Below are 56730 nucleotides of genomic sequence, written 5' to 3' on the forward strand. Positions count from 1 at the left end.
TTCCAACCTCGCGCTAACTCTTGCACTGCCATAGTTTGTATGCTCTTATCCTCACCAGACTGAGCAAGGGATTTGAGCATTGGCAAAGTATCTGGATCATCTTTCCAACCTCGCGCTAACTCTTGCACTGCCATAGTTTGTATGCTCGTATCCTCACTAAATTGAGTAAGGGATTTGAGCATTGGCAAAGTATCTGGGTCATCTTTCCAACCTCGCGCTAATTCTTGTATTGCTGCATAGGCAGATGTGTTCTCTCTATATGTGTTCTCTCCATAATGAATAGCTTGAGCAAGAGATTTGAGTATTGGTAAAGTATCTGGGTCATCTTTCCAACCTCGTACTAACTCCCGCACTGCCATAGCTGCCATATATCCATAACCATACATAGCTAAATTTTTTAGCCAAGGTAATGTCTCTACGTGGTTACTCCATGTAGTTGTAATGATTGAAATCACCTTAGTACTAATTATATCGATTAAGTTAGCTGCTTCTTCTGGGAAGGTATAACCCATATCTTCTCCGCTATACGGAGCATAAACCTCAACTAATTTTTTTAGACGTTCAACTAATTTATTATCAGTTGATGTAATCGCCAAGCGGTTTCTTACATCTGACATACACTCAGATGCGAGAATAAGTATGTCAATAACTTCTACTTCACACCATTCATTTATTTGTTCATCATATACTTCAATTAAATCATCAATAATATCACCTGCAAACTTTGGCTCAAGCATTCCTGTTATCAAGCGTAGAACTTCACGCCAACTTTCATCTCGCCAGTGTTTGCCAAAAACTTCATTCTTAAGTTCCTCAATAGTCAGCGTTTGCGTTTCTTTAAACTGCCAGACAAACTCGCAAGCACAAAAATATTCTAAAAATGTCCGATGTACAAAAGCATAATAATCCGCACCCAGGAAACATAACATAAAGTTGCGAGTCCGCAGTTGATTAATCATCACCCGCGCAGCTTCTCTGGGTTTATCAACTTCTATGGTTTTGAGATAGTCAGTCAAAACTTTGACTAAATCATTTTCATTAATCAAATTACCTGCTAAACCCTTCTCACCAGTTTGCATAAGATAAGCAACCTGACGCAGCATCGCTTGCTTATCTTTATAATCAATCGTCTTGGGATCTAACCTTTTATCTTCTATCAAAGCGCGTTCTACATCCCATTGATGCAGCAGTACCCGCGATGCTTGATTATAAAGCTCGGCTCTATCTCTTGGTAGCTCTTGATTCCGATTAAGAATTGCCATCATCGTCAACAGCAGAGGATTTCCCGCCAATTCTGCAATAGATTTGGAAGCTGCAATTCCTCTTTGTAGCCGTTCCCGTTTTCTCACCTTATCTACTGCATCGGTAAAAGTTAACTCATGCCAACGGTAGATAAAATCCTGAATTTGTTCCGAGTCTAAATCTTCCAATTTGAAGTGGTGAAACCCAGCATCGTGCAATTTTTGGCGTTTATAGCCAATAATCCGAGAAGTGACAATTACCTGCACATCAGGATAGTCATTAGTAAAGCGATGAATATCAGTAATTACATCCTCTCGCTTACCAGGGTCAAATACCTCATCCAAACCATCAAACATCACTAAAGCATTACCAGCTTTTAATTGTTTATCTAGTTCAAGCTGATTGAGATGATGAATTGCACCACTACCTTGATGAAAAAATTCTAGAAAATTATTGCACTCTTTATCTTCCCGTCGCCGCATATAAGTGCGTAATTCAATTAGCAACGGAATTGGTAATGAGATAACATTATCCAGTGGAGACTCTGCCCAATTCAAAGCAAGAAATTGCAACAATGTAGACTTACCTGAACCAGGATCGCCCAAAATCACAAGATATTTATAATCTTGCTTTTTATTGACGACATCTAAGACTGAACGGATCGGCTGTTCAAAATAAACCCGTTTGTGGCGTTCTAAATCTTCTAATTCCACTTCCGCTTCTACTTGGTCACTTTCTCGCAGCCGTCTAAGATGTTCTTTAGGCAGTTCGTGAACTTGTGCTAAAACTTGATGAGTTTCTCGGACGTTTTGAGCAGTAAAAATCCGCCATAATTTCAGTTCGTTATAAGCATAGCCACTAGTATCTAAGCTATCTAACTTGAGATTGCCATAGCGTTCGCGGATTCCTTCTTGATAGCGTTTCAAATCAAAGGTGGGAATAAGCTCACCAGACCCTCTTGTGTTCTTTTCGATTTGTTCCAGATTTTGGGAATCTAGAATAGCTCTGAGTTCAGGAATTCCTCGAATAATCTCTTTAACTTTTTGCAGATATTTCTTAGCAACCCGTTTCCAGTTAAAATCATCTGGTAATGGATTTGAGACATTAATTTTATCCCAATTTTCTTGTAATCTATTAGTGTCTATAGCTGGATTGTCATCTTTAAAGGCATTTCCCAAAATTTGTTTAACTTCTTGATTTTTGACAAATTGCTTTATCGGCTGCGTATACTTTTTGATTTCATCTTCAGAAAGTTCCCCACCTTTTAAATCTTCCTGCACCAGTTGTAAAAATTCTTTTAACGCTTTACCAGCAGCAATTTCTATATCTTCCTTCTTAAGTTTCTCTAAAATATTCTTCGGGATGCCTTTTAATAAATCTTTAGCCCAATCTTTAGCAGCATCCTTGGCTAAGTCTTCCAGAATGGGTTTAAAAATCAACCCGGCGGCCTGAGTTACACCCCACATAGCTAACCAGTCCAGCATAATACTCGCTTCTGTTGAGATTTTGATTACGAGTATATCCACTAGCTTGAGTAATGTTTCACAATTTCAGGGTTATTGCAAAAATATTCACAGGAATCTGAAGAACCTCTCTCTAAATCTCTCTCCTAAAAGGAGAGAGACTTTGAATTTTCCCCCTTCCCGCGTCGGGAAGGAGGTTAGGGGGTTAGGTTTGGCGTTAGTTTTTTAAATCGATTGCTAAGTGCGATGTCTACGACGGGCTGCGCCTACGCATAAAGCTATTCTCTGGTGACACCGGAATAGAGTATTGGTATAAGTTACGTTAGGTTATAATTAGCAGTCAAACTTTTAAAACCAATGAACTGGAAACTTGACGAAGCACAACAAAAATTGCCAGAGGTAATTGATGCTATTGCATCAAAACCTCAATTAATCTTCAAGCAGGACAAATTAGTTGCTGCGATCGTAGAACCTAAACTTTTCCAAGATTTCCTTGCTTGGCATCAACAACAAAAAGTCTCTTCCCTCGCAGATGCTTTTGTCGAACTTCGTCAACTCTGTGCTGAAGAAAATTACATTTTAGAAACTCCTCCACGATGTGGCGATCGCCATATCCCATTTGCTGAGGAGCGGTATTGCCATACTTAATCCATTTACTTAAGTTTTGAGATGCGATCGCAATTTCCTCCACAGCACGCTCACTCTCGCTACAACCATGAGCCGCCGCTAGTTCTACCAAGGGATATGTGCAATCAATCACCACAGAAATTTTACCAACTTCAATCAATTATTTAAGAAAAACCAAGTCTTCAGCGTTGGGTTTTTCAAACACAAACTTGGCTTTTTGACTGGGAAGGAACGCTGTTAAGACGTTCTGCATAATGGTTTCGACGCTAGGTAGCTTGAGGACTCTTTTAGTTGGAAAGAGCGATCGCTTTGTCTTTCTTGGTAACTCTCGGTTCACCCATTTTTTGATGAGTTAGAAAAAATAGCAGTAGATAAAGATATTTTAAGTGTTGAAAAAAAATAATATCCTTGAGTTAGTTTTGTTCTGACTCTCGGTCAAATCGGCTAGCCGAGAATTATGTGTAACATAGATCACTACCAAGCTAGAGGGAAGTTCAAAATGGTTGCATTTACTCTAAAACCAACACAGATACTTGGACGCATACTATCCGCATCGCTAATTAGTTTGATGTCCTTAGAGGTTCTTACCACCGCAGCGATCAGCCAACCGCCCCCTGCGTCTGTTGAAACCAAGCTGAAAGTGCCTAGTACAATGACCTCTTGGCCCTTTAATACTAACCGTTACTTGAAAGTGCCGCCCAATTTCTCCGTCTCTGTTTATGCTCGCATTAACAAAGCTCGCTTTATGGCAGTTGCTCCCAATGGGGATCTTCTAGTATCACAGCCCAGTTCCGGTAAAGTGTTACTTGTCCGGCCAAATGGCAGCAAAGACCCAATTATTTCTGACTTCGTGACGGGTCTACGCAAACCACATGACATTGTGTTTCATAAGATTGACAACACCACATACATTTATATCTCTGAAACTCATCAAATTAACCGCTTCATCTACAACACTGGAGACTTAATCGCGAAAAATCGTCAAATCGTTGTAACTGGCTTACCAGACAAAAGCACACAAGAACTCAAAGGCGCTTATGGTCACGAACTGAAAAATATCGCACTTGATGCCAACCACAAACTGTACGTGTCGATCGCCTCTACATGCAATGCCTGTAAGGAGGATACTGTCAGTACTCCAAAACGTGGTGCAATTTACCAATACAACGCTAATGGAACCAATCAGCGACTTTTTGCCCAAGGTTTACGTAATGCTGAAGGGTTAGCATTCTTACCTGGCACAAATGACCTTTGGGTAGTCGTTAATAATCGAGATAACATCGCCTATCCCTTCAAAGATAGCAGTAACAATTACGGTAAGGTTATCCCCTCCTACGTAGACAACCATCCACCAGAAGAGTTCACGAAAGTCCGAGATGGCGGTAACTACGGTTGGCCATTCTGCAATCCCAATCCTGACACGTCAAACGGCCTCAACAATATGCCATTTAACTGGGACTATCAGTTCAATGGTGATGGAAAGGTTAATTGTAATGCAATGGACAGGATTAGCAAAGGTATCCAAGCCCATTCGGCTCCCTTGGGACTAACATTCTTACAAAATACCAACTTTCCTAGCCTATACTCAAATGGGGTAGTGACAGGGCTGCATGGTTCATGGAATCGGCAGAAGAAAACGGGCTACAAAATAGCTTACTTTCCCTGGAACAGTACAACAAAGACCCCAGAGCAGGAGATAGATTTAGTCACCGGTTGGGTAGTTTCAGCAACGCAAGAAACCTGGGGGCGACCTGTGGATATGGTAGTAGACCGACAAGGTAATTTGTTAATTTCGGATGACTACAGCGGCACTATCTATAAGCTTTCCTACACGCCGTCATAACTGGTTAAGGTCTACAAAGACCCTAACTTTGGCGGAATTTCCCAGTCTTTTCTTACGACTCCAGGAGTATACAAAGCCAACCGAGGTGACTTAAATATTGTTGGTAATGACAACTTAACGTGAAACCCTCTTGGTGAGAACGTTTTGCCCTCACCCCCAGCCCCTCTCCCATCCGTGAGAGGGGAGCTAGAGATTCAATTCCTCTTCTCCCAAGGGAGAAGGGGTTAGGGGATGAGGGCGTGAGGTTGATGTGTAAAACACCTACCCAATATAGCTTTCAGCTGAAGTTGACACGTATGAGCATTGCTGTGCCCCTATCGCGTCGTCTATTTATCTGAAAATAGCTGTAAAAGTGTTCTATTGAACGCTTACGCCGAAGTCCAAAATTTAAAAAGGTCTGATATCAAGTCCGGTTAATCACTTATGATTAGCGCATCTGTGCAAAAGTCGGAAATGCCTCTTTCCCCCTGACCCCTGCGGTCTAAATGATAAGTCTTTAGCCGGACATGATATGAGAGGTTGTTTGGAAAGTCAACTAGAAACTGCGATGTCTACGACGGGCTGCGCCTACGCAATTTTTCCCACTGCACGCTCAGTTTCGCTATAACCATGAGCCGCCGCTAGTTCTTGTAAGGGATATGTGCATCTTGCAGTACCTAACAGTGTTTTTGATGATTTATTTGAAGAACCCATCGGCAAACTGTTACTGAGAAATCATCGTTTAAAGCTGATTACCTTTGATCCAAAACAGGAGGTCATTAAACAATGGATTATACCAAGTTAGACGACTATCGCCAGGTAATTGAAACTATCCTCAGTGAATATGCATCGCTACCCTATTCCTATGCCAAGATTCAATCAGAAGTGGTGTTTGATCGAACCCGCGTTGGCGCAGCCTCTCTGAAAGAGACTCGCTATTTGTGGATGGATCTAGGTTGGGATAGCGATCGCCGCATTCATGGCTGTCTGGTTCATATTGACCTAATTGATGGCAAAATCTGGATTCAACGGGATGGCACGGAAGAATGCATTGCCGTCGATTTAGAACGGGCTGGAATTCCTAAAGAACACATTGTTCTGGGGTTTCGTCCACCGGAGTTAAGACCATACACTGGCTATGCAGTTGCTTAAGGTGCGTAGGCGCAGCCCGTCGTAGACATCGCTCTTTAAAAGTTAACACGCAACATTCTCTTTATTCTTCAGTGGTAAATACAACACCTTCATACAGCAATTCAATCGAACACTCAAATTCAATGCTCGATAGAGTGACGATATCTCCAGGGGTGTAGGGATAGTAAAGCCACATCCTACCCTCACCCCGACAGTAACGCTCGACGGAGATTTTTTCCGAGTCAATCAAGATATATTCTTGCAAACTGGGGATTGTCAGATAATAAGTGAATTTTTCACCCCGATCTTTAGCGCTTGTACCTGGCGAAAAAACTTCGACAATCAGCTTGGGATGTTGAATAAATTTGCGGGCATTCAGGTCTTCAGGGTTGCAACTGACAATAACATCAGGATAATAGTAGCGGCTCTGGGCAGTGAGTTGCATTTTCACGTCTGACACATTCACTCGACAACCTCTAGAACGCAAATGAGGGTACAAAGCTCTGTAGAGATTTAGTGCAATGTCGTTATGGGGAATTGTACCGCTTGTCAAGGCAAATACCTCGCCATTGGCATATTCGTAGCGAACGTCTTGCTGAAGTTCCCATTCGAAATATTCCTCAACGGTCATGTTTAGCGGCTGTTGGGGGATGGCGATCATAACTAAGATTTCTTCACGCTTGGTTTGATTGTAGCTAAATAGTATCAGTAACAAAGAGCAATATCTGAAAAATCTCTCCTAAAAGAAGAAAGATTTTAAACTTTCCCCTTTCCTAGCACAGGAAGGTGGTTGAGGTTTTTGCTAAGGTTTGTAATGAGCAATTCAGAAAATTCATTGCGATCGCTCAATCATGTTAGATTATAGTTTGTTGTTTCTCTTAAACACAAAATCTGAGAGTTTCCTACCCATCTCCTCATTGTGGGACTGAAAAAAAAAGGAGTTAAAAGTTAAGTTTTTTGAAAATGATATGCAGCAACACACCTGTTTTCATTACCTCATATCGCTTATCAGACAAGACTTACAACCACAATTGAATATGATTGTCAAAGCAAAAATTAAAAAAATATGAATTGCATTTTTACCCTCAAAAAAATGATATGTTAGATACAGAATTGAATTTCGCACGTTTCTGGAGTAGAACGATATAGACTACTCCAGTTTTTCACCCTCAAACCCTTGGCATTGATTGCTTCTGACGGAACTTGAGGGCAATCTGAGTACACATTTAAATAACTCAAACCCAGTTGAAAGTTAGTTTAATTCCTTGCTGGGATTGGGTTTTAGCTGAGTACAAAGAAATCCTGAACCCCCATCTATAAATACTAGAACCCCAACCAAAAAAGACTAGAACCCCTACCTGAAAAAAACTTTTTTAATTCTTGTAATGCTTGAAGAATTAGGGTTTTTAGTATTTGAGTACAAATGTAATAAATCCAATAAATTCTATCCTAGACAGACGCAACATCTGGCTGGAAGATGGCTGCTATAAATCTTATATCGCCAATCACCTAACGCTCTGAAACAAAACAAAGCGAAAAGTGAGTGGAGGGATGACATAGCACCATGCCTGAAGTGAATAGAAGTCGCGGCTGTAAGCACAAATTCTACCCAAGAACCGAACGTTGACACACACCAGCCGAACATCAGATATCTATCGCCTGCTTTACTTGAAAACAAGTTGCCCCAACCCAAGGGTTTGCAGGCAGTGTGAAAGACGCGACTTCAATTCTGGGCATGAAAAAGTAGCAACAGCATCTCCCACAGTGGCAGCCAAGTCCACCGACCTTTTGCAAAACTCAATGACATCATCGTCTAAACGACTCCTCAACTCTACCGCCACGGAATCGCCAACCCAAGCAAAATCAGGTGGTTGCGGCTGCGACAGCCCCAGCAGCGCCACCGTGGAAAGGGATGAAATGCTCCAAGAACGCATTGCTAAACATCCCTGCTACAGCGAAGACGCTCATCACCACTACGCGCGGATGCACGTTGCAGTTGCTCCAGCCTGCAACATTCAATGCAACTATTGCAATCGGAAATATGATTGTGCTAACGAAAGCCGTCCTGGAGTAGTTAGCGAATTGCTAACACCAGAACAAGCAGCACACAAAGCTTTGGTCATTGGCGGCAAGATACCCCAAATGACAGTTGTGGGAATTGCTGGCCCTGGCGACCCATTGGCGAACCCAGATAAGACTTTCCGCACATTTGAGTTGATTGCAGAGCAAGCACCAGATATCAAGCTGTGCTTATCAACCAATGGTTTAATGCTGCCTGACTACGTTGATCGTATTAAACAATTAAATATAGATCACGTTACGATCACCATTAACATGGTAGATCCAGAGATTGGTGCTAAGATTTATCCTTGGGTTCACTATAACCGCAAGCGTTATAAAGGCATTGAAGGCGCAAGAATTCTCCACGAAAGACAGATGGAAGGATTGCAAGCCTTAAAAGATGCTGACATCTTGTGCAAAGTTAACTCTGTAATGATTCCCGGAATTAATGACCAGCACTTAGTTGAAGTGAATCGAGTCATTCGTGAGAAAGGTGCATTCTTGCACAACATCATGCCATTGATTTCTGCACCAGAACATGGCACACACTTCGGTTTAATCGGTCAACGCGGCCCCACACCCAAAGAACTCAAAGAAGTTCAAGACAACTGCTCTGGTAACATGAAAATGATGCGTCACTGTCGCCAGTGCCGTGCCGATGCAGTCGGATTATTGGGAGAAGACCGCAGCCAAGAATTTTCCAAAGAGAAATTCTTGGAAATGACTCCAGAATACGACATGGACAAACGCCAAGAAGTTCACGACGGTATTGAGAAGTTTAAAGAAGAACTGAAAGTAGCCAAAGATAAGGCATTAGCTGGCAAGAAATTTGCCAACAGTCCGAAAGTCCTCGTTGCAGTAGCAACCAAAGGCGGCGGATTGGTTAACCAGCACTTCGGTCATGCCAAAGAATTCCAAATTTACGAAGTGGGTGGGGACGAAGTTCGCTTTGTGAGTCATCGCAAAATTGACCAATACTGCCAAAGTGGATACGGCGAGGAAGCTTCTTTTGAGCATATTATGAAAGCGATCGCAGATTGCAAAGCAGTTTTAGTCTCCAAGATTGGTAACAGTCCTCAAGAAAAATTGCAAGAAGCTGGAATACAGAGTGTTGAAGCTTACGACGTGATTGAGAAGGTTGCTTTGGAGTTTTACGAGCAATACGTTAAGGAATTAGGGAATTAGGGAATAGGGCATGGGGCATGGGGAATAAGAAGAATTATCCCCAATGCCGCCAGTCGCCTCCCAGCTACGGCACTGTCACCGCGATGCTCAATGCTCAATGCCCAATGCCCAATGCCCAATGCCCCTTACCTAAAAAGGAGAATAAATCATGGCTTACAAAATTCTTACTAGCCAGTGTATTTCCTGCAATCTCTGTCTATCTGTATGTCCCACAAATGCAGTTAAAGTGGTTGACGGACAGCACTGGATTGACCCTGAACTTTGTACAAATTGTATTGGTAGCATTCATACCATGCCTCAGTGTAAAGCTGGTTGTCCCACCTGCGACGGTTGCGTTAAGCAGCCTAGCGATTATTGGGAAGGCTGGTTTACCAATTACAATCGCGTAGTTGCTAAATTAACAAATAAACAAGATTACTGGGAGCGTTGGTTTAACAGCTATTCCCAGACTTACTCCAAACAGTTGCAAAAGCGTCAATCCCAATCAGTGGGATCTGAAGCTGAAATAATTCGTAATGACGCTCCTACGTCGCTAACGCTACGCTAACGTAATTGAAGACAACAATGCAAAATAACTGCATCTATCTCGATAATAATGCCACCACTAAGGTAGACTCAGAAGTTATAGAGGTAATGCTACCTTACCTGACAGATTATTACGGCAATCCCTCCAGTATGCATACCTTTGGTGGGCAAGTCGGTAAAGCAGTGAGAACAGCAAGAGAACAACTTGCAGCCATCCTGGGAGCCGATGAGTCAGAAATTGTCTACACAAGTTGTGGAACTGAGGGAGATAACGCGGCGATTCGAGCCGCACTGTTAACGCAACCAGAAAAGCGGCACATCATCACCACCCAAGTTGAACATCCAGCAGTACTCAATGTCTGCAAACAATTAGAAACCCAAGGTTACAGTGTTACCTATCTATCAGTAAACAAACAAGGGCAGCTGGATCTAGATGAACTAGAAGCTTCCTTGACAGGTAACACCGCCTTGGTGACAATTATGTATGCTAATAATGAAACCGGCACGGTTTTCCCGATTGAGCAAATTGGGTTGCGCGTAAAAGAATATGGCGCTATCTTCCATGTAGATGCGGTGCAAGCAGTGGGAAAAATCCCCTTAAATATGAAAACTAGCACCGTAGATATGTTAACCCTGTCTGGTCACAAGTTGCACGGCCCTAAAGGAATTGGTGCTTTATATATCCGGCGCGGAGTTCGGTTCCGTCCCTTCATTCTTGGGGGACACCAAGAACGCGGACGGAGAGCGGGAACAGAGAATGTTCCAGCAATTATCGCCTTGGGCAAAGCTGCGGAACTAGAACTGTTACACTTAGAAGAAGCGGCCACAAGAGAAACAAGGCTGCGCGATCGCCTCGAACAAACTTTACTTGCGACAATTCCCGATTGTGTAGTTAACGGGGACGTTACGCAGAGATTGCCCAACACAACAAATATCGGCTTCAAGTACATCGAAGGTGAAGCAATCTTACTGTTATTAAACAAATACGGTATCTGTGCATCATCCGGTTCTGCTTGTACCTCCGGTTCGCTGGAACCTTCCCACGTCCTGCGGGCAATGGGCTTACCCTATACAACTTTGCACGGTTCTATACGCTTCAGTCTTTGTCGCTACACCACAGAAGCCGAAATCGATCAAGTGATAGAGGTAATGCCTAGTATTGTAGAACGTTTACGCGCCCTCTCACCCTTCAAAAATGATAATGCAGGTTGGCTGCAAGGACAAGAACAAGCACTGGCGCATCGTTAATTAAGGAGTAGGGGATAGGGAATAGCGAATAGGGAATAAAGAATTAACTATTCTCCACTCCCCACTCAGCATGGGCTAAACCCCCGCTACCGCTAACAGCACGGGCTAAACGCCCCGCTACCGCTAACACCACTCAGAACTTAATAATATGTGGGACTACACTGATAAAGTATTAGAACTGTTTTACGATCCCAAAAATCAGGGAGAAATTGAAGAAACGAGCGAAGCTGGAGTTAAGGTTGCAACGGGAGAAATCGGTAGCATTGCTTGCGGCGATGCTCTGAGATTGCACCTGAAAGTAGAAGTAGAATCTGATAAGATTCTAGATGCTCGCTTTCAGACCTTTGGTTGTACTAGTGCGATCGCATCTTCTAGTGCATTAACCGAAATGATCAAAGGTTTAACCTTAGATGAAGCCCTGAAAGTGTCCAACAGAGACATTGCAGATTACCTGGGTGGTTTACCAGAAGCAAAGATGCACTGCTCTGTCATGGGACAAGAAGCGCTAGAAGCCGCTATCTATAATTATCGTGGCATTCCTCTAGCTACCCACGATGATGATGATGAAGGCGCGTTAGTTTGCAGTTGCTTTGGGATTAGCGAGTCCAAAATTCGCCGCGTCGTTCTAGAAAATAATCTCACTGGTGCTGAAGAGGTAACAAATTATGTGAAAGCTGGTGGTGGATGCGGTTCCTGTTTGGCGAACATTGATGATATAATTAAATCAGTTCAACAGGAATACGCCTCATCTGCTATCAACGATTACGGCGTAAAAGTTGCCACAGAAATTGTTACGTCTAAAGAGCGATCGCTAACTAACGTGCAAAAGATTGCTCTAATTCAAAAAGTTCTCGATGAAGAAATCAGACCCGTACTCATTGCAGACGGCGGAGATGTAGAACTCTATGATGTCGAAGGCGATCGCGTTAAAGTTGTCCTGCAAGGTGCTTGCGGTTCCTGTTCTAGTAGTACAGCAACCCTAAAAATTGCGATCGAAGCCAGATTACAAGATCGTGTCAGCAAGAGCCTTGTAGTCGAAGCAGTTTAGGAATTGCTGTAGGACTTAACGTACTCTACAAATACGCTCTAATATGCATTCAGCCAGGAATAGAAAGTAGGATTTGAACCATATAATTGTCTCCACATCAATGCTTCAATCCTACTGACAACCGATAGCTAAATTAGCTATTACGGCTAACAGCATATAGGCTTCATAGATTAAGCGCCTACTTGCGAATTTCATCATCCAACTCGCTTCAAAGGAACAGGAAATGAGCACATTGTACGACAAACTTGGCGGACAACCAGCTATTGAACAAATAGTAGATGAACTCCACAAACGCATTGCGACAGATAGCCTCCTCAATCCCATTTTTGCTGGTACAGATATGGTCAAGCAACGTAATCATCTAGTTGCTTTCTTATCTGAGATTTTTGAGGGGCCAAAGCAATACGCCGGTCGTCCAATGGACAAAACCCACGCTGGAATGAATTTACAGCAACAACACTTCGATGAGATCGCCAAGCTTTTGAGTGAATCAATGGCTGTGCGTGGAGAGTCGCCAGAAGATACCCAAGCTGCACTAGAGCGCGTCTCAAATTTCAAGGGCGCTATTTTGAACAAGTAATAGGACTGATGCATTGATTGTTGACAAATAACAAAGTCAAGTCCTATTTGGTCTTTCCAGCTAAAGCACATTATGACGTATTTGTAAATGGCGTAAGCTCTTAGTCATTAGTCATTTGACTAATGACTAAGGACAAAAGACAAAAAGAAAAGAAATTTAACCAAGAAATATATGTACTTGCTTTCGATCATTTTAGCTGTGGAGCGATCGCCCCCAGCAGGCATTTATGCCAACGCTACCAACGATGCTCTACACGCGCTCACTACTGTCGCTCAACTGGCGTGAACGCAACTGACAAACGCGCATACCCACCAACCAACCAATTGCAGGAAAACACGAACAATGACAGACGAAAAGATTAGACAGATAGCTTTCTACGGTAAGGGCGGTATCGGTAAATCTACCACTTCCCAAAACACCTTGGCAGCTATGGCAGAAATGGGTCAACGCATCCTCATCGTCGGTTGCGACCCTAAAGCTGACTCCACCCGTTTGATGCTACACAGCAAAGCTCAAACAACCGTTCTTCACCTCGCCGCAGAACGTGGTGCAGTAGAAGATATCGAAATCGAAGAAGTGATGTTGAAGGGTTTCCGTGACGTTCTTTGCGTAGAATCTGGTGGTCCAGAACCCGGTGTAGGTTGTGCAGGTCGTGGTATCATCACCGCTATCAACTTCTTGGAAGAAAACGGTGCTTACCAAAACCTAGACTTCGTATCTTACGACGTATTGGGTGACGTTGTGTGTGGTGGTTTCGCAATGCCTATCCGCGAAGGTAAGGCACAAGAAATCTACATCGTTACATCAGGTGAAATGATGGCGATGTACGCTGCTAACAACATCGCTCGTGGTGTTCTTAAGTATGCTCACACTGGTGGCGTGCGTTTGGGTGGTTTGATTTGTAACAGCCGTAATACTGACCGGGAAATCGATCTGATCGAAACCTTGGCAAAACGGTTGAACACCCAAATGATTCACTACGTACCCCGTGACAACATCGTTCAACACGCAGAATTGCGCCGGATGACTGTTAACGAGTACGCACCAGAAAGCAACCAAGCTAACGAATATCGAACATTAGCTACAAAGATCATCGACAACAAGAATCTATCTATTCCTACACCCATCGAAATGGAAGAACTAGAAGAATTGTTGATTGAATTCGGTATTCTCGAAAGCGAGGAAAATGCTGCAATGTTGGTTGGCAAGACTGCTACTGAAGTTCCTGTAGTATAATTTGCTGCTAATAAATAATGCTCTAGCACAAGGAAAAAGGAAGAGTTCCATATCTTACCTTTTACCTTTGACCCTCTCCTCTACATCTCCCCCCTAACCTTAGAGGGGACTCCTAGTCCCCCTATGCCTGATCCTTACGAGTCACAAAGGTTAAGTATGACACCTCCAGAAAATCAAAACATCATCGAAGAAAGAAAAGAACTAATTAAAGAAGTTCTAAACGCTTACCCCGATAAAGCTAAGAAAAAGCGGGAAAAGCACTTAAACGTATACGAAGAAGGTAAGTCCGACTGCGGCGTTAAATCTAACATCAAATCCCTCCCTGGTGTAATGACCGCTCGTGGTTGTGCTTACGCCGGTTCTAAAGGTGTGGTTTGGGGCCCTATTAAGGACATGATCCACATCAGCCACGGGCCTGTAGGTTGCGGTTACTGGTCTTGGTCTGGTCGTCGTAACTACTACATCGGCACCACAGGTATTGATACCTTTGGTACGATGCACTTCACCTCCGACTTCCAAGAACGAGATATCGTTTTCGGTGGTGACAAAAAACTTACCAAGCTCATCCAAGAACTTGATGTACTTTTCCCCCTCAACCGTGGTGTTTCCATTCAATCTGAATGTCCCATCGGTCTAATTGGGGATGACATCGAAGCTGTTGCTCGGAAGACATCCAAAGAAATTGGCAAGCCAGTTGTACCTGTGCGTTGCGAAGGCTTCCGGGGTGTTTCTCAATCTTTGGGACACCACATTGCTAACGACATGGTTCGTGACTGGGTATTCACCAGATCCGACCAAGCTAAGAAAGACGGTACACTTCAGTTTGAAGGTACTCCTTATGATGTAGCCATCATTGGTGACTACAACATCGGTGGTGATGCTTGGGCTAGCCGCATCCTGTTAGAAGAACTCGGTTTGCGCGTAGTCGCTCAGTGGTCAGGTGATGGCACCATCAACGAAATGTTGATGACCCCCAATGTAAAGATGAACCTCATCCACTGCTATCGGTCGATGAACTACATCAGCCGTCACATGGAAGAAGCTTACGGTATACCCTGTACGAAGTATGATTTAATGTGTTGTGATACCAGGATTTAGTCCACGTCTAACTTTGCTTAGTTTAAACATTGTTCTAAATGGACTAAATTTTAAGACACATTTAAGACACAATGAAAAGCAAGGCACAGGACGTTTTTGAAGATTTCACTCCGCCAGCATCTACCGATGGCAGCTATCTAGGAACACAGAAACAAATGAAAGCTACTCGGCAGCATCTGGAACGCAAATTTGAGAAAGGCTTGGCAGACACTAGGTCCCGTCTAAAAGCCGCTAAGGTGAAAGTGGGTTTGGTCGTGGCACGGGAAACTATTCAATTGCAAGCATCGCTACCAATCAAACCGGGCGATCGCGACACTAAAGGAACTGGTTTTAAGCAGTACAAGATTTCGCTAAACATCCCTGCAAGCCTGGACGGGTTGAGAACAGCAGAAGAAGAGGCAAACGAGTTAGGCAAGCTGCTTGCCCGTAAACAGTTTGAATGGACTGAGAAATATCTGGGTAAAGTCGCTAAGGTCGGCAACAGATCCCAAACGCTTGGTGATGTTTTAGAAGAGTTTGAAACTGAATATTTCAAAACACGCAAATTAACAGAAAAAAGTAAACACACCTTTTTCTACTACAAGGAGTATTTACGGCGATTGATTGGGCTAGATACTTTATTGACTCAACCGGAGATTGATAAAAGATTTGCAGAATTGACGGGTGATTCCGCCAAATACAGTGCTGTTAAATCATTGAAGGTTTTAAAAGCAACTCTTAATTTAACTAGTTTCACTCTCGAACATTTTAAAGCTACACAACCCAAGAGTCAGGCTAGGGACATTCCCAGTGATGAAGATATCATCAAATATCAGGAATCTTTTCATAAGTACTCTTTGACTAGAAGCCTAACAATTAAAAAGAATTGCTTAGACAGTTGGAAGATGTGGGAATGGGTATATGGAATGCTTGCTACCTATGGACTACGCCCAAGAGAACTGTTTGTAAACCCTGGAATTGATTGGTGGTTGAGTTCTGAAAATAAAGATAATACATGGAAGGTTCACCCAGATACTAAGACTGGTTATAGAGAAGCCTTACCGCTACATCCTGAATGGGTTTATCTGTTTGATTTAAAAAACGTAGAGTATTTGGAACTGTTAAAAGCTCAAACTGATGGCAGAACTAGTTTTACAGATATCAACACTATTCGGGTTAATTGTTCATCCTGGTTTAGGCGCGTAAATATTCCGTTTACGCCTTATGATTTACGCCACACTTGGGCGATTCGAGCGCACATGATGGGCATTCCAATTAAAGCTGCTGCTGACAATTTGGGGCATTCTGTAGAGATTCACACTGAGATTTATCAGAAGTGGTTCAGCTTGGAGAACCGGAGGAAGGTAATTAAGCAGGCAGTGGATAAAAAAGATGATATGGATATGTTGAAGCAGGAGAATGCACGGCTAAGGGCTGAGGTGGAATATCTCAGGCAAGCTCTGGCACGGCATCAAATCAGTGAGGTTTTGTCTACTTAACTCACTGCAAAGTGTGGTTTATTAGCAGAGGTGTATCTCTATCTATTTAGCTTTTAAAACTGTTAAAACAGTGCTGCTACATTTTTGGGCAATATATTAGATAAAAAGGCTATTTTTTGGGAATTTATGTTAAAAAATAGCCAGTCAAAAAATTGTCTACAGTTGCTAAAAACGTTATCCAGAGCGGATTTTACCCGCCTACAGTTTCGTCTACACCTGTAGAGAGTGTAGACGTACTCAACCTGCACTGTAACCGCACTTGTCACCGTTGATCGTGGCATTGTAACCGCTCTTGTCACCGTCGATCGTGGCACACAAAGCGTACTTGTCACCTTCTGTTGTTGCAGTGTAGGCGAACTGTAGATGGGTTGAAACCGAGTTGAAACCGTGCATAAGTTGACTATAAACCGTGCTTTAGTTCCTTGATAAAAGCGTCAATCGCCTTTCCTGCCGTTGATTGCTTGCCCACTTTAAGCTTATTCAAAGCGCGATCGCGGGCTGCTTCATAGTCCGGCTGCGCGAAATTACCTGTTGTCTGTAACCGTTGCCTAAGTTGCTGGCTTTCCCTCTCCAGGCTTTTAACTTGGGACTGCAACTGGTCGATGGTTTCACTGTTCGCTACAGTTGACTCAATATTGCTTGGCTGCCCGGTAGCGCTATTCTCCTCTACTACCGGGCTTTCGATTTTCCCCGCAGTTCCTCCAGTTGCGATCGCACTTCACCCAAGCTTACCGCTAGACTGTTTTCTATACGCTTGTCTATCAGTGCTTCAATACTGTCTTCTATGCGTTTGTCTATGAGATTAATTAAATTTGAATCATCGCCTACGAGGGTAGACACATCGCTAGGTATTCTCCTTTCTGCTAAACACTTATCGATAAATTCGTTGAGAACAGCTGAAGCATTAGTTCCTTGGTTGGTAGCTAGAGATTTAAAGGCTTTCCATTTTTCTGGCTCAATGCGAAAAGTTGCAAGCTTAACACCAATTACTGCTTCCCCGTTAAATTCAGGCTCTAGCAGTTCTATCAAGCTGTCTTCCACGTAAGTCAGTCCATCCACTGCAACGGGAAACCAACCTATGCGCGTATCTGTTCCAGCTTCAACGAATTGGACAATTCTATGATGTTGGAAAAATCGATTTCTCAAATTGGTTGTCTTACCAATGTACAACAGGTTGTTAGACGACCAAACAAGATAAACAGCAGAAATCTCTGGCAGGTTATTTTTTTCCGTCATTAGCAGAGATGGCAGGCTAGAGCGCAACATCCCCACAACAACAGATGTTCTATCCTGTCCAGTTGCCTCAACATGGGAAGTGATGAGTGCTGCCAAGTCATCTGGACAGCGAAAGGTTAACGATACAGACATAATTTATTTGTCTTACCAGTGCATTGCATTAGTCTAACACTAAATGCAAGACGATACGTAAGTTAATCCTTGACTTTTGTCTAACAGATGTATTACTGTATATCCATAACGCTTAAATAAAGCGCAAGACACTAGGTCGTAGCGAGTAAATCGTAGCGTCGTTTCGCTCCCCTAGTACCCACAGCAGATGAATAAATGAAGTCAGCGCTTGAATGCGCCCCGGCAAGAGAGTCATTCACCTCTCCCCCACCGGCACGACTTCCCCAATCGTTCAGTTTGAAGACCCACGATTAAGAGGCAATACAAATTATGCAACAAGCGCAGACCGACAGCAATGGTACTGTACCTGTTTTTACTGCGGATGAAGGTAATGATTCTCTGGCTGCGATGATGACACGCGCCCTGGATGAATGGAACGTTATTCAGTATTACCAGCAGCTTTTAGAACTTGAACACATCGAGTCCGCAGACTCTATTGCGCTGCTTACCGATTGCTACCTAAAGCTTTCAGAACCGCACCGGGACGAGTTGGAACTAACTTTAAGAGCTATGCACAAGTTGATTAGCACTATCTCAAAAGGTACTTAAAGCTGGGAGATAGAGCCGATGTAATTAATTAAACATAGCATTTGTAGGGGTGATCGTCGTCGGTGACGATCACCCCACGATCACCCCCCCCGATCACCCCTAAAGTTATTATCTGGCAAGGCTTCTGGCGATTGGTGATCGTCAACCTAGGAAAAATGCCCATTATTTTCTCTGACTCATTCAATTTTTTTTTTGGTGATTTTTCTGTACTTAGACGATCACCTTCGGTTGTATCGCTTGCTGTGTCTAGATTGATGGGGTGATCGTAGGGGTGATCGTAGGGGTGATCGGGGGGTGATCGGGGGGTGATCGGGGGTGATCGTGGTGTTAGAGCATACTTAGAGTAAAAAGAGGTTCTAAGCCAGCAGTGACAATATATTGAGTCGTTTTAGGAGGTGATTTACCGAGGAATTTGACAACGTGTATCCACGGTGTCAAATCTCCAGGGTGTCAAATCCTGAAGTTGACAACGTGTATCCACGGTGTCAAATCTCCAGGGTGTCAAATCCTGAAGTTGACATACTAAAATTAGTCAGTCAAATTTTCATAGCTTTGAATGGCTGCTTATTTGCGCCGTGCAGCATTAGTGTCCGTAGACAAAAAAAAACAACCCCTGTCTAAGCTGGAGTTGTTTAACATTTTCAAAACAATGAGAAATTTATATGTCAAATTCAAACATAGAGCAGTTTGGTAATTTGGTGCAAGATGCACAACGAGATGACGGCTATATCAATGCTACTAAGTGGTTTAAGCATTTTGGGCATGACTTGAGTAACTGGAAGCGATTGCCAGAAACAAAAGCTAGATCAGAGGATTTGAAAATTACAGAGTCAAATGCTGAACCCTGGATTGTTGAGCCCATAGGTAAAACTTGGGTAACTTGGGTTCACCCAATCATGGTAGTTCACCTAGCCAGCTACCTCGATCCAGGCTTCGCCAACTATGTAGCCAAGATTTTTATCAGGTATGCCAAGGCTGACCCAACTCTTGCTGCTGATATTGCCTCACGCCAAAACACAGTAGAAGGGCTGGATATTATCGACGAGGCAGTTCAGAAGCAATACAGCCTCATTTTTGGGCGCGATTGGCTCTGTGAAACACAAAGAATCAGGCTTGATCACTTCAGAGAAACTGAGTGGGGAGAGGGGCTGTTTGAGTCCAGTTTAGTGTCTCTTTTAAACAAAAAGTTTGGATTGCCTTGCGAAAAACTTGTTTTGAGTATTCCACTTGGTGAACATACCTTCAATTTAATGGAGGACTTTTTGGAAGAGAAGTACCCTGGCATTTATCAAAGCCAGTACTCACATTCATCAATAGAAGATGAAATTGCTCTATTTAGCTATTTCATCCTAGAAATTAATGATTGGGTAAAAGAGAAAGGCGGCACTGATTGCAGCCTTTTGCTGCAACCGCAGCGCGGCTACAATTGTCCCGATTGAGGGAACGCTACAAGGAGCGACACAGCCGCAACGCGAACACCTGCGGCTGTGTCGCCATCAGTCGGTATCATGTTGATTTGCTTCAGTTCAAAAATGTGAACTGTGGTTCAGAATCGCCGTCAGCCCCTATCATCTCAGTTTGGTTAAGTTCAAAGTTATGAACCACCGTTCTGAACCGTTGCTAAAATTGCTAGGCTCCTTGTTAGTTGGTTGGTTCAGTGGTTCAAAGGGTCGGTTCAACGGTTCAAGCCGCGATGGTGCTAAACCTTAGTTATTGGAAATCGAAGTAGGAGATATTAGATATCTGCGCTGGAAAAACAAGCCTTGGAAATGTTATACATTTCCCTATGCCCTGGAAGCATCCAAGAACATCACGACAATTGCCGAACCCTATAGGGTTTCTCATGTATCGGGAACTGCTCTCAAATCTCATACGCTAATATTCTCCACCCCCCTATAGGGTTCGGTAAAATCTCACGCGAAATCATTCGGTTTTAATCAACGACAACCTAATTAAGGGTTAAGGACCAATCGGGAGAGTTAGCGATCGCGCAGTAGTCACGCAATTTTAGTTGAGTGAAACTCTGTCAAGGGTTAAGGCTCGATAGGGAGAGTGAGTAGTTAGTGGCTCGTAATCATTCTGTCGATGAGTATACTGTCCGGCACGAACTGCGTAGCCACTCAACAGGGAGAGTGAATAGTTAATCACTTGTAATCAACTTAAAAAATCATCTACGAACAACGGCGATATAAACCTAATAGGTTTCCAGAAAATCAATGGTGTGAAACGGTGAATATTTCCATGTATTAAACCAGTGACAAGTTAACTTGCCGAAGAAGAATTAACGTGGTTTAGCGTGGGAGAGCTTCACGAGATTTCAAACCACGCTAAAACTTCTGGGAGATATAATATATGTCCGAAAACTAAACCACGCTAATAATGCATCCTTCAGCATGATTTATTTTGGCGGAAACCTTAAGGCTTCCGCGTTTTTTGAAGTAGTTTGAATGAAGTTCCCAAATAGTCGGTTTTTTCATGCTGCTAAAAGTCGAGAGTGCAGCAACTGATTACCGCGTTGCATCCGAACGCAGACTGTACAGCAGTTCTTGCCACCATCAAATTTTTGCAACGGTAGAGCGTTAGTTGTGCAATTTTGGCGACCGCACAGAGTCAACCAAGTTTCCTGATCAGCTTTTTCACCGTCCATTAGATGCAGCACTCCATTTTCGCTAATCCGCCTTCCCAGTACTTCCATGCCAAATACACTCGCGTTTTAGCCTAGTGTATAAAGTTTGACAAAGAACCTGCAAGTTGTTGCAAAAATTTGCTGGACTACTTTAAGTTATCCGCCAGCGAATTTTGACGAAAATTTACCGGACAGCACTATGTTATCCGCCAGCAAATTTTGACTTATGCACCACTGTTGCATCTCCAGTCGAGGGTTAAGGTTCGATTCCTAATTCTGTTGGTATACAGCTAAAACTTCACACCCTTAAGCCACAATTTGCAAATCAAATTACCATTTCACTAGAGTTTTGGATGTTTAAATCGCAAGCTTTAAGACAAAAACAAGCTACAGGAAACGCAGACTTGTAGAACCATTGATATATAAGAGTTGTAGACTTCAAGCTATCGTATACCCTGGTTGGAATACAACTTCTTCGGCCCCACCAAGATTGCTGAATCTTTACGGGAAATTGCTTCTAAGTTTGACGAGACAATCCAAGCAAACGCTGAGAAGGTTATCGCCAAGTATCAGCCCACAATGGATACGATTCTTCAGAAATACCGCCCCCGCTTGGATGGTAAGACCGTTGCCATCATGGTTGGTGGTCTACGTCCTCGTCACGTTGTCCCAGCTTTCCAAGACTTGGGCATGAAGATGATTGGTACAGGTTATGAGTTCGCTCATAATGATGACTACAAACGTACTGCTGGCTATATCGAAAACGGCACCATCGTTTATGACGACGTTACCGCTTACGAATTCGAGGAATTTATCAAAGCCCTCAAGCCTGACCTAGTAGCTTCTGGTGTGAAAGAGAAGTACGTCTTCCAAAAGATGGGTCTTCCTTTCCGTCAAATGCACTCTTGGGATTACTCCGAACCTAGCGATGCCTTCGGCGGGCTACGCGCCAACGCTCTTACAATTGATATATTGCAAGGTTTTTTAGCGGCGGGAGAAAAAAGAGCCTATTTCTAGCCTAAGCGCGAGTTTTAGGGTTATCTAGGAATAATCTGTTTTGATGCTTTAAACAATATAACTCTTATGCAGTCTCATTTTTAGATTTTGCTTGCATTTTGCTTAAAGAATAACTGTAAAATGAAAGACTATTTTTAATGACGATTTTTTAGATTAAATGGTGCGATCTGGTGATGGAGGATGCTTAAGTGTAGTCCGTCACAGACATCGGCAAAACCGGGAATAATTCATCTAGGGTATTTCAAACCTCAAGTTGCTATTGGCAAAGTCGGCTGAGAAGTTTTCGGCAATAAATCAACAGGTTTAGTCATACATGGATAGATTGTACGACTAATACCTTTTTGATTTTGGGCAAATCCTAGATGTGATTTAACTATAAATTACCAGTCTCTAATTTTTTCTTGATTTCATTGAGATAGGCTTTTCCATCACTAATATTAGGATAGCCCGACTTAATCCATTGAATTAAAGCCTCACCAAGCACAAGTACTCTTTTTTGAGATTCATTCCATTCCTGATAAGTACCATATATAGTGGCTGCCAAAGATACGCCGAATGTAAACGGAGCTAACGCAATACCTACGACAGCCCAAAGTGCTTCAACTTTTGCTGCACTCCATATACCTTCCCAAAACACGTTGCTAATGGATTCAGCACTTTGCATCTTTTCCGGTGGGACTCCCATAATCTCACAAATTGTGAAATTCATACTATGTAATCTTGTTGGGAAAACAGTAACAGAAGAGAAAGGAATAAGTGCTGATGTTGCGTTGCCTTCTGCATATTCAGTCACTATTCTTCTGGCTACTTGCTCTCGTACTTGAAAAACATTACTTTCAATGTTCGTTAATGCTTGGTTAGCTGGATCAATTACTTTAACCAACGTGCTACTATAATCAGCGTGATTATATAACCAGTCCATCAGGTCTTTTGGAGGCGGTTGTCTCTTGTAAGATTCAGAATCAGAATCAAATAGAGATGCAGAGCCAAAAACAATATCAGTTTCAATATTATTTACAAAGGATCTCATCTTTGACTTTATTTCTCATACTTATTAAAAAATATAACAGTAGGAAGTCCAGGCATCAGTTTGGTTGCCCATCGAAACAAGTCAAGTTCTGGTTCATAGGGCTGGTCATCTATTACAAGTATCTTTACATGCGCTCGACGAATATTTTCTTTGGCTTCTTCATCATCAGCCAAATTGTGCATAATACCTGGCGTATCATGGATTTCCCACTTATCAAGTTTTATTGAACCATTAGCTTTTATTCCTGTACCTTGGATAACATCGGTTTTGTAAACATCAGCCTTTAAGAGAGAATTTGCCAAAGAGGATTTACCCACGTTTACTTTACCCATGACTACTATCCTGATATGTTGCTCTTGGAGTGCTTCAAGAATTGCGTCAAGAGTATCAAAATCATCGAGAATCTGCGAGGACTCGCCCTCACTTATATCTAAATTTGCTAATTCAGTGCGAAGAGGCTTTAGTTTTGCGTGAAGATCCTCTCGTATCAATTTCAAAGATTCCAAACGATTTGTTTGCGATATCATAATTTTTCTCATTTCTTAAAGGTATGAACATCGATAGATAGGGGTTTGATTGTGCCCTTACCATAAACTGATCGATCGGCATAAAGACTTATCCTGAAAAATTCCGTTTAATTATTCGATTTAGGATAATTAAACAGAATTTTTCTATCCAATTTTGCGTTCAAATACTATAATAAATGTTCCGTTTAATTACTTAAATTGGGACGGTTATCCAAAACTTTCACATCTAATATCCCTATATATAATGCAAAATTTTCTCGCGGCGGAAGAAAAAAGAGCCTATTTTAGTTACTTCATAACAGCAGAAGTCAGCGACGGCAGATCAGCTTCAATACCTAGTAAAAGTCTGAATCGGCTATCTGCCGCACTGAAGTGTTACTCTGCTGTTACACTAGCCTCTCAATTAAATTGCTTTGTATAAAATAACTTTATCCATCTGAGTTAAACATTAAAGTAATTGAAAAAACTCCAACAGCAATAATAAGTGTGACTTGAGTAGCTTTTACGATGATGAACCATGTACTTGCTAGGACAAGTACACAAAGTAGAAATAGAATTACGAACAAATGCCAGCCCTTTGCAAGAATACTGGATTCAGTAGCAATTTGATTTGCTGATTCAGATATCCAGTTCCAAACTCCTTTCACAGGATCTGCTGCAACATTACCCAATGCCTCCATAATTTGCTTCCTTAACAAAAATATTCAAGCTAATCCTAGCCTCCCTAAACTATTGAATCTAACCGAAAGACTACCGATTATATACTTGTCAATTCCGAATTGATTACGTCAGTACCGAAAGAACCGCAGATTTCCAGATGACTTGTGGAATTCGTAATATTCTAGCAAAAGAAGGTAATAAAGATGATTTAATTGCTTTTATGTGCGATTTTTATGTGCGATCGCCCCAATTCGACAACATTTAAAGATTATCTGTGAGATGGACAAGAAGTAGACCGTTGTAGCGATGTCTGCGACGGGCTACGCCTACGCCCTCACTCGACAATAAACTAGGCGATCGCATTAAACTGTTACTACCTCAATTAACAATCCGGGTATTTTGCCCAAATCCCGATGATTGCGCGTTAATAAAAGTAATTTACGAGATAGTGCGACGCCGAATAGCCCGTCGTAGACATCGCAGTAAAAGAAGTAAACTGTTGTTACGATCGCGACTTAAATAACGTTTTTCTTACTTAGGGCACTCAACCAGACAACAAGATCGCAAAGCCTTCTTGGGTGAAGTCTTTATCGTGTGTCAGTACCTCTATGATCTCCAGTTGGCGCATGGTGTGCATAGAAATGCAATCTGTCAAGCTATATCCTTTATCAAAGCGTTGAGAATACAGAGCTAGACCACCTAAAAAGGATTCGCGTGTTTGGGGAATAACTTGAACCCGATCATTTTGTAGAATGCTTTGTGCTAGTTGAAATATTCCGCTTCGGGTGTATCTACCAGCAGTTGAGAAATAATTCACAAACTCAGTCAGCACTTCATCGGTTGTAATTAGTCTTGTTTGCATCAGCGATTTGTGTATGTCTTGAGTGCGGACATGCCATGCATCTCGTGGATTAGCAAGCGCTATCCAGTAAAACGTGTCTACAAAAACAGGATTCATGCTGATGTTTGAGGAGTTCCGTAAAGATACTGGTCATGCTGCTCTGCGCTATCTGTGTGCAAGTTAACCAGTTCTTCAGGAGGAATACTCTGAGCAAATTGTTCGAACTCGTTGAAGAGATTTAGCAGAGAGTTATCTGCTTGAACAGGAGAAGCAATTACTTGAGTGCTATCTGCTTCTTGAATACTATCTTGATTAGAACCTTGGAAGCTAGGTTGCGCCTTTACAGACTGCAAAATGTACAAAATTGCTTCTATCAGTTCCTCTGGTGCTTACTCAATTTCTCGAAGAAGTTGCTCTTTCGCTGTCATTTCTGATACCCTCAAGCAAATACTTGAAATTGTACTATTAAGTTTAACTCCCATCACTCTCACTTAAATAATATTTTAAGCGATCGCCTTTAGGTATTGTGTGTGAGATCCATAAGAAGTAGACATCGCAGTAACACTACGCTTCGTTGCAGCACGATGTAAAGCTGTTCTAGACTTAGAAAGATACCATACAGTGCTTTTTCACTAATCAGAGCTAATTGGGTTCGCTTTCCTAAAGTTTCATTTAAGCACGAAGGAATAGAAAGAGGTACAAGCTTGGGAAAGAGATCGGCTTCTTGGGTGGTAATTCCCAAAACAGCCGAAACTTTTTCTAGAGTAAAGTCGCTGTACTCCATAGTTTTGACTCAGGAATGTTGCTCAATACACTTGAGGGACAAAAAACTGCTCATTGCGGGGAGCGCGAACATAATCCTCAGCCAGGGGTCTAGACGGAAGCTCTAAGGGAGGAGGTGTCATGTCTTCGTAAGGAACTTTGCTCAACAAATGATGAATGCAGTTGAGCCGCGCACGTCTTTTATTATCCGCTTCAATCGTAAACCAGGGGGCTTCTGGAATATTCGTGTAAGCAAACATGGTATCTTTTGCTTTGGAGAAATCTACCCAGCGATCGCGTGATTCCAAATCCATTGGGCTGAGTTTCCAGCGCCTTGCTGGATCGTGACTGCGAGAGAGAAAGCGTTCCTCTTGTTCTTCATCGCTGACGGAAAACCAGTACTTGATTAAAACAATGCCCGATCGCACCAGCATTCGTTCAAATTCCGGACAAGATTGCATGAATTCTTGATATTCTGCTTCAGTACAAAAACCCATTACTCGTTCAACTCCGGCTCGGTTGTACCAACTGCGATCAAAGAGGACAATTTCGCCTGCTGTCGGAAGATATTGCACGTAGCGCTGAAAATACCACTGAGTTTTCTCGCGATCTGAGGGGGTTCCCAGAGCCACTACACGACAGCCACGAGGATTAAGTGGATCGGCAATGCGTTTAATTACTCCTCCTTTGCCAGCAGCATCGCGCCCTTCAAATATAACGACAACCCGATAGCCGACGTGCTTAATCCAGTATTGCATTTTGACTAATTCAATCTGGAGTTGCTCTAGTTCAGTTTCAAAAGTCTTTTTGGGAATTTTCTTGGCAAAAACTTCTGTGCTACCATCAAAAATCCGTTTGGATTTTTTAGATTTTTTCTTATCTTTTGCCTTTACTAGGTTTTCTATTACAGTGGCTTGAACTAAATCATTATTTTGCTGGTTTTTAATTTCATCAATTGACATCGCAGTGACTCCATGCCATTGAATCGGCATAAATTAGAGTTTATCTATAAAGTATATATTTGAATGCAGACTGAGTGTATATTTACACCTTCGGAAGTATTCTTACACCAAAGATGTAAAACCAACAAGCTAACGACAGTTAAACATACAAGCCTTTGTACATCAACCTTTTGCTAACTTACTTTCCTATACAGATTGGGTTAAGCGCGATCGCAAATATTTTTTCACAATTACAGAGTTTTCATGTATTTGAACCACACCTGTCGTAGGGGTGCAAGGCCTTGCGCCCCTACCGCGTGGTCTATTTACCTGAAATAGCTGTAAATTCATCAATATGCGATCTAACCTAACTCTCAATTTTTAATAACTAAATCACTGCGGGTTCATCCGAATCAAGTCTGTTAAGATACTATCCAAGCTACCGTTAACTTGAATCCGATCAATCTTCTCTAATACTTCCAGTTCCTTTAGACGCAATGCAACGGGGTTATCCTCCATCACTTTGGCGGTGTTTAGCATACTGCGAGTAGCAGCAGTTTCTTCTCTACGTCTGACTACGTTTGCTTGAGCAGCTTTTTCTGCCTCAACTACCTTACTCAAGATAGTCTTAATCTCACCAGGTAAAATAATATCTTTCACACCTACAGAATCTACTCGGCAACTCCCATCAGCAATCATTCTTGGGCTTCAGTCTGGAAAAGCTAAACCAGTCATGGGGTCACGAATATACAACCCTAATGTGAGACTACGCATCGCTTCATCCCAAACGGGTATTAATTGTTCTGCTTGATCTGCCCAATAATCGAATGTAATTAAGCATTGAACATTCGACCCCAAACCAATGCAAGTCCGCGAAAAAGCTTCCCGTGGTTCTTCTTGAGTGTCAATGAACTTCATCTCTGTCCAGACAATTCTGGCGGTTTGGCGCTTGACGGTAACAATTTCTCCTTTGGCAATGATGTTGCGGCTGTCGTCTTCCAGGACTTTCTTCAAGGTGGATTTTAGCGGAAACTGGCTCCAGTCATTGGGTGGCAGGCGATTAAAAGATACTTCCAGACAGCAATCATCGTTGGGCGGTTTTTTATCCATGAACTTGAAGGATTTCTCTTGTGGCTCAAAAACCCAATTATGGGGAACATTGAAACGAACAGCGCCTCGATCTGCAACAAAAATTTTGTAGCCTGATGGAGATTCCCAGCGATGATCGGGTTTTAGTTCAAGTGTTTCTTTAATCCACTGAAGATTGCTTTTTTTACGCTTTGCCATAGTGTTTCTGCATTTTCTGCTGAAGAGGGTGTCACCGATAGCGTAGCGTAAAGCCTTCTCTTCTCTACGAGAGGCTGCGCCAACGAGACGCTGCGCGAATGGTATAGCTTCTCTACGAGACGCTACGCGTAGCTTGCTTCTCCGTAGGAGTATGCTTAGAGCGACGCAGGAGGGTCATAGCCCATCGTAGACATTGCCCTTTTTGTTAATGTTATCAAATTGCTAGTATTTTGAATAACTCTTATATTAAATAAATAAAATTTTCGGGATTCTATATCAAGGAATCCAAGGTAACTGTAACGTTGTGATTAAAGTTTCAGCTTTTAGCATTAAAATCTTAGCAGCAGTATTCATGGTTATGGATCATGTGTGCTATTTGCTAATGCCAGAGTTGGTAATCTTGCACTTATTGGGGCGATTGAGCTTTCCCCTCTTTGCATGGCTTCTGGCTGAAGGCGAAAAACATACCCATAATGTACACCGCTATGGGGGGAGACTATTAATTACAGCAATAATATCTCAGCCAATCTATAGTATTGTCTTCCAGAGCTTATCACTTAATATTCTGTTCACGCTTCTTCTTGGACTTGTGATGTTGCGTTTAGTAAAGCGTTACCCACAATTATGGCAGCAATTAATAATTATCGGCTTGTGTGCAGTAGTTGCCGAGGGCTTGGGCGTTGAATATGGAACTTATGGGATTGGAGTAATTTTCTTGATGTCCCTAATAGACAAACTCAAACCCAAAGTATGGTTGCTCTACTGGTGCATTTTTCACTTTTTTATTTTAGTAATCCTATCCATGCTTAATATATTTCAAGGTTGGGCAATTCTTGCAGGATTCATTGTTTTTCAATTTAATGGTCAACAAGGTTCACCAGGTAGATGGTTCTATGTATTTTACCCGGCTCATATAATAATTTTAGGTATAATCAATTATTTAATCCAGTCCAGGTAGGATTTCTATATCTATCTAATCCACGTGCGGTTACAAGATAAACTACAAACGTTCCCAACCAATGACTACTAGAATAATGGTCAATTGCAACATCTACCAACCCACATTGGCGATGTAAAACAGTAACAGAACGCAGGGTATCGAGTCGAGAATCGTTATCGGGTAATCGAGAGATTATTCCCTCAAGCATCCAAGCTCGACTGAGATTTAAACCCCGAAAATGAGATTGTAAATAGTCGTTGGGTTTAGTTGTTTGTACAGGTTGCAACCAGTTCACTGCATCTTCTGTGAGTAATTGTGGAAGAAAATCGGTAAGCCAATTTGCAAAATCTGTTGGTGAAAGAATGCGTCGCATTAAATCCGCTTCTGCAAGACAGGGAGAGACAAAATCATAACCCAATGGTTCAAAATGCAATGGATAGTTGCGATCGCTGCGATAAAATTTTTGGGCTTTGTCTTCGATCAGATCGGCAAAGTCTTTATTCTTCCTACTTTGCGCCCAATCGAGTGCTAAACCAAGTGGAAACGCGGTTTGAAAGTGTGCTCCAGTGCGATTGGGAAGTTCGAGTTTTTCAAGCCAGCGATAAAAGTTGTTGGCAACTAAGGTTTCTAACGGTTCTAACGCCGCTAGCCATTCTTTACCTTGAGAATCATCCCATTCATGCAATTCCGTAGCGAGTTGCAACAGCCATGAAAACCCATAAGGACATTCAAAGAAGGGACATCGATTAAAATGGGTAATCTCTCCTTGAATTTTCTCTGGAGTCAGGGTTTGGGTTAGTGCTTCCCTTGCTGTCGGCTGAAATTCAGCATCAGGAAAATAACGAGCTAGCCTTGCAAGTAACCAATGCCCATGTACGGCAGAATGCCAATCCAAACAACCATAAAAAGCTGGCATTAATTCGCGTGGCGGCTTAATGTCCTCATCACTTTCAAACCAGAAAATATTGTTGTGCGGATACTCTTGGTTGATGCAGTTCAGCACTAATTGAACAAACTTGGCTGCGATCGCTACGTCAATCTCTATTGCTTGGAGTTGCATGGTTTCTCAGCAGTAGTCTTGCAATTGTCTTTTTAGCATTATAGAGAAAATATCCTAAAGCACAACTGGAGTCGTGTACATTGAGATGATTATGGGGCTACCGTCTTGATGCAGCTTGCTTAATTATAAATCGCATCAGGAAATCCATTAGCCCATCACTAGCAAACTTACGAAATATTACCAAAAATGTTGCCCTGCTTCTGCGTAAGCAGTATTACCTGATGTCTGCAATAATTTTTCAATTGCGATCGCTCAAGCAATAGCCTCCGGTGGAATAGAAATCTGCCAGAAATCCTGCATCCCTCGACGTGCCTCACTATCCGAAATACTATCGGCCAGTTTTAAACAAAGTTGAGCAATTAACCAATTGTATTTTTATTGCTAAAAAAGTCTAAAATACAGATATATCTATATAGATAGATACTATAAATATATATATCATTCTTTAGGAAGATATGTTTTTCAAAAAACACTTCTATTAAACTATAAACTTGAAAAACAAATAGTGGATATACATTTCATTCAATGATATTCATCAGATAAATATTATAAATCTTAGTCTTTTGTTAACGTTTACCAGTTATGATGCCAGAGTAGTGAATGATAATAATTCGGATTTAGATATCTAGGGATAATTGTGTCATCCAGGAAATATGCCCTAGATTTATCCCCTAAGCTGCAAAATTGTAGCCAAAACCAACTACTGAATAGCTAAATCTTTAAGGTAATAAGCATGAGTTATACTATCGATTCCGCACGCAATATTTTCTCTAGCACTCAAGTGGCAGATGCTGTTCCAGCTACTACAGCAATGTTTGCTGAACTGAACATTGAGGATCAACTGGCATTTCTTTGGTATGCCTACGCTGAAGTAGGTCGTACAATTACTCCAGCTGCTCCCGGAAAAGCAAATCTCCAATTAATGGAAGGTATATTCAACCAAATTAAGCAGATGTCTCATGAAGAACAAACGCAATTAATGGGAGATTTAGCGAGTAATGCTGATACTCCTATTAGCCGTTCCTATGCATACTTTGGTGTCAACGCCAAGCTGGGATTCTGGTGGCAGTTAGGAGAGTGGATGAAAGAGGGTATCGTTGCTCCTATGCCAGTTGGCTATCAAATGTCAACTCCAGTTAAAGCATTGCTACAAGCTGTTCAGAGAATCGATCAGAGTCAACAAATTACTGTACTACGCAATACTGTAGTAAATATGGGCTTCGATCCATCTCTAGCTGATAACAAACAGGCAAAAGTTATAAACTTTAAGTTCCCACGTGAATCTCTAAGTCCCCAATTTACTATTGAAGGAGTTACAGAACCGACAGTGCTGAAATACATTGAAGCCATGAATGCAGATAACTTTGAAGCTGCTGTTGCTTTATTTGCTAACAACGGTGCGCTGCAACCACCCTTCCAAAAACCAATTGTTGGTCGAGAAGCGATCACTTCCTACCTACGAGATGAGGGACAAGGATTAGTAATGAAGCCAACTAAAGGCGTTTCGGAAACTATAGAAGATGGTTATACACAGCATAAAATTACTGGCACGGTCGAAACTCCTTGGTTTGGAGGTAATGTTGGGATGAACATTGCTTGGCGATTTTTACTCGATCCTCAAGGTCAAATTTACTTTGTGGGTATTGACTTACTTGCTTCTCCCAAAGAACTGCTTAACCTAACTCGCAAGTAAAATTTCTTTGCTCTGTTAAGACAAAAGCAATTGCGCTTGTCTTAGATGATGTTTTAAAAGGGTTTTTTGCTCTTATAGTTAGCAAAGCATTGCATCTTAGTACATAGCTAAAACCTTAATTTTGTGTTGTACTTAACCCAGTGCAGAACTGCAAAATTATAGTTTTTGGGACTTTTAAAACATCGTCTAAGCGCCATGATGATCATCAAATAAAATCTCAATCAATGCTCGGTTCTAGGTGAACCGAGCTTCAGTCAAATGTAGGTAAGCTAGTGTAAATTTGCTGTTTACTCAAATCAATGTTAATCACGTTCCCCAATTCAAAGGCTGGAGTAGAAACAGTGAAATTTTCTAGTACATTTTTTGTTGTCTGAAATTTTCCCGAAGCCAAGTAGAGCGTTTCACCACAGTAAACAATCGCATAAATCCATTCTCGCCCTTGCCACTGAATACCGCAACAATAGAGTGATAAATCAGAGCTTGAGAACAAGACTGTTGCTAACAAAATTTTATTTTTTAATGTCTCACAATAATCATAACGGTCATTGCAGCGCAGAAATATAGATAAAGTCGAATTTAGTTAGCAAAATGAGCTTTTACTTACTCAAAATGCCATTTGACTTACTCATTTCAGCCAGTAATAGGGTGTGTTGTCGCGCAGCGCAACGCACCTTACTAGAGGGATGCGATCGCACTACATGCAATAATCATGCTGCCTCAATGTCAGATTCCAACGTGCCGAAGAGAGATTTCACAAAAGTTAGTGCCTCATTGTCATCCATTAGTAGTTTCTGTACAGCCCCCTCATACTGTTCACGGTTTTGACACCCAAGTTCCTTTGCAATTTTGTCTAGAGCAGGCGTTTCGCGAATTGGATATTGTGAAATGATTTCTGTCAAATTGCCAGCATCAAGTGCATTTTGTAACCTTTCACGCTCTGCTGTGACAACACTAACCACATCAATAGAAATACTTATGGGGTTACCATTAGCAATTTGTTCTCTTCGAGGCAAATGCTGAAAAATCTTTTCACGAATCGCCTTTTCAGCTGTTCGCTCACTTAAGCGTTGAATATGTGGCTGGACTGCCGCAATCGCAGCAGTTTTGGCATTAGCGAGGCAAGTAGGGGCGTCATCTCCTGTAACGACTGCATAGCGCTGTGCAACAAGGGATTGAACGCATGGATGGTAATAGATAGACTCGACAGAGAAGACTGAAAGGGCATATACGCCCTTCTCTTTAAGCCGATTAATGTCGGCTTCCGTACGTCGATCATTATCAACGATACCAAAAGCATGAAGCCAGTGAAGATTGCCAGCGTCCCGGATGCTGGAAACGGCATGTTCAACATCACGACAGCTCGATTTAGCAACGATGGAGACGTTTGGAAACACTAGACTGTAAAGCGGTTTATCAAGGCTTCGCTCAGTACCTTCGATAAATAGGAGCTTTCTGCGTGCGCCAAGGATATCCTTTTTGAGGTCATCATCAATCTCAGTTTCGGGAGGAAGAAGATCCGCGTCCCAACCACTGACGGAAGATTCAGCATAGGTGCAGCCTCGGATGAGCAATGTACGTGCGCCCGGATTATTGAGGGGCAGCATCACGTCGTGCGTAGACACAATAAATGCACAATCATGCCGTATGGAGAACAAAAGTGTCAGGAGCGATGAAGGTGGCGCTCCGGCTCATCAATTAGTACCAATGTACCGTTCTTAACAGTCAGTACGTTTGCCGCAATTAATAAGGCATTACGTTCGCCGTCCGAAAGCTCCGCAATGCTATAGGGGGTGCCGCCACATTTGCTTGCAACTACCTGAGCGCTCTCAATGACAAATAAATCGGAATATTTGAAAGACGTAGAAGCTCATTGATGAGCTTTATAGGAGCATCTTTCTTTGAAAGAGTCTTTGCAAGCTCAATGTTGTTGCCATCGACTGCATCGGCAATTGATCGAGCACGCACGTTTTCGGCGTCAATCAGGTCATAGATCGCAACGCTCGTACGTTGTGTAGCGAAATCGTCTCTCCAGCGCGACTGTAGACTGGTGTCTACGCTTCGCATATGGGATTCATAGTCTTGCTTTTGCTTGGGTGATAAATCCATTGCATTGGAAGAAAACCAATTTTGGCGATGTGCCGATATTCGTCGCGCATTAGCGTGATGAGGAGTATATAACTGTTGCATCAAACTGGACTTGCCAGTACCGTTAGCACCAAGAATGAATAGGTTTTCTCCTACACTGACAGTGAGATTGAGTGGTTCGCCAACAGAGCGAGGAATAGTCAAATTGAAGGTCACGGCGTGTTACCATTTAGACTTTTATAATCGTAAATAATTATACTAGTATAAAATGCAAAAGAGGATGGCAGATTACCCTAAGTGCCTAACTAGTTGTACAAAATACAGTAAAAGACTGTATTTTGTTATGCTCATTTTTTATTTGAGATTTTTACGTTGACTATAACTGATCGCTGCATCAAGAAAATAGATAAAGTCAAATTGAGTAAGCAAAATGGCATTTTACTTACTCAAAATGAGCTTTTACTTACTCATTTTGGTGTTTTCCGCAAGTCAAATGAGCTTTTACTTATTCAAAAGCAGCTTTTGCTTTCTCATTTTGGTGTTTTCCGCAAGTCAAATGAGCTTTTACTTACTCATTTTGGTGTTTTCCGCAAGCAAAAGAAGCTTTTACTTTCTCAAACCCCAGTTTGCTTTCTCATTTCAGTATTTCGCGCATTTATGACAAATATTGCACTTGTAGCAAAAACCATTGTAGATTTGCCAGAATTCTCTCAGGCTAATCTATACGTAAGCCTTTTAAGGTAAAGAATATTAACAGTACTCTATTAGAAGGTGTAGATCATGGCTCGGAGAAAAAGAACTTCCCTAGTGTTAGAAAGAGCAGTGCGGCGTGCAGCTAGCATAAACTCAATTGATCCGAGTTTAGATTTAGGCAATGGACTTACCTTACCTGCCTTTTCAACGCTGATCGAAACGATGCGAACTAAAGAAAATGCATACAACAGTGCCCTTTCCAGCTTGGATAAATTGTATCGTGAGATGCTGGAAACAGAAGGCAAGTTGGGAGATATGACAGAACACATGCTAATGGCAGTGGGGACTCGATATGGCAAAAGTAGTGTCGAGTACGGTATGGCGGGAGGAGTTCCTGAAAACCAGCGTCGGAAGGGACTACGAGGCGAGTCGTCAACTGTCAGTGATGAGCAACCGTCATTCGTTGCTAGTGTGGAGAGCAAGAATGGAAAGAAATCAGCAGTCACAAATTAGGATGTGCTATTTTACTCAAAATTTGGTTTAGTCCAAAGTCTTGCGTAGACGCATACTCCTACGACGGATCTCTCCGAAAAAGAGACGTAGCAGTGCTATGTCTCTACTGCAACTAAAATCTTACAGCGTATTTCAGGTAAATGAAGTACACGGGTAGGGGCACAACATGTTGTGCCCTTACAATTATCTGTACCTCACCTTGGCGTAGCCTCTCGTAGAGAAGTTGCAATTTACTGTAGGTGCGAGAGGCTTCGCCACGCCAGAGGCGATCGCACCTCAGATTTTCCATCAGGTACACTTTTATAGAGACTTTATCCGTTCTACGCCGCCCCATATTTCAAAAAATCGTTTAGTTTCAGCTTCTATCTCTGAAATTGTTCTTGGCTGTCGATTCCCAGAACCTGGAAAAACAATATAAACGATATCCTTGGGAATTCCTCGCCTGACTCTTGATTGTACTAATGGATCGTTTCCAACAGCCTGAGACAAAGCTATTGAACCCTCTCCAATCTGGTATTTAGGGCCAACATCAGCATAAATTGCAAAAGCGAGTTTTTCATTGTTAGTGTTGTAAACAACTGCAAAATCACCTAATTTAACGCCTGTAACCTTTCTAAAATCACCATTTCCCGGAAGAACAATATACGGAATCTTTGTTGAATCAACATAGCGACGTGGATCTTGTTTGACAAATCCAGAGTCAAATAATGCAGTCGTAGAAATATAGTATCCAGGATATGGATCGGTACTGCCTTGAATAAATGGATTGCCGTTTTTATCTACAGCTAGTGCCCACCAGTTATCTGAATACCCAGCATTTGCCAAAAAATCAATCCCTGTATCTGCGGGGTGATAAGCATTAGGCGCACCATCAGCATTAATGCTCATACCTGTTTCATAGAAAAATGCAGATTCTCCATTTGCCTGGAGAATGGGAATTTCACCAATTTTAAGAACAGTCTTGATAGAAAATTTTGTGACTGGATTCAGGAATTTTTGAGCGACAAAACCTTCTAAAGTTTTTCCTTCAAGAATAGTTGCAACCTTCCACCACTTGTCATTATCCGAATTTTTAATTTTAGATACAATATATCCTTTTGGAAGAGCTGCTATTTGATTGGCTTCGTCAACAATCGGTGCTGAACGTATATTCAAACTATCTGAGATTACTTGAAATTGCTGCATAAATTACTCCAAATTTAAAAGTTGAACTCATGAAACTACATTAAAAAAACCAAATTTTGTGCTAATGCTATTGCTAATATCTAGAACATCTCAAACTCTGATTTTTTTGGATCGCGCCAGTTGCTACAAGTTGCTACAAGGGGGATTCAGTAAGTTGGGCGGGCAATACCTGATTTCCCTGCTCTTACAGCTATTTTCAGGTAAATAGACCACGCGGTAGGGGCGCAAGGCCTTGCACCCCTACAACAGATGTGGTTCAAATACTTGAATTCTGCTCAAGGCGAATACAGGAGAAGGAACCCCCGCAACGTACCCTAAATCTAAATGTCACTTAATAAATCGCTGGATTTCGATCCCCGACTTCTTGCAGACACCCGGAGGGTAGAAGTTGGGGTTCTGGGCAGCAATTTTTGCTTAAGTAAGTACCATTCCACCCTACAGCCGCCTTTGACTTGACAAAAAAATTTAAACAAAGGTGAGTATGTGAACATCTTGGGAACTATAAAAGCAAATCAAATTAGCAGAACTTTCAGTTTCCAGCAATGAAGACTCCCTATCTCAGCAAAGCTAAGGCGTTCCCATTACAGATTGTTCTTATTGTTCCCTTTGTGATCCAAATTTTTGCAGCAGTCAGTTTAGTGGGTTATTTGTCCTTTAAAAACGGACAAAGAGCAGTTAACGACCTAGCAGAACAATTGATACATCGCACCAGTGATGTCGTGGATGAACATCTGAAGTCTTATCTTTCGATTCCGCAAACCCTTAATCAGATCAACGCAGATACCATCCGCAGGGGAATTTTAGATGTACGCGATCGCCAAACCCTTGGCAAGTATTTCTGGGATCAGATGCAGGCGTACGATCTTACTTATATTGGTATCGGACTAACGACGGGTGAGGGGATGGGAGTAGCTCGTTATGATGGCAAGACGATTACCATTGATGATTGGACTGCCAAGCTTCCCAATAATATTTCCACTTATGCCACAGATAATCAAGGTAATCGAACTCAGGTAAATGCTCGATGGACTTGGAACAATTTCAGTGAGTCTTGGTATACCCAACCCATCGCTGCTGGTAAACCTATTTGGGGAAAGATTGTGACTGCAAATTTTCCAACGGGGCCTTACATCACCGCCTCTGCTAGTCGTCCAATTTATGATTCGCAAAATCGCTTATTAGGAATGATTGCAACAGACATTCACCTACTAAAACTCAGCGATTTTTTACGTAATTTGGATATTAGTCAGTCTGGGCGGGTGTTCCTTTTGGAGCGGGATGGCACATTAATTGCCAGTTCCGGTACAGAGAAGCCTTTTGTCCTTGTCAATCAAGAGATCCGGCGATTGCGAGCGATCAATAGTTCTGACCCAATAATACAGAAGATTGCCAGACACCTCCAAATCTCCGGGTTTGGCTCTATCACCCAAGATACAGATTTTCAACTTGAGGTGGAAGGAAAACGGCATTTTGTCAATGTTGTACCTTGGCGTGACAAATATGGTTTGAATTGGCTAATGGTAGTGAGTGTGCCAGAAAACACATTCATGGCCCAAATTAACGCCAACACGCGCACCACGATCGCCCTTTGTTTGAGCGCATTAGTCGTTGCTTCAGTGATAGGCGTGTTTACCTCCCATTGGATTGTGCGCCCGATTCTCCACCTGAATTGGGCAAGTGAGGCAATGGCAGCCGGCAATTTAAATCAGACAGTACAAACTAGCAGTATTCGAGAACTTAATACCCTATCTAACTCTTTCAACCACATGGCAGGGCAATTGCATGAATCCTTTACTGCTTTAGAGAAAAGCAAAGAAGAACTAGAAGAACGGGTAGAAGAACGCACTACTGAACTTAAAAATGCATTAGGGGAATTGCAGCGCACTCAATCTCAAGTTATTCAAAGTGAAAAAATGTCTAGTCTGGGACAACTAGTTGCTGGAGTTGCACACGAAATTAATAATCCAGTCAACTTTATTCATGGCAACCTCGCCCATGTGCAGGAATATACCCAGGATTTATTAGCGCTTATGCAGTTGTATCAGCAATATAATCCCTACCCTGCTGCTGAAATTCAAACCGTTGCCGAAGACATCGATCTGGAGTTTTTGCAGTCAGACTTGCCAAAAATGTTGTCTTCTATGAAAGTGGGCACCGATCGCATTCGTCAAATTGTACTGTCGCTGCGGAATTTCTCTCGCATTGACGAAGCGGAATTTAAATGCGTCGATATTCATGAAGGTATCGATAGTACTTTGATGATTTTGCAGCACCGCCTCAAAGCTAAACCAGAACAACCTGAAATTGATGTGATTAAAGACTACGGCACTGTACCCCTCGTAGAATGCTATGCCGGACAACTCAATCAGGTATTTATGAATATTTTAATAAATGCGATTGATGCGTTAGAAGAAAATAAAATTAAGCTTACCTATCAGGAAATTAAGGAAAATCCCAGTCAAATTAAGATTCGCACATCGGTAGTTAATTTAACGTGGTTGGAAGTGGCGATCGCTGATAACGGAGTTGGTATTTCTAAAGAATTTCAGCAACGAATATTCGATCCCTTTTTCACCACTAAACCCATTGGTAAAGGAACCGGAATGGGTATGTCCATCAGCTACCAAATCATCACAGAAAAACATGGCGGTAAACTGGAGTGCTTTTCAACTCCTGAAAAAGGAACCGAGTTTATCATTCAGATTCCTCTGCGGCTAAGGAATGGTTGAACTATGAATTATGGCTCAGGCTTGGGGGAACAGGAAGATGTAGAGAGTTTTGGATTATACAGCAGATTTCAAGTTGAGGAGGGGTGTACTTCATTGACTTATGAAGTGCTGTAAGTAACAATACCTTTGCTAATTTCCGAAGCTTGAACAATGATTTGGTGTTTAGTGTTTAGGGCGATCGCTATGCACGATCGCAACAGGGCTATTGGATTGGTGCGATCGCTGTCACTTCACTTAACTTCTATAGATATTGTTCGACCAAAGGATATCGGAAAATATGTCTATTGTAAAGTTATTTTACTGATAATATAATATACAAATTTTGTCGTTAACAAATTATACAGTTGAACAGATAGTTAAAATCAGTAGTTCTGTTTGTTAAAAAATATATGCAGATACATCAGGTGATTGAAACCTACGATCAGGGATCGGTGGATTATGACGCGATTATGAAGCGTTACTGGCACATTGAGCGCCAACCTCTAATTGATTCTTTGCAACTGAAGCGAGGACAAACTGTACTAGATGCTGCGGTAGGAACAGGTCTTAATCTTCCAGCCTACCCTGAAGGCGTGCATGTCGTCGGTATTGATCTTTCTGAGAAGATGATGGATGAAGCACGTAAAAAACGCGTATCCGCAGATATCACCTTCAAGGTATCGGATCTCTGCAATCTTGATTTTCCTGATAATACCTTTGATGCAGCAGCGTCGGGATATACGCTCTGTGTCGTTAACGATCCAGTCGGTGCACTTGCAGAGATTCTGCGAGTTACTAAACCTGGTGCCTTGATTGCCATTCTCGATTACTGCAAATCGCAAGATCCAGAGATTCAGAAATGGCAAGAGTTGATATCTGATGCAGCTTCACAGCTAGGTTTCCCGACTGGCAAGATCAAGTGGGATGCATTGATGGATTATGACGAATTGATTTACAACAGGAAGCTTCCTATTGAAGTGCTTACAGACGATCGCATAGAAAGTCAAAACCCGTTTTTATGTGGTTGTCAATTATTGCTTAAAAACTCAAAAGCTTAAAGGCGACAGTATCGCACTCTTGTTCAATGAGTGCGATATCTACGACAAGCCGGATCACAAGTGATACCATGTCCGCTTGATTACTTATTAAACCCGAATCACCCCACCCCGCCAAAGCTACACTTTGTCTCCCCTCCCCGCAAGCGGGGAGGGGATTAAGGGGAGCCAGTGCGTTGGGCGGGCAATGCCCGACTTGTTCGCGTAGCTTCTCCCCTTGGGAGAAGCACCTGGCGTGTGGGGTGCAATGACTGTGGGAATCATAACTAATTATGCGGACATGATATGATTTTGAAACAGTTCTAAAACATGTTGCCAAGCATCAGGAGCCGCTTCTGGGTTATAACTTGGGTGCTGGGCTAAAAATGGGTATTGGTTTTTGAAGAATCCAGCGAAAAATCCGTGTCCGGCGTCGTATCGAAATACACGATGATTGATTTGATGTTTCTTTAATTCTGCCTCAATTTGCTCGTTTTCTTCTTGCGAAACTAATGCATCTCTTGTACCAAAAAATGCATAGATAGTACCTTGAATTTCTGAGGTGCGATTAATGGTTGGAGTGTCTTCACCATAACTAGCAGTGGTAATCCCACCACCGTAAAACGAAGCTGTGGCTTTGATATCAGGTAAAGTTGCAGCCATATAAGCAACATGACCGCCAAAACAGAAACCAATGACACCGAGCGTATCATCTTTGACATTGGGTAAAGTTTTGAGGTAAGTAATAGTAGCTTGAATATCGCTGAATATCTCTTGATATTTTACTTGTTGATAGTATTGCAAGCCCAGCCGATAGCTTTCTGGGCTATACCCAACATCTTCAGGGCTAAAGTCAGCCTCAAAACCGGGAGCAATACGTTGATACATGGCTGGAGCGATCGCTACATAACCTTGTTTAGCGATTAGCTTGGTGATATCTCTAATATTACTGTTGATTCCAAAAATTTCTGGAAAAACTATAACCGCCCCAAAGGTTCCCTTTTGTGCTGGTTGAGCTAAGTAAGCATCGATTTCTAAGTCATTATTAGGTACTTTGACATAACAAGTGTTGATTCCGATGTTTGTTGTTTCTAGCATCTTTGTTTCGACGAAATTTATACCAATTCATCTATTCTGACTATTTTTCAACACCAATGGGCGATGTCTACTACGGGCACAAACACCAGCGATCACAATCGCTACACAACTAACTTGCGCGTGTAAATGCCAAATATCTCAGTTGATCAGCTAAATTTCTAACTTTTGAATAGGTGGTATTTCAAACTTCTGGATGATGCTAAGGGTTTTTAATTTGTGCGACCTTAATCAAGTAAGCATAAAGACTCAATATTAAAAAGCACAAGAAAAAACAATGCCTGATGAATCATTTAGAACAAACGTTCCAGAAGTTGACCCAACGGAGATTGAAGATTCTCGAACTGCGATCGCTGACGAACATCGCTCGTTCCTGGAAAAGGTCATGGTTCAAAGCGGATTTGCGGATTTGTATGACGCAAGAGACTTTTCCGAAGTTGTGTTTCGTGTTATGCGCGACTTAATGACCACGGACACAATTGATCGCGTCGAGGCAGAACTACATACAGAAGCTATACCTACGGATGAAAAAGCACTCCAGTTTGAAGTAGCTGACCTCTGGAAAGACACCAATCCCATTGTGAAATTTTTAAGTCGAATCCGTCAACCTTTGACAGGCCCGGCTCCCCTTGGAATTGATTCCAATTTATTTATCAGGCGGGTTGCTAATGAAGGAGGACTCCCAGGAACAGTCGAGGTAGAGCAGGCAGTTAAAGCGGTGTTTTCTGCCACCAAAGACCAACTTTCCCAAGAGCGGATTCAGGAAATTGCTGGTTTGCTCCCTGACCGTATCCGTGAGCTTTGGGAGCAGGCTTAATTAGAAAGTTAAAAAAAGTCAAGTCTGTTTGCGAATAATCATCACAAACAGGCTTTCTATATAATAGGTTTACTGATTCACAGCCAATCACTCTGCAAGCTTCACCGTTTGGTTCACCACTGGGCGTGGTTTCCGGCGATAATCTGACTTGCGTGTTCCACCAGCCATCCCGTACTCATCACTATTTTTGCCATAGCGAGATGCAACACTCAACAGCATCTGCTCAGAATAAGTATTCAATGCACGTTCTGCATCTTCTAATGCATTCTGCGTCTTATCCATCATTGTTCGAACACTCTGCATAGTCTAACAGCTACATAGCTTTGATGACTTCACAGGTAACTTTAGACTACTGTCTTCACAGATAACCTCAATAGGTATAATTATTTATTATACGGAAATTTAAAGAGTAAGCTAGTAGCGTGCGTTATCGCGCAGCGTAACGCACCACATCATTTTTATTAACAAATTTCACTCCGCTTATAAACTATTTCCATCCTCAACTTCTCAATCTCCAATCTCAAGTTATCATTCTCTATCCTCAACTTAGCATTCTCTTCCCTAATCAACTCAACTTCATTCCTCTTACTCAAAGCCTGATTAATCGCCAACTTCCGCATATCTAGCGAAAACCAACGCTGATATGTTTGGGTATGAACCTGCACACTATGCCCCAAATTATCCGCCGCCGCTTTAATTGGTATCCCCAAAATATGTGCCCGAATTGCCCAAGCGTGACGTAAATCATAGGGTTTAAAATCCAATCCTATTTTACGAAACCACCAACTAACTCGCTGTGTTAACGCCGTTATGTCTGCATGATTAGTGTTATCTTTTTTAGCGATCGCACTCGCCAACATCTCCAAATATTTAGAATTTCTCAAATCAAACTCATCAATCCATTGCCTATATAATGGTAATGCTTGTCTCTCACCAGTCTTACAGTCCTTATGAACTTTCCATGTCAAATCTGTATTTTCTTGACTCAACCACCAATCAATATCAGGATTCATAAAAAGTTCTCGTGGACGTAAACCAAAAACTGCTAACATTCCATACGTCCAGCGCCAAAGCTGCCAGCTATCTTGAACATTTTGATTAACTTGATTCCCTCTGTTATTTTGATAATCTTCAAACTTGATAATTCCCTCAGATATTTCCACATCGTTCGGTATATTTCGGGAATTATTCTCCGGCATCTTGGAATATTTAGATAAATCAATTTCGATATTGAATGTCACACAAAATGCTGCTATGGCTCTAGCTGCATTATACTTAGCCCATTCTTTCTCGATTTGTTCAATTGAACTTATCAGATTTTCAGCAGTTGCCAAATCTTTAGAATTCGTAAACCGTTTTGTTCGGGAAAAGTAATAAAAAAAAGTATGTTCGCTTTTAGTTGTGCGTTTATGAGTTTTAAAATACTCTTCTTCAAATTTTTCAAGTAATTCCCCTATAGATTGAAAATCTTTTTTAATTGCCTCATTTCCTAAATATTTATCGTTCCATTCAAACGTTTTACGAGCAATTAACTTCCCTAATTCATAAGCTTCTTCCTCAGCCGTCTTGAGTCCATCCAAATTAGCGGGAATATTCAAACTGAGATTATATTGCTTTCTCCCAGTACCGTTGCTATCTTTGTCTCCTGGTTTAATTGGTAACGTCGCTCGTAATTGCAGGCTTCCATTCGATTCCCTAATTGTCACCTTTGCCTTTGCAGACTTCAAACGCAGATTAACTTTTTCTAAATCCAGTAGTACTTTAGTTCTCATGTGTTCTTTTTGCTACTGTGCTTGCAGAGATGAGCAAAAAAACGGGCGATTTTTTAATCGCCTTGGCTCAGGACAGCATTTAGATGATGCCTGAGTCCTAAACCTAATTATGCATCGCTGTATTTTTAGCCTATATTTAGCCTAAAAATAAATGTGTTATCGGCGAACAATGTTTATTGCTGACACTGTTTACTGCAAACATTAGGCTACTGAAAAGAATTAAACCACAAAAAGGATTACTCCGGTCCTTATCACGGTTACGATGGCTTCGCCATCTTCGCACGCGACATGGACTTGGCACTCAACAGCCCAACCTGGGGATTAATTGGCGCTCCTTGGAATGAAAAAGCTAACGCTAAGAAGGCTGTAGCTAAAGCTGAAGCTGAAGCTAAAGTTGAAGCTAAAGCTGCCGTCTAAGGAAATGCGAGCTAGATAAGTAAGGATAACCTGGGGCTAAAACCCCAGGGGGGAGTTGGGAATCCAAAATTCAAAACTGAAAAATTAAAATTTCTTTTGATTTTTGCATTTTGAATTTTGAATCATATTCCCATCTCCCACCCCCGCCTCAAATCCTTATTCCTCAATCAGTAAAAGAATTCAGTAAGCTTGGAGATCCAAAAATGCCTCAGAATCCAGAAAAAATTCAAGACCACGTAGAGTTATTCCACCAACCGGAGTACCAACAACTATTCAAAAACAAAAAGGAATTTGAAAACGGTCACGAAGCCGAAGAAGTACAACGGGTTGCAGAGTGGACAAAGGGTTGGGATTATCGTGAAAAGAACTTCGCTCGTGAAGCTTTAACCGTTAACCCTGCTAAAGGTTGCCAACCATTGGGAGCAATCTTTGCTGCTGTTGGTTTTGAAGGCACTCTACCTTTTGTTCAAGGTTCTCAAGGTTGCGTTGCTTACTTCCGCACCCACTTAACCCGTCACTACAAAGAACCATTCTCTGGTGTGTCTTCTTCAATGACTGAAGATGCAGCCGTGTTTGGTGGTCTGCAAAACATGATTGACGGCTTGGCGAACTCTTACCAACTCTACAAGCCCAAGATGATCGCTGTCTGCACCACCTGTATGGCAGAAGTAATTGGTGATGACTTGCAGTCTTTCATCAACAACGCCAAGGAAGCTGGTTCAGTTCCTCAAGATTTCCCAGTACCCTACGCTCACACCCCTAGCTTTGTTGGCTCCCACATCACTGGTTACGACAACATGATGAAGGGAATTCTTTCTAACCTGACAGCAGGTCATAAGAAAGAAACCAGCAACGGTAAGATCAACTTCATCCCAGGTTTTGACACCTACGTAGGCAACAACCGGGAAATCAAGCGGATTGCTTCCCTGTTCGGCTTAGACTACACCATTCTAGCTGACAACAGCGACTACCTGGATTCACCAAACACAGGTGAGTTCAATATGTATCCAGGTGGAACAAAGATAGAAGATGCAGAAGATTCAATTAATGCTAAAGCTACAATTGCTCTGCAATCATACTCCACCCTCAAAACCCGCGAGTACATCGAAAAAGAGTGGAAGCAACCAACCGCAGTTTGCCGTCCTTGGGGTATTAAGGGTACTGATGAGTTCTTGATGAAAATCAGTGAACTTAGTGGTTTACCCATTCCCGAACAATTGGAAATTGAACGCGGTCAGGCAGTTGATGCCATGACTGACTCCCACTCATGGATTCACGGCAAGCGCTTCGCTATCTACGGCGAACCAGATTTAGTATACAGCGTAGTTGGCTTTATGCTAGAAATGGGTGCTGAACCTGTGCATATCTTGGTTAACAACAGCAACGAAGTATTTGAAGCAGATATGAAAGAACTGCTTGCTTCTAGCCCCTTTGGTAAGAATGCAACTGTTTGGGGTGGTAAAGACTTGTGGCACATGCGTTCTTTGTTGTTCACCGAACCAGTAGACTTCTTGGTTGGTAACACTTACGGTAAGTACCTGTGGCGTGACACCAAGATTCCCCTCGTGAGAATCGGCTACCCGATCATGGATCGTCACCACCTACACCGCTACTCCACCATTGGTTACCAAGGTCTGATCAACCTCCTCAACTGGACTGTAAATACCCTGTTTGAAGAAATCGATCGCAACACCAACATTCCTTCTAAGACAGATATTTCCTACGACTTGATTCGTTAGGAATTGCGTAGAAACACAACGTGTTAATTAAAGGGTGAAGAAGGGGAGTAGGGAGTAGGGAGTAGGGACTGGGGACTGGGTACTAGGGACTGGGAAAACACCCAATGCCCAATGCCCAATGCCCCATGCCCAATCCCCAATCCCCAATCCCCAACTCCCCTTTTTCTTTCTAGCATTTACCCAAGGGATTTATAAATGGAAACCATCAATCACACTCACGAACACACTCACACTCATCCTCATCCTAATTACCATCCACCTAACCATAAAAAACCAGGGTGGTTCCACAATCTTCTTAATCCGTTGCGCCGTGTGGTGGATGGAATTCAGGTTAAAAATAATCGCATCGCTCATCTAATTTGCCAAACTATTCCTTGTTGTTGTCCCTTTGAGCGACAAATTAAATTATTTGGGAAGTGTATTGATATTCCACCACTATGTAAACTCAATCCTTTATATGACGAATTTGTAGGATTGCGTTTTCGGTCTTTATCTTACCTCACTGATGTATGTGGAGAGGATGTCACAAAATACATTTGCTAATTATTGGGCATGGAGCATGGGGCATTGGTTATTAGTCATTAATAACTCAGGAATGACAAAGGACAAATGACTAATAACAATTAACAATTAAGTACGAGAAGAGAGATGAAAATCACCCAAGGCAAAATCAACGAACTGCTGACTGAGACAGGATGCGAGCATAATCAGCACAAACAAACAGAAAAGAAAAATAAGTCTTGCGCTCAACAGGCACAACCTGGCGCGGCTCAAGGGGGCTGCGCTTTTGATGGTGCAATGATTTCCCTAGTGCCGATCGCAGATGCTGCTCATTTAGTCCACGGGCCGATCGCCTGTGCTGGTAATTCCTGGGGCAGTCGTGGTAGTCTTTCGTCTGGCCCGCAACTCTACAAAATGGGCTTTACCACTGACTTGGGTGAAAATGATGTCATCTTCGGTGGCGAAAAGAAACTCTACAAAGCAATTCTGGAACTCAAAGAGCGCTACCAACCAGCAGCAGTATTCGTCTACGCCACTTGCGTTACAGCCCTAATTGGCGATGATATGGATGCTGTCTGCAAAGCTGCGGCTGAGAAAATTGGTATTCCTGTTGTTCCCGTCATTGCCCCAGGATTCATTGGCAGCAAAAATCTCGGCAACCGTTTTGGCGGTGAATCTTTGTTGGAATATGTTGTCGGCACAGCAGAACCCGAACATACAACGCCCTATGATATTAACTTAATCGGTGAATACAACATCGCCGGGGAAATGTGGGGAGTAACACCACTGTTAGAAAAATTAGGCATCCGTATTTTGTCTAAAATTACGGGCGATGCTCGCTACGATGAAATTCGCTACGCCCACCGTGCCAAGCTCAATGTGATGATCTGCTCACGAGCGCTGCTCAACATGGCGAGAAAGATGGAGGAGCGTTACAACATCCCTTACATTGAAGAGTCTTTCTACGGCATCGATGATATGAATCGCTGTCTGCGAAATATCGCTGCTAAATTAGGTGACGCTGATTTACAGGAGCGGACAGAAAAGCTAATTGCCGAAGAAACAGCTGCTTTAGATTTGGCACTGGCTCCTTATCGCGCTCGACTCAAAGGTAAGCGAGTTGTTTTATATACTGGTGGTGTCAAGAGTTGGTCGATTATCTCGGCGGCTAGGGATTTAGGCATTGAAGTTGTTGCTACCAGTACTCGCAAAAGCACTGAAGAAGATAAAGCCAAAATCAAGAAGTTGCTCGGCAACGATGGCATCATGCTAGAGAAGGGCAACGCTAAGGAATTGCTACAAGTGGTTAAAGACACTCGCGCAGATATGCTGATTGCTGGTGGACGTAACCAATACACTGCTTTGAAAGCTCGAATTCCTTTCCTTGATATCAACCAAGAACGCCACCATCCTTATGCAGGTTATGTAGGAATGATTGAGATGGCGCGGGAACTGTACGAAGCTCTGTATAGCCCGATTTGGGAACAAATACGCAAACCCGCTCCTTGGGACGAGGAGGTAGTTTAATGGTGTCTGTACCCTCGTTCCCAGACTCAGGCTGGGAAGGCATTCCGGGAGGGCTACTGCCCTTCTTTTTAGAGCAGATGGGGCAGAGCCTCACTGTCAGCATTCCCCGGCAGAGCCAGGGAACGAGAAAGTCCGCCCTGTGGAATGAAGAGGTAGTTTAATGGCGATCGTTACTGTTTCTAATAAAGCACTGACAGTTAATCCCCTCAAGCAAAGTCAAGCTTTGGGTGCAACCTTAGCCTTTTTGGGATTGAAAGGGACGATGCCTTTATTCCACGGTTCTCAAGGTTGTACTGCTTTCGCCAAAGTTGTCCTCGTGCGGCATTTCCGAGAAGCGATTCCTTTAGCTACCACAGCGATGACGGAAGTCACTACCATTTTGGGTGGTGAAGAGAATGTAGAACAAGCAATTCTGACTTTGGTAGAAAAAGCTAACCCAGAAATTATTGGTTTATGTAGTACTGGGTTGACTGAAACCAGAGGAGATGACATCGAGGGTTTTCTGAAGGAAATCCGCGATCGCCATCCAGAATTGAATGATTTAGCGATCGTTTTCGCACCTACCCCAGATTTTAAAGGTGCGTTGCAAGATGGCTTTGCCGTTGCTGTAGAAAGCATAGTTAAGGAAATTCCTCGCGCGGGTGGACTGAGAACTGAACAAGTCACAATTTTGGCGGGTTCTGCTTTCACACCTGGGGATGTACAGGAAATCAAAGAGATAGTCACATCCTTTGGATTAGTGCCGATAGTTGTACCCGATCTTGGCGCTTCTCTAGATGGACATTTAGAGGATAGTTATAGTGCGGTTACTGTTAGTGGGACTACCTTAAAACAGCTACGAGAAGTAGGTAGTTCTGCTTTCACCTTGGCATTAGGTGAAAGTATGCGGGGGGCTGCAAAGATTCTGGAAGAACGCTTTGGCACACCTTATGAGGTGTTTGGCGAACTGACGGGATTAGAACCAGTAGATGAATTTATTCAAGCATTGGCGATTCTGAGCGGTAATAGCGTACCCGAAAAATACCGCCGCCAACGTCGTCAGTTGCAAGATGCGATGCTGGACACCCACTTTTACTTCGGTGCAAAACGAGTTTCCCTAGCGTTAGAACCAGATTTATTGTGGTCAACAGTGCATTTTCTGCAATCGATGGGAGCGCAGATTCATGCGGCGGTGACAACCACGCGATCGCACTTACTAGAACAACTCCCGGTAAAAAGCATCACCATCGGCGATTTAGAAGACTTTGAGAGTCTAGCAGGCGGTTCTGATTTGCTGATTGGTAACTCGAATGTCGGTGCGATCGCTAAACGGCTCTCGATTCCTCTTTATCGTCTAGGATTGCCTATCTATGACCGCTTAGGTAATGGTCAATTTACCAAAGTTGGTTATCGAGGCACGATGGAACTTGTGTTTGGCATCGGCAACCTGTTTTTAGAGGCAGAAGAAGCAAGAGTTAAGCAGTTCCAAGAGTTCGGAATTGTGAGCGCAGAGTTTTGAATTCTTCTTCAAGAATTCAGGAGTCAGAATTTAGAATGCTTTCGTTCTTCGTGTCTATGCGCCTTTTGCGGTTCGTTTCTCATATACTTTGGCGCATCTCCAAACAGAATTGGTATAAATATGCAGATTTAATTCTGCCAGTCGAACTTTAATTACTCCTCAATTCTGACTCCTGAATTCCTTCTTATCAATTCAAAACTCAAAACTTTAGAGAGGAGAATTACGATGAAAATTGCCTTCACGACGAGTGACCGAGTTCATATTAATGCTCACTTCGGATGGGCCAAAATGATTGATGTTTACGAAATTTCTGATGAGGGATATCACTTCCTAGAAACCCTCAATTTTGAAGGTGAACTCAAGGAAGATGGGAATGAAGACAAAATCACCCCAAAACTTGAGTCAATAGGCGACTGTACGATTATTTACGTAACAGCAATTGGTGGTAGCGCTGCCGCTCGGTTAATCAAGAAAGGTGTCACCCCAGTGAAGGCGCGATCGGAAGAAGAAGAAATTAGCGAAGTGCTAAATAAGCTAGTGAAAACCCTCAAAGGTAATCCTCCACCTTGGTTGCGTAAAGCTTTACAGCCAAAATCCACAAATTTTGCCGATGAAGTTGAAGATGAGGCAACAGTATGACCGCAAATAATAGTGTTAACGGAACCGCTACAACTGAAGTCTTGAACTCGCCTTTTCTGAAGGTATTAATCAAACAAATCCGTGGTCAAGACAGTTATGGGGTTTATCGTACTTGGTCGGATGAGTTAATTCTTAAACCCTTTCTTGTCACCAAACAAAAGAAACGGGAAATCTCCCTTGAGGGCGAAGTCGATCCGATAACTCAAGCCCGGATTATGGCATTTTTTCGAGCTGTAGCTGCTGGGATTGAACAAGAAACAGGTTTGATATCCCAGGTTGTAGTTGATTTGAGCCATGAAGGATTTGGCTGGGCGTTAATTTTTTCTGGTCGTCTTTTGCTAGCTGTGAAAACCTTGCGAGATGCTCATCGTTTTGGCTTTGACTCGCTAGAGAAATTGGCAGAAGAGGGAGAAAACTACGTCAAAAAAGGCCTTGATTTGGCGAAACGCTTTCCTGAAGTTGGCAAACTTTAAGAGTCCTGAAAAAGGAGTGGCTGATTGTGCAAGCAGAAGAAACGAGTATTGAGGAACTACAAGGGCAAATCAGACGCCTCAATAGCAAAGCGGGTCAAATGAAAATGGATCTGCATGATTTAGCTGAAGGTCTGCCAACAGATTACACACAACTTATGGATGTTGCCGCCGCAACTTATGAAATCTATCGCCAGTTAGATGAACTTAAGCAACATCTGAAACAATTGGAGAATGCTAAATGACTGGAACTATTGATGAATTCAATAAACTCGTAGATGCAGAAGAATTTTTTCAATTCTTTAATATGTCCTACGATTTAGAAGTTGTGAATGTAAATCGCCTACATATTCTGAAAAAGTTTTCTCAATACATCCAGGAAGTTGACGATAATTCTCCTGACTTGAGTCCAGAAGAGAAATTAAATCAATATTCTTTGGCTTTGCAAAAAGCTTATCAGGTATTTATCGAATCAACACCCCACGAACAAAAGCTGTTCAAAGTGTTTAACGACAAGCCGAAAAATGTAGTCACACTGACAGAAATCACTTCTGATTAGGAGGTATAAATTGGTTAACCTGACGCCTACCGAATTAGAACGCTATCGTCGCCAAATGATGCTTCCGAATTTTGGCGAAACAGCACAGAAGCGCCTGAAGTCAGCGACAGTTCTGGTTACAGGTGTGGGGGGATTAGGCGGTACGGCGGCGCTTTACTTAGCAGTAGCAGGCGTTGGGCGGCTAATCTTAGTCCGGGGTGGTGACTTGCGGCTAGATGATATGAATCGTCAGGTTCTCATGACTGATGATTGGGTAGGTAAGCCAAGGGTATTCAAAGCTAAAGAAACTCTGGATGCGATTAATCCTGATGTCCAAGTGGAAACTGTTCATGATTACATCACCCCGGAAAATGTAGATTCGTTAGTGCAATCTGCCGATATGGCTCTTGATTGCGCCCACAATTTTACAGAGCGCAATTTGTTAAATGAAGCCTGTGTGCGATCGCGTAAGCCAATGGTAGAAGCCGCAATGAATGGGATGGAGGCTTACCTGACAACGATTATTCCTGGTGTGACTCCTTGCTTGTCTTGTTTGTTTCCAGAGAAGCCTGATTGGGATCAGCGCGGCTTTTCAGTTTTAGGCGCTGTTTCTGGAACCCTAGCTTGTCTAACAGCTTTGGAAGCTATCAAGCTGATCACTGGGTTTAGTCAGCCTCTATTGTCGCAATTGCTGACAATCGACTTAAATCGGATGGAATTTGCTAAACGCCGTTCTTACCGCGATCGCTCTTGTCCAGTATGCGGTAATAGTGCGCCTTGGAGACACGCTCAATCCAATTCGATGGAACCCACGGGTATTGCACAAAATAGTTGATTTTCGTCAGGAGTCATTAGTGAATAACAAAGGACAACTGACAAAGGACAACCCCACCTGAAATCAGAACAACTAATCGCTACAAATCAGGAGACCTGATGACCGTTACTTTATCAGAAAAAGCAGAATTTCATCTGCAGGCATTGCTCGGAGGTTCCGCACCCAACGCTAATGGCGCAACTAAAGGTGTCCGCATCTCAGTAAAAGATGGTGGTTGCAGTGGCCATGAATATGCAATGGATATCACCAGCAAGCCCCAACCAGATGATTTGGTAAGCCAGCAAGGCAAAGTGCTGGTTTACGTTGATGCCAAAAGTGCGTCGTTATTAGAAGGAATTGTGGTTGACTTCGTTGAGGGAGTGATGGAAAGCGGTTTTAAGTTCACCAACCCCAATGCAACTGATAAATGCGGTGGTTGTGGAAAGTCCCTCAAAGCAGGCGACAGTAAGCCGACTGGTGTACCTTGCAGCTAACATCATTCCGTTAGCGCCAAGTCAATTGTAGAGGCTTCCCATAGACGCACTCCACGCAGTTTTTCATAGATGCTTGAGGTGGCTTCTAGTTCGCGTTGATCCCTTACTCCTATAGAGAAGCCGACTAAGCGTAGCATCTCCGTAAGTAGAAGGGAAGCAAAAAGTAGGATAGGTTGCTCAAAAACTTCAGAAATTACACCAACTGTATAACGTTTGAGGAGAATCGGAAAATGGCTTCCTACCAAGTTAGATTAATCAACAAAAAAGAAGACATCGACACCACAATTGAAGTTGACGAAGAAACCACCATCTTAGAAGCAGCAGAAGAAAATGGGATTGAGTTGCCCTTTTCATGTCATGCAGGCTCTTGTTCTAGCTGTGTTGGTAAAGTTGTCGAAGGTGAAGTTAATCAAGACGATCAAAACTTTTTAGATGACGATCAGGTTTCTAAAGGATACGCTCTACTTTGTGTAACTTATCCTCGTTCTAATTGCACAATTAAGACACATCAAGAAGCATATCTGGTCTAAACTAGACTTTGGTTGCTGCCTTTAGCGACCAAATAAAACATGAAGGATGAAGGATGAAAATATACTTCCTTCTTCCTTTCACAATTCCTAATTTATAATTTAAATGTTTACCCGCTTTAGTGTTACTGGCTGTTCATTAGAATTATTGAGAACGGGAGAGCGAGGAATCGTGACTTTCTGTAAAACTCAGGATGGAACAATCTTTAACAAACTTATATCAATGGGAATAGTAACAGGAAGTCATATCAGTTTAAAACAAGATTCTCCTTCTTTTATTCTCAATATTGATAACATAGATTTTGTACTTGATTTAGAAAGTGTCCGAGCGATTTATGTTCGTATTATTGATAATTATATTAGTTAGCATTTATGTATAGCCTTAGTTAATTATTGCTGAAAAATAAAATAGCCGAGTTTTTAAATAAGCCGGGTATCTATGATTTTCAATTATTAAAAATCTAATATGATTGCTGTAATTACGCTTGACAACGCTATTGAACTCTTTTATTCACTAAATTATATAAATAAGTGCAATTTGATATGAAAAAGAGAGTGGCTTGTAAAGGAAGCCAACTCTATTTTTTAATCAACAGCAATTATCACATCTGATGATTTAATCACAGCATAAGCCTGCTTACCTTCTGCAAGTGATAGCTTTTCTGCTGATGATTTTGTGATGATTGACACTAGCTCTACTCCTGGTGCTAGTTCTAAAGTTATCTCAGTATTAACTGAACCATGTATAACTTTTTTGACAGTGCCCTTAAGAGAATTACGAGCGCTAATTTCCATGTTTTTAATTTGCTAACTTTAACTATTTATACTTTAGTAATTTAGCAAGTTTTGATTTTAAAACTAGCTTTATTTAAGATATCTTAATAATTTTTAAATAATTATCATTTACTTAACAGTAGCATCTCTGCTTGACAAGCATGACAAAAATGGGTAAGGCGGTCATTTGCTACAAAAAGTAAGATAAAAATTTAAAAAAACTAACTATTGATGGATATTATCATCAATTTAATATAGCTATTTATTTATGTATAACCACTGAGGTTATAAAACTTTTACGTACTTATAATAACTAGACTAAAAAGAGGTTCATATTGTGCATAATCGAGTTAATACAACAAGGCAAAATCTATTTTTTGAACACTTAAGTCCAAGTGTAGGTGTAGGATTTCCTGTTCCTAAAGACTGGTTGCCAATAACAAGTTTTCCTTTACTAATCATAGTAGGTATGACTGGCGTGGGAAAAAGCACAATCACAAAAGCTTTGGTTGAAGAAGGCTTGGATTTCACACTTTTACCTAATCGTCGTATTTTAACCGAACGCGTAATAATTGCGCCAATGTTAAAAATGCAAGAGAAACTCGTGCAATCGCATTGCCGGATTAAACGCCTAACTTATACTCGTCTTTATCGAGAATACTTCCCTGGTGGAATGGGTCACATTTTAGCTTCGCTACACATCAATCCACAAGAAGTCAACTCTATGTTAGTTTTCGATAGTTTACGTGGTGAAAATGAGGTTTGCTATGCAGCTAAAGCTTTAAAAAATGCTAAATTTGTAATGTTGACTGCACCAAATACAATGCGTTTAGAAAGACTTTTGAAACGTCATGATTCTTTTGATTGGATTGCTAGTCAAGAGTTAGATGATAATAGGCAAACTATCCCAGAAGCACTGACCAACTTTGCTAGTTTGGGCGTACCAGAGGCTTCTGTTTATTTTACTCCTAAAGAAGAACAAGAAATCTTAGAACTTGTAGGTAAACAAGTTGTCACAGATGTAGAATTGCGGGACAAACTAAAAATATTTGTCGAAGAGAGTCAAAACTATGATTCAGTTCCTACGAAACAGATTTTAGAAGCGATGGATACAAGCGATCGCTCTCTTATAATTGATACCATAGCCAGTCCCCAAGAATCAGCCAAAGCAATTATTTCTCGATTATGCAAATCTGTTAATATAAAAACTAATAAATGAATATTCTTAGTAGGAATTAGCACAAGGATTGGCCAATGTCGCTATCTGAATTTGCAATTGTAGAAAGTACTCTCCGTGAAGGTGAACAATTCGTCAAAGCCAATTTTTCTTCAAATGATAAAGTCGAAATTGCTGAGTCCCTTGCTGCATTTGGAGTGGAATATATAGAGTTAACGTCACCGATTGCTTCACCTCAGTCTAGACGAGACTGTGAACGATTGGCTCGGTTAGGCTTACCATCCAAAATATTAACTCACATTCGCTGTCACTTAGAAGATGCTAAAGTTGCTTTAGGAACAGGTGTAGCTGGGATTAATTTAACTATCGGTAGTTCTTCTTTGATGCGTCAGTTCAGTCATGGTAAAAATATTAATCAAATTATTGATTTAGCATCTGAAGTTTTAACTTTTATTCATCAACAAGCCCCTGATATTGAATTACGGTTTTCGGCTGAGGATTCGTCACGTACTTCCACAGGAGATTTAATCACAATTTACTCAGCAATTGATAAATTAGGATTTGTAAAACGCATAGGAATTGCTGATACAGTAGGAATTATTACGCCAATGCAAGTATTTGAATTAGTGAAGACTTTGCGACAGTTCACTAATTTAGATATTGAGTTTCACGGTCATAATGATACAGAATGTGCAAATGCTAACAGTTATACAGCACTGGAAGCGGGAGCAACTCATATTGACACTTGTGTTCTGGGCATTGGTGAACGCAATGGTATTACCTCACTAGCTGGATTCATCGCTAGGTTATATGCTACAAATCCAGAGCAGATTAAGTCTAAATATAACTTAGATCAACTTGGTTACTTGCATGAATTAGTTGCGAGGAAAGTTGGAATTTCTATTCCTTTTAACCACTGTGTTTTTGGAGAGAATGCGTTTAGTCATAAAGCTGGCATTCATACTAAGGCTATGCTTAATAACTCTGAGACTTATGAAGCTATTGATCCCCACAGTTTTGGTGTAACGCGCTCAATTTTAATTAATCATAAATTGGCTGGGAAACAGGCGGTTAATCATCGAGCTAATGAATTAGGACTTTCATTTAATTTATCCCAGCTTAAAGATATTACCCATAGGTTGAAAACTTTAGCTGATAAACAAAGTCTTAGTATCGAAGATGTAGACAATATTTTATATTCTTATCATTGCCAGTAAATTTAAAAATATACATTCTTACTGCTTAGATTCCTGACTTATTAAAGAAGTTGGTGATTCAAATCTACTTTTATAACATATCTGCTATTAACCTCTTTTATCAAACAAAAGTGTAAGAATTACTGCTTTTATATTATTTTTCAAGCTTTTTTAAGAAAAATATCAGGTGATCTTTATAAATAATTCATAATTTAAACTTATGAAATTGATAGCATATATGTAAGTTTAAATAATTTAGATAACATTTTTTAAATAATGGTGGGCATTGCTCACCATTCTGTTTGTCAAGCAAATTTATATTAGTAAATTGGCAGAAATAAAGTTAACTAAGGAATATCGATGAATCGAACTACCAGTCCAAATTTGAGTGAAGCAACAACCCAATGGCTAATAACAAAAAGCTATAATCCTA

At 41.8% G+C, this 56730-nt stretch carries 63 protein-coding genes and 6 pseudogenes (1 of these 69 only partly in view); 41 read left to right on the top strand and 28 right to left on the bottom strand.

Translation table 11 applies throughout. From position 1 onward, the window contains the following. Positions 1-2726: NACHT domain-containing protein (locus V7L12_RS29980; RefSeq protein WP_335089968.1), on the bottom strand; the 2726-nt coding region annotated here is incomplete at its 3' end. A 336-nt stretch (positions 2727-3062) separates the two neighbouring features. Here V7L12_RS29980 and V7L12_RS29985 point away from each other — a divergent pair. Then, positions 3063-3353, top strand: a complete 291-nt coding sequence (locus V7L12_RS29985; RefSeq protein WP_335089970.1) for a prevent-host-death protein — start codon at positions 3063-3065, stop codon at positions 3351-3353. 478 nt (positions 3354-3831) lie between these two features. Beyond that, positions 3832-5175: a PQQ-dependent sugar dehydrogenase gene (locus tag V7L12_RS29990; RefSeq protein WP_335089972.1), complete on the top strand. Its 1344-nt coding sequence runs from the start codon at positions 3832-3834 to the stop codon at positions 5173-5175. Positions 5176-5742: 567 nt separating this feature from the next. Here the strand turns inward: V7L12_RS29990 and V7L12_RS29995 are convergent. Beyond that, positions 5743-5817, bottom strand: a pseudogene (locus tag V7L12_RS29995) (zinc-binding dehydrogenase); the annotation flags it as partial. Between V7L12_RS29995 and V7L12_RS33410 the strand changes: the two are divergent. Continuing rightward, a complete protein-coding gene (locus V7L12_RS33410; protein ID WP_442947931.1) occupies positions 5816-5959 on the top strand; it encodes an element excision factor XisH family protein in 144 nt (47 codons plus the stop codon). The pseudogene V7L12_RS29995 and the gene V7L12_RS33410 overlap by 2 nt on opposite strands. Then, positions 5941-6306, top strand: a complete 366-nt coding sequence (locus tag V7L12_RS30000; RefSeq protein WP_335089974.1) for a XisI protein — start codon at positions 5941-5943, stop codon at positions 6304-6306. The genes V7L12_RS33410 and V7L12_RS30000 overlap by 19 nt, the downstream gene beginning before the upstream one ends. A gap of 61 nt (positions 6307-6367) precedes the next feature. Here the strand turns inward: V7L12_RS30000 and V7L12_RS30005 are convergent, their stop codons facing one another. Further along, entirely contained in the window at positions 6368-6946 is a 579-nt protein-coding gene (locus V7L12_RS30005) for a Uma2 family endonuclease (protein ID WP_335090120.1), read from the bottom strand. A 1139-nt stretch (positions 6947-8085) separates the two neighbouring features. Between V7L12_RS30005 and nifB the strand changes: the two genes are divergently transcribed. The 8 genes and pseudogenes from nifB to V7L12_RS30045 all read left to right on the top strand — a co-directional run bounded on the left by nifB (position 8086) and on the right by V7L12_RS30045 (position 16744). Next, the gene (gene nifB, locus V7L12_RS30010) at positions 8086-9531 is read left to right on the top strand and encodes a nitrogenase cofactor biosynthesis protein NifB (RefSeq protein ID WP_335090122.1); all 1446 of its coding nucleotides are present in this window, start codon (positions 8086-8088) and stop codon (positions 9529-9531) included. A gap of 148 nt (positions 9532-9679) precedes the next feature. Beyond that, positions 9680-10078, top strand: a complete 399-nt coding sequence (locus tag V7L12_RS30015; RefSeq protein WP_335089976.1) for a 4Fe-4S dicluster domain-containing protein — start codon at positions 9680-9682, stop codon at positions 10076-10078. A 17-nt stretch (positions 10079-10095) separates the two neighbouring features. Beyond that, positions 10096-11304 (top strand): cysteine desulfurase NifS, encoded by a 1209-nt coding sequence (gene nifS / locus V7L12_RS30020; protein ID WP_335089978.1) that lies wholly within the window; start codon positions 10096-10098, stop codon positions 11302-11304. Between the two features lie 148 nt (positions 11305-11452). Next, complete coding sequence (nifU, locus tag V7L12_RS30025; protein ID WP_335089979.1) at positions 11453-12352, top strand: Fe-S cluster assembly protein NifU; 900 nt, start codon at positions 11453-11455, stop codon at positions 12350-12352. A gap of 223 nt (positions 12353-12575) precedes the next feature. Further along, positions 12576-12932: a globin domain-containing protein gene (locus V7L12_RS30030; protein WP_335089981.1), complete on the top strand. Its 357-nt coding sequence runs from the start codon at positions 12576-12578 to the stop codon at positions 12930-12932. Positions 12933-13274: 342 nt separating this feature from the next. Beyond that, positions 13275-14168 (top strand): nitrogenase iron protein, encoded by an 894-nt coding sequence (gene nifH / locus V7L12_RS30035; RefSeq protein WP_335089983.1) that lies wholly within the window; start codon positions 13275-13277, stop codon positions 14166-14168. A 156-nt stretch (positions 14169-14324) separates the two neighbouring features. Beyond that, positions 14325-15239, top strand: a pseudogene (locus V7L12_RS30040) (nitrogenase component 1); the annotation flags it as partial. Positions 15240-15337: 98 nt separating this feature from the next. Beyond that, on the top strand, positions 15338-16744 hold the full coding sequence (locus V7L12_RS30045; protein ID WP_335089985.1) for a site-specific integrase: 1407 nt from the start codon (positions 15338-15340) through the stop codon (positions 16742-16744). 400 nt (positions 16745-17144) lie between these two features. On the opposite strand, the gene V7L12_RS30050 is transcribed toward V7L12_RS30045, so the two are convergent. Further along, positions 17145-17339 carry a hypothetical protein gene (locus V7L12_RS30050; RefSeq protein WP_335089987.1) on the bottom strand — a complete coding sequence of 65 codons (195 nt, stop codon included), beginning with the start codon at positions 17337-17339 and terminating at the stop codon, positions 17145-17147. Between the two features lie 74 nt (positions 17340-17413). Next, the gene (locus V7L12_RS30055) at positions 17414-18112 is read right to left on the bottom strand and encodes a GIY-YIG nuclease family protein (protein WP_335089989.1); all 699 of its coding nucleotides are present in this window, start codon (positions 18110-18112) and stop codon (positions 17414-17416) included. A 309-nt stretch (positions 18113-18421) separates the two neighbouring features. Between V7L12_RS30055 and V7L12_RS30060 the strand changes: the two genes are divergently transcribed. Further along, a complete protein-coding gene (locus V7L12_RS30060; protein WP_335089991.1) occupies positions 18422-18700 on the top strand; it encodes a hypothetical protein in 279 nt (92 codons plus the stop codon). A 662-nt stretch (positions 18701-19362) separates the two neighbouring features. Beyond that, on the top strand, positions 19363-20139 hold the full coding sequence (locus tag V7L12_RS30065) for a KilA-N domain-containing protein (protein WP_335089993.1): 777 nt from the start codon (positions 19363-19365) through the stop codon (positions 20137-20139). Positions 20140-20707: 568 nt separating this feature from the next. On the opposite strand, the gene V7L12_RS30070 is transcribed toward V7L12_RS30065, so the two are convergent. After that, entirely contained in the window at positions 20708-20848 is a 141-nt protein-coding gene (locus tag V7L12_RS30070; protein ID WP_335089995.1) for a hypothetical protein, read from the bottom strand. A 325-nt stretch (positions 20849-21173) separates the two neighbouring features. Further along, positions 21174-21395 (bottom strand): hypothetical protein, encoded by a 222-nt coding sequence (locus V7L12_RS30075; RefSeq protein WP_335089997.1) that lies wholly within the window; start codon positions 21393-21395, stop codon positions 21174-21176. A gap of 372 nt (positions 21396-21767) precedes the next feature. On the opposite strand from V7L12_RS30075, the pseudogene V7L12_RS30080 reads away from it, so the two are divergent. Beyond that, positions 21768-22348: pseudogene (locus V7L12_RS30080) on the top strand (nitrogenase component 1); the annotation flags it as partial. Between the two features lie 368 nt (positions 22349-22716). Here the strand turns inward: V7L12_RS30080 and V7L12_RS30085 are convergent. From V7L12_RS30085 to V7L12_RS30095, 3 genes are all read right to left on the bottom strand, one after another. After that, on the bottom strand, positions 22717-23373 hold the full coding sequence (locus V7L12_RS30085) for a hypothetical protein (RefSeq protein ID WP_335089999.1): 657 nt from the start codon (positions 23371-23373) through the stop codon (positions 22717-22719). An 8-nt stretch (positions 23374-23381) separates the two neighbouring features. Beyond that, a complete protein-coding gene (locus tag V7L12_RS30090) occupies positions 23382-23900 on the bottom strand; it encodes a GTPase domain-containing protein (protein ID WP_335090000.1) in 519 nt (172 codons plus the stop codon). A 428-nt stretch (positions 23901-24328) separates the two neighbouring features. Further along, positions 24329-24580 carry a hypothetical protein gene (locus V7L12_RS30095; protein WP_335090002.1) on the bottom strand — a complete coding sequence of 84 codons (252 nt, stop codon included), beginning with the start codon at positions 24578-24580 and terminating at the stop codon, positions 24329-24331. Between the two features lie 104 nt (positions 24581-24684). Here V7L12_RS30095 and V7L12_RS30100 point away from each other — a divergent pair. Next, positions 24685-24789, top strand: a pseudogene (locus V7L12_RS30100) (restriction endonuclease); the annotation flags it as partial. Positions 24790-25104: 315 nt separating this feature from the next. On the opposite strand, the gene V7L12_RS30105 reads toward V7L12_RS30100, so the two are convergent. From V7L12_RS30105 to V7L12_RS30130, 6 genes and pseudogenes are all read right to left on the bottom strand, one after another. Further along, positions 25105-25518, bottom strand: coding sequence for a type II toxin-antitoxin system VapC family toxin (locus V7L12_RS30105; RefSeq protein ID WP_335090003.1), 414 nt, complete (start codon positions 25516-25518; stop codon positions 25105-25107). Beyond that, positions 25515-25763 (bottom strand): hypothetical protein, encoded by a 249-nt coding sequence (locus V7L12_RS30110; protein WP_335090005.1) that lies wholly within the window; start codon positions 25761-25763, stop codon positions 25515-25517. Before V7L12_RS30110 ends, V7L12_RS30105 begins: the two co-directional genes overlap by 4 nt. Positions 25764-25918: 155 nt before the next feature. Next, complete coding sequence (locus tag V7L12_RS30115) at positions 25919-26185, bottom strand: hypothetical protein (RefSeq protein ID WP_335090007.1); 267 nt, start codon at positions 26183-26185, stop codon at positions 25919-25921. A 22-nt stretch (positions 26186-26207) separates the two neighbouring features. Continuing rightward, positions 26208-27155 carry a polyphosphate kinase 2 gene (gene ppk2, locus V7L12_RS30120; RefSeq protein WP_335090009.1) on the bottom strand — a complete coding sequence of 316 codons (948 nt, stop codon included), beginning with the start codon at positions 27153-27155 and terminating at the stop codon, positions 26208-26210. Between the two features lie 342 nt (positions 27156-27497). Next, a pseudogene (locus V7L12_RS30125) lies at positions 27498-27794 on the bottom strand (slipin family protein); the annotation flags it as partial. Positions 27795-27812: 18 nt separating this feature from the next. Continuing rightward, a complete protein-coding gene (locus V7L12_RS30130; protein WP_335090011.1) occupies positions 27813-28391 on the bottom strand; it encodes a hypothetical protein in 579 nt (192 codons plus the stop codon). Between the two features lie 304 nt (positions 28392-28695). Between V7L12_RS30130 and V7L12_RS30135 the strand changes: the two genes are divergently transcribed. Further along, positions 28696-29349: a TraX family protein gene (locus V7L12_RS30135; protein ID WP_335090012.1), complete on the top strand. Its 654-nt coding sequence runs from the start codon at positions 28696-28698 to the stop codon at positions 29347-29349. Here the strand turns inward: V7L12_RS30135 and V7L12_RS30140 are convergent. Then, complete coding sequence (locus V7L12_RS30140; RefSeq protein ID WP_335090014.1) at positions 29324-30391, bottom strand: DUF2891 domain-containing protein; 1068 nt, start codon at positions 30389-30391, stop codon at positions 29324-29326. The two genes, V7L12_RS30135 and V7L12_RS30140, sit on opposite strands and share 26 nt — an antisense overlap. Before the next feature lie 733 nt (positions 30392-31124). Here V7L12_RS30140 and V7L12_RS30145 point away from each other — a divergent pair. After that, positions 31125-32084, top strand: a complete 960-nt coding sequence (locus V7L12_RS30145) for an orange carotenoid protein N-terminal domain-containing protein (RefSeq protein WP_335090016.1) — start codon at positions 31125-31127, stop codon at positions 32082-32084. A gap of 250 nt (positions 32085-32334) precedes the next feature. On the opposite strand, the gene V7L12_RS30150 is transcribed toward V7L12_RS30145, so the two are convergent. The 4 genes from V7L12_RS30150 to V7L12_RS30160 form a co-directional block, all read right to left on the bottom strand. Beyond that, entirely contained in the window at positions 32335-32589 is a 255-nt protein-coding gene (locus V7L12_RS30150) for a DUF1392 family protein (RefSeq protein ID WP_335090018.1), read from the bottom strand. 202 nt (positions 32590-32791) lie between these two features. Beyond that, positions 32792-33688 (bottom strand): hypothetical protein, encoded by an 897-nt coding sequence (locus V7L12_RS30155; protein WP_335090020.1) that lies wholly within the window; start codon positions 33686-33688, stop codon positions 32792-32794. Positions 33689-33744: 56 nt separating this feature from the next. After that, entirely contained in the window at positions 33745-33915 is a 171-nt protein-coding gene (locus V7L12_RS33415; RefSeq protein WP_442947933.1) for an AAA family ATPase, read from the bottom strand. After that, positions 33897-34373 carry an ATP-binding cassette domain-containing protein gene (locus V7L12_RS30160; protein WP_335090022.1) on the bottom strand — a complete coding sequence of 159 codons (477 nt, stop codon included), beginning with the start codon at positions 34371-34373 and terminating at the stop codon, positions 33897-33899. Before V7L12_RS30160 ends, V7L12_RS33415 begins: the two co-directional genes overlap by 19 nt. A gap of 168 nt (positions 34374-34541) precedes the next feature. On the opposite strand from V7L12_RS30160, the gene V7L12_RS30165 reads away from it, so the two are divergent. Beyond that, complete coding sequence (locus V7L12_RS30165) at positions 34542-34913, top strand: hypothetical protein (RefSeq protein ID WP_335090024.1); 372 nt, start codon at positions 34542-34544, stop codon at positions 34911-34913. A 36-nt stretch (positions 34914-34949) separates the two neighbouring features. After that, positions 34950-35375 (top strand): hypothetical protein, encoded by a 426-nt coding sequence (locus V7L12_RS30170; protein ID WP_335090025.1) that lies wholly within the window; start codon positions 34950-34952, stop codon positions 35373-35375. Positions 35376-35487: 112 nt separating this feature from the next. Here the strand turns inward: V7L12_RS30170 and V7L12_RS30175 are convergent, their stop codons facing one another. Together V7L12_RS30175 and V7L12_RS30180 are read right to left on the bottom strand one after the other, a co-directional pair. After that, positions 35488-35664 (bottom strand): hypothetical protein, encoded by a 177-nt coding sequence (locus V7L12_RS30175; RefSeq protein WP_335090027.1) that lies wholly within the window; start codon positions 35662-35664, stop codon positions 35488-35490. Between the two features lie 11 nt (positions 35665-35675). Then, positions 35676-36560 (bottom strand): glycoside hydrolase family 75 protein, encoded by an 885-nt coding sequence (locus V7L12_RS30180; RefSeq protein ID WP_335090029.1) that lies wholly within the window; start codon positions 36558-36560, stop codon positions 35676-35678. Between the two features lie 542 nt (positions 36561-37102). Here V7L12_RS30180 and V7L12_RS30185 point away from each other — a divergent pair. The 3 genes from V7L12_RS30185 (at position 37103) to V7L12_RS30195 (ending at position 40326) form a co-directional block, all read left to right on the top strand. Continuing rightward, positions 37103-39289: an ATP-binding protein gene (locus tag V7L12_RS30185; RefSeq protein ID WP_335090031.1), complete on the top strand. Its 2187-nt coding sequence runs from the start codon at positions 37103-37105 to the stop codon at positions 39287-39289. A 150-nt stretch (positions 39290-39439) separates the two neighbouring features. After that, complete coding sequence (locus V7L12_RS30190; RefSeq protein ID WP_335090033.1) at positions 39440-39601, top strand: hypothetical protein; 162 nt, start codon at positions 39440-39442, stop codon at positions 39599-39601. 92 nt (positions 39602-39693) lie between these two features. Then, on the top strand, positions 39694-40326 hold the full coding sequence (locus tag V7L12_RS30195; protein WP_335090034.1) for a class I SAM-dependent methyltransferase: 633 nt from the start codon (positions 39694-39696) through the stop codon (positions 40324-40326). 267 nt (positions 40327-40593) lie between these two features. Here V7L12_RS30195 and V7L12_RS30200 read toward each other — a convergent pair whose 3' ends face one another. Next, positions 40594-41400 (bottom strand): dienelactone hydrolase family protein, encoded by an 807-nt coding sequence (locus tag V7L12_RS30200; RefSeq protein WP_335090036.1) that lies wholly within the window; start codon positions 41398-41400, stop codon positions 40594-40596. Between the two features lie 274 nt (positions 41401-41674). Between V7L12_RS30200 and V7L12_RS30205 the strand changes: the two genes are divergently transcribed. Then, positions 41675-42214, top strand: coding sequence for a DUF2267 domain-containing protein (locus V7L12_RS30205; RefSeq protein WP_335090037.1), 540 nt, complete (start codon positions 41675-41677; stop codon positions 42212-42214). A gap of 87 nt (positions 42215-42301) precedes the next feature. On the opposite strand, the gene V7L12_RS30210 is transcribed toward V7L12_RS30205, so the two are convergent. After that, positions 42302-42517: a hypothetical protein gene (locus tag V7L12_RS30210; RefSeq protein ID WP_335090039.1), complete on the bottom strand. Its 216-nt coding sequence runs from the start codon at positions 42515-42517 to the stop codon at positions 42302-42304. 158 nt (positions 42518-42675) lie between these two features. After that, positions 42676-43986: a site-specific integrase gene (locus V7L12_RS30215; RefSeq protein WP_442947932.1), complete on the bottom strand. Its 1311-nt coding sequence runs from the start codon at positions 43984-43986 to the stop codon at positions 42676-42678. Positions 43987-44211: 225 nt separating this feature from the next. Here V7L12_RS30215 and V7L12_RS30220 point away from each other — a divergent pair. The 12 genes and pseudogenes from V7L12_RS30220 to V7L12_RS30275 all read left to right on the top strand — a co-directional run. Further along, a pseudogene (locus V7L12_RS30220) lies at positions 44212-44403 on the top strand (hypothetical protein); the annotation flags it as partial. Positions 44404-44606: 203 nt separating this feature from the next. After that, the gene (nifK, locus tag V7L12_RS30225) at positions 44607-46142 is read left to right on the top strand and encodes a nitrogenase molybdenum-iron protein subunit beta (protein ID WP_335090040.1); all 1536 of its coding nucleotides are present in this window, start codon (positions 44607-44609) and stop codon (positions 46140-46142) included. A 195-nt stretch (positions 46143-46337) separates the two neighbouring features. After that, the gene (locus V7L12_RS30230; protein WP_335090042.1) at positions 46338-46685 is read left to right on the top strand and encodes a Mo-dependent nitrogenase C-terminal domain-containing protein; all 348 of its coding nucleotides are present in this window, start codon (positions 46338-46340) and stop codon (positions 46683-46685) included. 105 nt (positions 46686-46790) lie between these two features. Continuing rightward, positions 46791-48170 (top strand): nitrogenase iron-molybdenum cofactor biosynthesis protein NifE, encoded by a 1380-nt coding sequence (gene nifE / locus V7L12_RS30235; RefSeq protein ID WP_334822855.1) that lies wholly within the window; start codon positions 46791-46793, stop codon positions 48168-48170. Then, complete coding sequence (locus V7L12_RS30240; protein ID WP_335090044.1) at positions 48170-48331, top strand: hypothetical protein; 162 nt, start codon at positions 48170-48172, stop codon at positions 48329-48331. Before nifE ends, V7L12_RS30240 begins: the two co-directional genes overlap by 1 nt. Next, positions 48331-49668, top strand: a complete 1338-nt coding sequence (nifN, locus tag V7L12_RS30245; protein WP_335090046.1) for a nitrogenase iron-molybdenum cofactor biosynthesis protein NifN — start codon at positions 48331-48333, stop codon at positions 49666-49668. Before V7L12_RS30240 ends, nifN begins: the two co-directional genes overlap by 1 nt. Before the next feature lie 225 nt (positions 49669-49893). Next, positions 49894-50307: a nitrogen fixation protein NifX gene (nifX, locus tag V7L12_RS30250; protein WP_335090048.1), complete on the top strand. Its 414-nt coding sequence runs from the start codon at positions 49894-49896 to the stop codon at positions 50305-50307. After that, positions 50304-50780, top strand: a complete 477-nt coding sequence (locus V7L12_RS30255; protein WP_335090050.1) for a NifX-associated nitrogen fixation protein — start codon at positions 50304-50306, stop codon at positions 50778-50780. The genes nifX and V7L12_RS30255 overlap by 4 nt, the downstream gene beginning before the upstream one ends. A gap of 26 nt (positions 50781-50806) precedes the next feature. Next, entirely contained in the window at positions 50807-51022 is a 216-nt protein-coding gene (locus tag V7L12_RS30260) for a CCE_0567 family metalloprotein (RefSeq protein WP_174710309.1), read from the top strand. Next, the gene (nifW, locus tag V7L12_RS30265; RefSeq protein WP_335090052.1) at positions 51019-51336 is read left to right on the top strand and encodes a nitrogenase-stabilizing/protective protein NifW; all 318 of its coding nucleotides are present in this window, start codon (positions 51019-51021) and stop codon (positions 51334-51336) included. Before V7L12_RS30260 ends, nifW begins: the two co-directional genes overlap by 4 nt. A 10-nt stretch (positions 51337-51346) precedes the next feature. Then, complete coding sequence (locus V7L12_RS30270; RefSeq protein WP_334822843.1) at positions 51347-52150, top strand: HesA/MoeB/ThiF family protein; 804 nt, start codon at positions 51347-51349, stop codon at positions 52148-52150. A gap of 98 nt (positions 52151-52248) precedes the next feature. Beyond that, positions 52249-52623, top strand: coding sequence for an iron-sulfur cluster assembly accessory protein (locus tag V7L12_RS30275; protein WP_334923487.1), 375 nt, complete (start codon positions 52249-52251; stop codon positions 52621-52623). Between the two features lie 2 nt (positions 52624-52625). On the opposite strand, the gene V7L12_RS30280 is transcribed toward V7L12_RS30275, so the two are convergent. Next, complete coding sequence (locus tag V7L12_RS30280) at positions 52626-52868, bottom strand: hypothetical protein (protein WP_335090054.1); 243 nt, start codon at positions 52866-52868, stop codon at positions 52626-52628. Here V7L12_RS30280 and V7L12_RS30285 point away from each other — a divergent pair. Both V7L12_RS30285 and V7L12_RS30290 read left to right on the top strand, forming a co-directional pair. Further along, positions 52854-53153 carry a 2Fe-2S iron-sulfur cluster-binding protein gene (locus V7L12_RS30285; protein WP_069069799.1) on the top strand — a complete coding sequence of 100 codons (300 nt, stop codon included), beginning with the start codon at positions 52854-52856 and terminating at the stop codon, positions 53151-53153. The two genes, V7L12_RS30280 and V7L12_RS30285, sit on opposite strands and share 15 nt — an antisense overlap. Before the next feature lie 103 nt (positions 53154-53256). Then, positions 53257-53517: a FeoA family protein gene (locus V7L12_RS30290; protein ID WP_335090056.1), complete on the top strand. Its 261-nt coding sequence runs from the start codon at positions 53257-53259 to the stop codon at positions 53515-53517. A gap of 218 nt (positions 53518-53735) precedes the next feature. On the opposite strand, the gene V7L12_RS30295 is transcribed toward V7L12_RS30290, so the two are convergent. Further along, a complete protein-coding gene (locus V7L12_RS30295; RefSeq protein WP_335090058.1) occupies positions 53736-53945 on the bottom strand; it encodes a TOBE domain-containing protein in 210 nt (69 codons plus the stop codon). 316 nt (positions 53946-54261) lie between these two features. On the opposite strand from V7L12_RS30295, the gene V7L12_RS30300 reads away from it, so the two are divergent. From V7L12_RS30300 to V7L12_RS30310, 3 genes are all read left to right on the top strand, one after another. After that, on the top strand, positions 54262-55143 hold the full coding sequence (locus V7L12_RS30300) for an AAA family ATPase (protein WP_335090060.1): 882 nt from the start codon (positions 54262-54264) through the stop codon (positions 55141-55143). A gap of 35 nt (positions 55144-55178) precedes the next feature. Further along, positions 55179-56318: a homocitrate synthase gene (locus V7L12_RS30305; RefSeq protein ID WP_335090062.1), complete on the top strand. Its 1140-nt coding sequence runs from the start codon at positions 55179-55181 to the stop codon at positions 56316-56318. Between the two features lie 339 nt (positions 56319-56657). After that, positions 56658-56730 carry the 5' portion of an ankyrin repeat domain-containing protein gene (locus tag V7L12_RS30310; RefSeq protein ID WP_335090064.1) on the top strand. The gene runs 416 nt beyond the window's last position, so only the first 73 of its 489 coding nucleotides appear in the window; the start codon lies at positions 56658-56660; the stop codon falls past the right edge of the window.

The sequence above is a fragment of the Nostoc sp. genome, from assembly GCF_036918245.1.
GTDB lineage: Bacteria > Cyanobacteriota > Cyanobacteriia > Cyanobacteriales > Nostocaceae > Nostoc.

What these genes read in the sequence shown, in the direction of transcription:
- V7L12_RS30170 (WP_335090025.1), top strand. Translation starts at nt 34,950, where the DNA reads ATGGCTCGGAGAAAAAGAACTTCCCTAGTGTTAGAAAGAGCAGTGCGG.
- V7L12_RS30275 (WP_334923487.1), top strand. Translation starts at nt 52,249, where the DNA reads ATGACCGTTACTTTATCAGAAAAAGCAGAATTTCATCTGCAGGCATTG.
- ppk2 (WP_335090009.1), bottom strand. Translation starts at nt 27,155, where the DNA reads ATGCCGATTCAATGGCATGGAGTCACTGCGATGTCAATTGATGAAATT.
- V7L12_RS30140 (WP_335090014.1), bottom strand. Translation starts at nt 30,391, where the DNA reads ATGCAACTCCAAGCAATAGAGATTGACGTAGCGATCGCAGCCAAGTTT.
- nifN (WP_335090046.1), top strand. Translation starts at nt 48,331, where the DNA reads ATGGCGATCGTTACTGTTTCTAATAAAGCACTGACAGTTAATCCCCTC.
- V7L12_RS30055 (WP_335089989.1), bottom strand. Translation starts at nt 18,112, where the DNA reads ATGTCTGTATCGTTAACCTTTCGCTGTCCAGATGACTTGGCAGCACTC.
- V7L12_RS30060 (WP_335089991.1), top strand. Translation starts at nt 18,422, where the DNA reads ATGCAACAAGCGCAGACCGACAGCAATGGTACTGTACCTGTTTTTACT.
- nifH (WP_335089983.1), top strand. Translation starts at nt 13,275, where the DNA reads ATGACAGACGAAAAGATTAGACAGATAGCTTTCTACGGTAAGGGCGGT.
- V7L12_RS30230 (WP_335090042.1), top strand. Translation starts at nt 46,338, where the DNA reads ATGGAAACCATCAATCACACTCACGAACACACTCACACTCATCCTCAT.
- nifU (WP_335089979.1), top strand. Translation starts at nt 11,453, where the DNA reads ATGTGGGACTACACTGATAAAGTATTAGAACTGTTTTACGATCCCAAA.
- V7L12_RS29990 (WP_335089972.1), top strand. Translation starts at nt 3,832, where the DNA reads ATGGTTGCATTTACTCTAAAACCAACACAGATACTTGGACGCATACTA.
- V7L12_RS30030 (WP_335089981.1), top strand. Translation starts at nt 12,576, where the DNA reads ATGAGCACATTGTACGACAAACTTGGCGGACAACCAGCTATTGAACAA.
- V7L12_RS30005 (WP_335090120.1), bottom strand. Translation starts at nt 6,946, where the DNA reads ATGATCGCCATCCCCCAACAGCCGCTAAACATGACCGTTGAGGAATAT.
- V7L12_RS30295 (WP_335090058.1), bottom strand. Translation starts at nt 53,945, where the DNA reads ATGGAAATTAGCGCTCGTAATTCTCTTAAGGGCACTGTCAAAAAAGTT.
- V7L12_RS30155 (WP_335090020.1), bottom strand. Translation starts at nt 33,688, where the DNA reads ATGCTGCCCCTCAATAATCCGGGCGCACGTACATTGCTCATCCGAGGC.
- nifW (WP_335090052.1), top strand. Translation starts at nt 51,019, where the DNA reads ATGACTGGAACTATTGATGAATTCAATAAACTCGTAGATGCAGAAGAA.
- V7L12_RS30255 (WP_335090050.1), top strand. Translation starts at nt 50,304, where the DNA reads ATGACCGCAAATAATAGTGTTAACGGAACCGCTACAACTGAAGTCTTG.
- nifX (WP_335090048.1), top strand. Translation starts at nt 49,894, where the DNA reads ATGAAAATTGCCTTCACGACGAGTGACCGAGTTCATATTAATGCTCAC.
- V7L12_RS30210 (WP_335090039.1), bottom strand. Translation starts at nt 42,517, where the DNA reads ATGCAGAGTGTTCGAACAATGATGGATAAGACGCAGAATGCATTAGAA.
- V7L12_RS30065 (WP_335089993.1), top strand. Translation starts at nt 19,363, where the DNA reads ATGTCAAATTCAAACATAGAGCAGTTTGGTAATTTGGTGCAAGATGCA.
- nifE (WP_334822855.1), top strand. Translation starts at nt 46,791, where the DNA reads ATGAAAATCACCCAAGGCAAAATCAACGAACTGCTGACTGAGACAGGA.
- V7L12_RS30240 (WP_335090044.1), top strand. Translation starts at nt 48,170, where the DNA reads ATGGTGTCTGTACCCTCGTTCCCAGACTCAGGCTGGGAAGGCATTCCG.
- V7L12_RS30185 (WP_335090031.1), top strand. Translation starts at nt 37,103, where the DNA reads ATGAAGACTCCCTATCTCAGCAAAGCTAAGGCGTTCCCATTACAGATT.
- V7L12_RS30215 (WP_442947932.1), bottom strand. Translation starts at nt 43,986, where the DNA reads ATGAGAACTAAAGTACTACTGGATTTAGAAAAAGTTAATCTGCGTTTG.
- V7L12_RS30105 (WP_335090003.1), bottom strand. Translation starts at nt 25,518, where the DNA reads ATGAATCCTGTTTTTGTAGACACGTTTTACTGGATAGCGCTTGCTAAT.
- V7L12_RS30015 (WP_335089976.1), top strand. Translation starts at nt 9,680, where the DNA reads ATGGCTTACAAAATTCTTACTAGCCAGTGTATTTCCTGCAATCTCTGT.
- V7L12_RS29985 (WP_335089970.1), top strand. Translation starts at nt 3,063, where the DNA reads ATGAACTGGAAACTTGACGAAGCACAACAAAAATTGCCAGAGGTAATT.
- V7L12_RS30095 (WP_335090002.1), bottom strand. Translation starts at nt 24,580, where the DNA reads ATGGAGGCATTGGGTAATGTTGCAGCAGATCCTGTGAAAGGAGTTTGG.
- V7L12_RS30130 (WP_335090011.1), bottom strand. Translation starts at nt 28,391, where the DNA reads ATGGCAAAGCGTAAAAAAAGCAATCTTCAGTGGATTAAAGAAACACTT.
- V7L12_RS30045 (WP_335089985.1), top strand. Translation starts at nt 15,338, where the DNA reads ATGAAAAGCAAGGCACAGGACGTTTTTGAAGATTTCACTCCGCCAGCA.
- V7L12_RS30000 (WP_335089974.1), top strand. Translation starts at nt 5,941, where the DNA reads ATGGATTATACCAAGTTAGACGACTATCGCCAGGTAATTGAAACTATC.
- V7L12_RS30205 (WP_335090037.1), top strand. Translation starts at nt 41,675, where the DNA reads ATGCCTGATGAATCATTTAGAACAAACGTTCCAGAAGTTGACCCAACG.
- V7L12_RS30200 (WP_335090036.1), bottom strand. Translation starts at nt 41,400, where the DNA reads ATGCTAGAAACAACAAACATCGGAATCAACACTTGTTATGTCAAAGTA.
- V7L12_RS30290 (WP_335090056.1), top strand. Translation starts at nt 53,257, where the DNA reads ATGTTTACCCGCTTTAGTGTTACTGGCTGTTCATTAGAATTATTGAGA.
- nifB (WP_335090122.1), top strand. Translation starts at nt 8,086, where the DNA reads ATGACATCATCGTCTAAACGACTCCTCAACTCTACCGCCACGGAATCG.
- V7L12_RS30085 (WP_335089999.1), bottom strand. Translation starts at nt 23,373, where the DNA reads ATGAGATCCTTTGTAAATAATATTGAAACTGATATTGTTTTTGGCTCT.
- V7L12_RS30115 (WP_335090007.1), bottom strand. Translation starts at nt 26,185, where the DNA reads ATGGAGTACAGCGACTTTACTCTAGAAAAAGTTTCGGCTGTTTTGGGA.
- nifS (WP_335089978.1), top strand. Translation starts at nt 10,096, where the DNA reads ATGCAAAATAACTGCATCTATCTCGATAATAATGCCACCACTAAGGTA.
- V7L12_RS30285 (WP_069069799.1), top strand. Translation starts at nt 52,854, where the DNA reads ATGGCTTCCTACCAAGTTAGATTAATCAACAAAAAAGAAGACATCGAC.
- V7L12_RS30190 (WP_335090033.1), top strand. Translation starts at nt 39,440, where the DNA reads ATGATTTGGTGTTTAGTGTTTAGGGCGATCGCTATGCACGATCGCAAC.
- V7L12_RS30175 (WP_335090027.1), bottom strand. Translation starts at nt 35,664, where the DNA reads ATGGAAAATCTGAGGTGCGATCGCCTCTGGCGTGGCGAAGCCTCTCGC.
- V7L12_RS30075 (WP_335089997.1), bottom strand. Translation starts at nt 21,395, where the DNA reads ATGGAAGTACTGGGAAGGCGGATTAGCGAAAATGGAGTGCTGCATCTA.
- V7L12_RS30180 (WP_335090029.1), bottom strand. Translation starts at nt 36,560, where the DNA reads ATGCAGCAATTTCAAGTAATCTCAGATAGTTTGAATATACGTTCAGCA.
- nifK (WP_335090040.1), top strand. Translation starts at nt 44,607, where the DNA reads ATGCCTCAGAATCCAGAAAAAATTCAAGACCACGTAGAGTTATTCCAC.
- V7L12_RS30090 (WP_335090000.1), bottom strand. Translation starts at nt 23,900, where the DNA reads ATGATATCGCAAACAAATCGTTTGGAATCTTTGAAATTGATACGAGAG.
- V7L12_RS30145 (WP_335090016.1), top strand. Translation starts at nt 31,125, where the DNA reads ATGAGTTATACTATCGATTCCGCACGCAATATTTTCTCTAGCACTCAA.
- V7L12_RS30305 (WP_335090062.1), top strand. Translation starts at nt 55,179, where the DNA reads ATGTCGCTATCTGAATTTGCAATTGTAGAAAGTACTCTCCGTGAAGGT.